General features: G+C 71.8%; 49 protein-coding genes and 1 pseudogene (2 of these 50 running past the window's edge). 21 read left to right on the top strand and 29 right to left on the bottom strand.

Translation table 11 applies throughout. The features are described from left to right. From eccB to ACIBVL_RS15715, 5 genes are all read right to left on the bottom strand, one after another. A protein-coding gene (gene eccB, locus ACIBVL_RS15735) for a type VII secretion protein EccB (RefSeq protein ID WP_399097699.1) crosses the window boundary here: on the bottom strand, positions 1-656 show its 5' end (the start). The gene continues 685 nt to the left of window position 1, outside the view; 656 of the gene's 1,341 nt are visible here — the first part of the coding sequence; it begins with the start codon at positions 654-656; its stop codon lies beyond the left edge, outside the window. A gap of 10 nt (positions 657-666) precedes the next feature. Continuing rightward, positions 667-2,073, bottom strand: coding sequence for a type VII secretion integral membrane protein EccD (gene eccD / locus ACIBVL_RS15730; RefSeq protein WP_399097698.1), 1,407 nt, complete (start codon positions 2,071-2,073; stop codon positions 667-669). 126 nt (positions 2,074-2,199) lie between these two features. Further along, a complete protein-coding gene (eccCa, locus tag ACIBVL_RS15725) occupies positions 2,200-6,174 on the bottom strand; it encodes a type VII secretion protein EccCa (RefSeq protein WP_399097697.1) in 3,975 nt (1,324 codons plus the stop codon). A 43-nt stretch (positions 6,175-6,217) separates the two neighbouring features. Continuing rightward, on the bottom strand, positions 6,218-6,793 hold the full coding sequence (locus ACIBVL_RS15720) for a response regulator transcription factor (protein WP_399097696.1): 576 nt from the start codon (positions 6,791-6,793) through the stop codon (positions 6,218-6,220). Between the two features lie 792 nt (positions 6,794-7,585). After that, positions 7,586-8,668, bottom strand: a complete 1,083-nt coding sequence (locus ACIBVL_RS15715; RefSeq protein WP_399097695.1) for an esterase-like activity of phytase family protein — start codon at positions 8,666-8,668, stop codon at positions 7,586-7,588. A 522-nt stretch (positions 8,669-9,190) separates the two neighbouring features. Here ACIBVL_RS15715 and ACIBVL_RS15710 point away from each other — a divergent pair. From ACIBVL_RS15710 to ACIBVL_RS15695, 4 genes are read left to right on the top strand one after another with little or no spacing between them, the layout of a single operon-like run. Further along, complete coding sequence (locus tag ACIBVL_RS15710) at positions 9,191-11,611, top strand: nitrate- and nitrite sensing domain-containing protein (RefSeq protein ID WP_399097694.1); 2,421 nt, start codon at positions 9,191-9,193, stop codon at positions 11,609-11,611. Beyond that, on the top strand, positions 11,608-12,054 hold the full coding sequence (locus tag ACIBVL_RS15705; RefSeq protein WP_399097693.1) for a roadblock/LC7 domain-containing protein: 447 nt from the start codon (positions 11,608-11,610) through the stop codon (positions 12,052-12,054). Before ACIBVL_RS15710 ends, ACIBVL_RS15705 begins: the two co-directional genes overlap by 4 nt. Next, on the top strand, positions 12,051-12,437 hold the full coding sequence (locus ACIBVL_RS15700; protein ID WP_399097692.1) for a DUF742 domain-containing protein: 387 nt from the start codon (positions 12,051-12,053) through the stop codon (positions 12,435-12,437). Before ACIBVL_RS15705 ends, ACIBVL_RS15700 begins: the two co-directional genes overlap by 4 nt. Further along, the gene (locus ACIBVL_RS15695; protein ID WP_399097691.1) at positions 12,424-13,005 is read left to right on the top strand and encodes a GTP-binding protein; all 582 of its coding nucleotides are present in this window, start codon (positions 12,424-12,426) and stop codon (positions 13,003-13,005) included. Before ACIBVL_RS15700 ends, ACIBVL_RS15695 begins: the two co-directional genes overlap by 14 nt. A 381-nt stretch (positions 13,006-13,386) precedes the next feature. On the opposite strand, the gene ACIBVL_RS15690 is transcribed toward ACIBVL_RS15695, so the two are convergent. Beyond that, a complete protein-coding gene (locus tag ACIBVL_RS15690; RefSeq protein ID WP_399097690.1) occupies positions 13,387-14,604 on the bottom strand; it encodes an FAD-dependent oxidoreductase in 1,218 nt (405 codons plus the stop codon). Positions 14,605-14,857: 253 nt separating this feature from the next. Here ACIBVL_RS15690 and ACIBVL_RS15685 point away from each other — a divergent pair, with 253 nt between their 5' ends. Beyond that, positions 14,858-15,451, top strand: coding sequence for a TetR/AcrR family transcriptional regulator (locus ACIBVL_RS15685; RefSeq protein ID WP_399097689.1), 594 nt, complete (start codon positions 14,858-14,860; stop codon positions 15,449-15,451). A gap of 147 nt (positions 15,452-15,598) precedes the next feature. Here ACIBVL_RS15685 and ACIBVL_RS15680 read toward each other — a convergent pair whose 3' ends face one another. Next, positions 15,599-17,518 (bottom strand): ABC transporter ATP-binding protein, encoded by a 1,920-nt coding sequence (locus ACIBVL_RS15680; protein WP_399097688.1) that lies wholly within the window; start codon positions 17,516-17,518, stop codon positions 15,599-15,601. Positions 17,519-18,425: 907 nt separating this feature from the next. On the opposite strand from ACIBVL_RS15680, the gene ACIBVL_RS15675 reads away from it, so the two are divergent. Further along, on the top strand, positions 18,426-18,782 hold the full coding sequence (locus ACIBVL_RS15675; protein ID WP_399097687.1) for a hypothetical protein: 357 nt from the start codon (positions 18,426-18,428) through the stop codon (positions 18,780-18,782). A gap of 209 nt (positions 18,783-18,991) precedes the next feature. Here ACIBVL_RS15675 and gap read toward each other — a convergent pair whose 3' ends face one another. Beyond that, complete coding sequence (gap, locus tag ACIBVL_RS15670; RefSeq protein WP_399097686.1) at positions 18,992-20,023, bottom strand: type I glyceraldehyde-3-phosphate dehydrogenase; 1,032 nt, start codon at positions 20,021-20,023, stop codon at positions 18,992-18,994. 314 nt (positions 20,024-20,337) lie between these two features. Here gap and ACIBVL_RS15665 point away from each other — a divergent pair, with 314 nt between their 5' ends. Beyond that, positions 20,338-21,003 (top strand): DUF4389 domain-containing protein, encoded by a 666-nt coding sequence (locus ACIBVL_RS15665; protein WP_399097685.1) that lies wholly within the window; start codon positions 20,338-20,340, stop codon positions 21,001-21,003. A gap of 115 nt (positions 21,004-21,118) precedes the next feature. Here ACIBVL_RS15665 and ACIBVL_RS15660 read toward each other — a convergent pair whose 3' ends face one another. The 5 genes from ACIBVL_RS15660 to ACIBVL_RS15640 form a co-directional block, all read right to left on the bottom strand. After that, positions 21,119-22,987, bottom strand: coding sequence for an SWIM zinc finger family protein (locus ACIBVL_RS15660; RefSeq protein WP_399097684.1), 1,869 nt, complete (start codon positions 22,985-22,987; stop codon positions 21,119-21,121). A 794-nt stretch (positions 22,988-23,781) separates the two neighbouring features. After that, positions 23,782-26,613: an SNF2-related protein gene (locus tag ACIBVL_RS15655; protein ID WP_399097683.1), complete on the bottom strand. Its 2,832-nt coding sequence runs from the start codon at positions 26,611-26,613 to the stop codon at positions 23,782-23,784. A 119-nt stretch (positions 26,614-26,732) separates the two neighbouring features. Beyond that, on the bottom strand, positions 26,733-27,326 hold the full coding sequence (locus ACIBVL_RS15650) for a sugar kinase (RefSeq protein WP_399097682.1): 594 nt from the start codon (positions 27,324-27,326) through the stop codon (positions 26,733-26,735). Between the two features lie 81 nt (positions 27,327-27,407). Beyond that, a complete protein-coding gene (locus ACIBVL_RS15645) occupies positions 27,408-28,556 on the bottom strand; it encodes an ROK family glucokinase (RefSeq protein ID WP_399097929.1) in 1,149 nt (382 codons plus the stop codon). Positions 28,557-28,757: 201 nt separating this feature from the next. Then, a complete protein-coding gene (locus ACIBVL_RS15640; protein ID WP_399097928.1) occupies positions 28,758-29,495 on the bottom strand; it encodes a GntR family transcriptional regulator in 738 nt (245 codons plus the stop codon). A gap of 130 nt (positions 29,496-29,625) precedes the next feature. On the opposite strand from ACIBVL_RS15640, the gene ACIBVL_RS15635 reads away from it, so the two are divergent. Further along, complete coding sequence (locus tag ACIBVL_RS15635; protein ID WP_399097681.1) at positions 29,626-30,630, top strand: Gfo/Idh/MocA family oxidoreductase; 1,005 nt, start codon at positions 29,626-29,628, stop codon at positions 30,628-30,630. 24 nt (positions 30,631-30,654) lie between these two features. Here ACIBVL_RS15635 and ACIBVL_RS15630 read toward each other — a convergent pair whose 3' ends face one another. Beyond that, positions 30,655-31,839, bottom strand: coding sequence for a cytochrome P450 (locus tag ACIBVL_RS15630; protein WP_399097680.1), 1,185 nt, complete (start codon positions 31,837-31,839; stop codon positions 30,655-30,657). Next, positions 31,836-32,144, bottom strand: a pseudogene (locus ACIBVL_RS15625) (LuxR C-terminal-related transcriptional regulator); the annotation flags it as partial. The pseudogene ACIBVL_RS15625 and the gene ACIBVL_RS15630, both read right to left, overlap by 4 nt. A 181-nt stretch (positions 32,145-32,325) precedes the next feature. Between ACIBVL_RS15625 and ACIBVL_RS15620 the strand changes: the two are divergent. Next, positions 32,326-32,466, top strand: coding sequence for a hypothetical protein (locus ACIBVL_RS15620; protein ID WP_399097679.1), 141 nt, complete (start codon positions 32,326-32,328; stop codon positions 32,464-32,466). A 124-nt stretch (positions 32,467-32,590) separates the two neighbouring features. On the opposite strand, the gene ACIBVL_RS15615 is transcribed toward ACIBVL_RS15620, so the two are convergent. The 5 genes from ACIBVL_RS15615 to allB all read right to left on the bottom strand — a co-directional run bounded on the left by ACIBVL_RS15615 (position 32,591) and on the right by allB (position 37,173). Continuing rightward, positions 32,591-32,977, bottom strand: coding sequence for a ribonuclease domain-containing protein (locus ACIBVL_RS15615; protein ID WP_399097678.1), 387 nt, complete (start codon positions 32,975-32,977; stop codon positions 32,591-32,593). A 96-nt stretch (positions 32,978-33,073) separates the two neighbouring features. Continuing rightward, entirely contained in the window at positions 33,074-33,700 is a 627-nt protein-coding gene (locus ACIBVL_RS15610) for a dihydrofolate reductase family protein (protein WP_399097677.1), read from the bottom strand. A gap of 83 nt (positions 33,701-33,783) precedes the next feature. Further along, positions 33,784-34,602, bottom strand: a complete 819-nt coding sequence (locus tag ACIBVL_RS15605; RefSeq protein WP_399097676.1) for an AIM24 family protein — start codon at positions 34,600-34,602, stop codon at positions 33,784-33,786. Positions 34,603-34,681: 79 nt separating this feature from the next. Beyond that, positions 34,682-35,797, bottom strand: coding sequence for an allantoicase (gene alc, locus ACIBVL_RS15600; protein ID WP_399097675.1), 1,116 nt, complete (start codon positions 35,795-35,797; stop codon positions 34,682-34,684). A 38-nt stretch (positions 35,798-35,835) separates the two neighbouring features. After that, positions 35,836-37,173 (bottom strand): allantoinase AllB, encoded by a 1,338-nt coding sequence (allB, locus tag ACIBVL_RS15595; RefSeq protein ID WP_399097674.1) that lies wholly within the window; start codon positions 37,171-37,173, stop codon positions 35,836-35,838. Positions 37,174-37,456: 283 nt separating this feature from the next. On the opposite strand from allB, the gene ACIBVL_RS15590 reads away from it, so the two are divergent. Next, positions 37,457-38,254, top strand: coding sequence for an IclR family transcriptional regulator (locus tag ACIBVL_RS15590; RefSeq protein ID WP_399097673.1), 798 nt, complete (start codon positions 37,457-37,459; stop codon positions 38,252-38,254). Positions 38,255-38,394: 140 nt separating this feature from the next. Here the strand turns inward: ACIBVL_RS15590 and ACIBVL_RS15585 are convergent, their stop codons facing one another. Continuing rightward, a complete protein-coding gene (locus tag ACIBVL_RS15585) occupies positions 38,395-38,709 on the bottom strand; it encodes a DUF5955 family protein (protein ID WP_399097672.1) in 315 nt (104 codons plus the stop codon). A gap of 183 nt (positions 38,710-38,892) precedes the next feature. Here ACIBVL_RS15585 and ACIBVL_RS15580 point away from each other — a divergent pair, with 183 nt between their 5' ends. Further along, positions 38,893-39,492 (top strand): NTP transferase domain-containing protein, encoded by a 600-nt coding sequence (locus ACIBVL_RS15580; RefSeq protein WP_399097671.1) that lies wholly within the window; start codon positions 38,893-38,895, stop codon positions 39,490-39,492. Positions 39,493-39,632: 140 nt separating this feature from the next. Beyond that, complete coding sequence (aceB, locus tag ACIBVL_RS15575; protein ID WP_399097670.1) at positions 39,633-41,258, top strand: malate synthase A; 1,626 nt, start codon at positions 39,633-39,635, stop codon at positions 41,256-41,258. Between the two features lie 3 nt (positions 41,259-41,261). Here the strand turns inward: aceB and ACIBVL_RS15570 are convergent, their stop codons facing one another. From ACIBVL_RS15570 to ACIBVL_RS15555, 4 genes are all read right to left on the bottom strand, one after another. Continuing rightward, entirely contained in the window at positions 41,262-41,537 is a 276-nt protein-coding gene (locus tag ACIBVL_RS15570) for a SelT/SelW/SelH family protein (RefSeq protein ID WP_399097669.1), read from the bottom strand. After that, a complete protein-coding gene (locus ACIBVL_RS15565; RefSeq protein ID WP_399097668.1) occupies positions 41,534-42,439 on the bottom strand; it encodes a HipA family kinase in 906 nt (301 codons plus the stop codon). Before ACIBVL_RS15565 ends, ACIBVL_RS15570 begins: the two co-directional genes overlap by 4 nt. Positions 42,440-42,741: 302 nt before the next feature. Further along, positions 42,742-43,140 (bottom strand): DUF6416 domain-containing protein, encoded by a 399-nt coding sequence (locus ACIBVL_RS15560; RefSeq protein ID WP_399097667.1) that lies wholly within the window; start codon positions 43,138-43,140, stop codon positions 42,742-42,744. Positions 43,141-43,386: 246 nt separating this feature from the next. Next, positions 43,387-44,217: a BTAD domain-containing putative transcriptional regulator gene (locus ACIBVL_RS15555; RefSeq protein WP_399097666.1), complete on the bottom strand. Its 831-nt coding sequence runs from the start codon at positions 44,215-44,217 to the stop codon at positions 43,387-43,389. A gap of 232 nt (positions 44,218-44,449) precedes the next feature. On the opposite strand from ACIBVL_RS15555, the gene ACIBVL_RS15550 reads away from it, so the two are divergent. The 5 genes from ACIBVL_RS15550 to ACIBVL_RS15530 all read left to right on the top strand — a co-directional run bounded on the left by ACIBVL_RS15550 (position 44,450) and on the right by ACIBVL_RS15530 (position 49,976). Continuing rightward, on the top strand, positions 44,450-44,626 hold the full coding sequence (locus ACIBVL_RS15550; protein ID WP_399097665.1) for a hypothetical protein: 177 nt from the start codon (positions 44,450-44,452) through the stop codon (positions 44,624-44,626). Continuing rightward, a complete protein-coding gene (locus tag ACIBVL_RS15545) occupies positions 44,623-46,887 on the top strand; it encodes a TOMM precursor leader peptide-binding protein (protein WP_399097664.1) in 2,265 nt (754 codons plus the stop codon). The genes ACIBVL_RS15550 and ACIBVL_RS15545 overlap by 4 nt, the downstream gene beginning before the upstream one ends. 44 nt (positions 46,888-46,931) lie before the next feature. Next, the gene (locus ACIBVL_RS15540; protein ID WP_399097663.1) at positions 46,932-47,786 is read left to right on the top strand and encodes a hypothetical protein; all 855 of its coding nucleotides are present in this window, start codon (positions 46,932-46,934) and stop codon (positions 47,784-47,786) included. Between the two features lie 228 nt (positions 47,787-48,014). Further along, entirely contained in the window at positions 48,015-49,241 is a 1,227-nt protein-coding gene (locus ACIBVL_RS15535) for a sensor histidine kinase (protein ID WP_399097662.1), read from the top strand. Positions 49,242-49,364: 123 nt separating this feature from the next. Next, positions 49,365-49,976 carry a DNA-binding response regulator gene (locus ACIBVL_RS15530; protein ID WP_399097661.1) on the top strand — a complete coding sequence of 204 codons (612 nt, stop codon included), beginning with the start codon at positions 49,365-49,367 and terminating at the stop codon, positions 49,974-49,976. Here ACIBVL_RS15530 and ACIBVL_RS15525 read toward each other — a convergent pair. The 3 genes from ACIBVL_RS15525 to ACIBVL_RS15515 form a co-directional block, all read right to left on the bottom strand. Beyond that, on the bottom strand, positions 49,973-50,215 hold the full coding sequence (locus tag ACIBVL_RS15525; RefSeq protein ID WP_399097660.1) for a DUF6059 family protein: 243 nt from the start codon (positions 50,213-50,215) through the stop codon (positions 49,973-49,975). The two genes, ACIBVL_RS15530 and ACIBVL_RS15525, sit on opposite strands and share 4 nt — an antisense overlap. A gap of 96 nt (positions 50,216-50,311) precedes the next feature. Beyond that, complete coding sequence (locus ACIBVL_RS15520; RefSeq protein ID WP_399097659.1) at positions 50,312-51,223, bottom strand: response regulator transcription factor; 912 nt, start codon at positions 51,221-51,223, stop codon at positions 50,312-50,314. A gap of 185 nt (positions 51,224-51,408) precedes the next feature. Then, on the bottom strand, positions 51,409-52,023 hold the full coding sequence (locus tag ACIBVL_RS15515) for a dTDP-4-dehydrorhamnose 3,5-epimerase family protein (protein WP_399097658.1): 615 nt from the start codon (positions 52,021-52,023) through the stop codon (positions 51,409-51,411). 183 nt (positions 52,024-52,206) lie between these two features. Here ACIBVL_RS15515 and ACIBVL_RS15510 point away from each other — a divergent pair, with 183 nt between their 5' ends. Beyond that, the gene (locus tag ACIBVL_RS15510) at positions 52,207-53,004 is read left to right on the top strand and encodes a TylF/MycF family methyltransferase (protein ID WP_399097657.1); all 798 of its coding nucleotides are present in this window, start codon (positions 52,207-52,209) and stop codon (positions 53,002-53,004) included. A 28-nt stretch (positions 53,005-53,032) separates the two neighbouring features. Beyond that, entirely contained in the window at positions 53,033-53,800 is a 768-nt protein-coding gene (locus ACIBVL_RS15505; protein ID WP_399097656.1) for a BTAD domain-containing putative transcriptional regulator, read from the top strand. A 25-nt stretch (positions 53,801-53,825) separates the two neighbouring features. Here the strand turns inward: ACIBVL_RS15505 and ACIBVL_RS15500 are convergent, their stop codons facing one another. Next, the gene (locus tag ACIBVL_RS15500; protein ID WP_399097655.1) at positions 53,826-54,920 is read right to left on the bottom strand and encodes an alkene reductase; all 1,095 of its coding nucleotides are present in this window, start codon (positions 54,918-54,920) and stop codon (positions 53,826-53,828) included. A gap of 203 nt (positions 54,921-55,123) precedes the next feature. On the opposite strand from ACIBVL_RS15500, the gene ACIBVL_RS15495 reads away from it, so the two are divergent. Beyond that, entirely contained in the window at positions 55,124-56,185 is a 1,062-nt protein-coding gene (locus ACIBVL_RS15495; protein WP_399097654.1) for a glucose-1-phosphate thymidylyltransferase, read from the top strand. Next, positions 56,182-56,416, top strand: the 5' portion of a protein-coding gene (gene rfbB / locus ACIBVL_RS15490) for a dTDP-glucose 4,6-dehydratase (protein ID WP_399097653.1). Its footprint extends 749 nt past the window's final position; 235 of the gene's 984 nt are visible here — the first part of the coding sequence; its start codon is at positions 56,182-56,184; the stop codon falls past the right edge of the window. The genes ACIBVL_RS15495 and rfbB overlap by 4 nt, the downstream gene beginning before the upstream one ends.

The raw sequence follows: 56,416 nt of genomic DNA, 5'->3' as shown, positions 1-56,416 counted from the left end.
GAGGAGACCGGCACGGTCTGCTGGGCCACCATGCCGAGCGCGACCAGCTCGGCGTGGGACCGCAACCGGAACGTCCGGCCGTTCCACAGGATGTACGTGCTGCGGTCCGGCCCGGAGAGCAGGACCCGCCGACCGCGCGGGACGGGGGTGGAGCGGCCGGCGGGGGCGAGGTCCACCAGCGTCTTCGCGCTGCCCGGCGGCAGGCACACCGCGCGGTCTCCGGAGAGCAGTTCGGTGGCGGTGGGCACGTCGTCGGGTGCGCCGAGGATGCCGAGCTCCGGGCCGCGCCGGACGTCCGCCAGGGACTCGCCTGGAACGGACACGGTCTTGGCACGGTTTCCGGCGACCAGCAGCGCGGAGGCGTAGTTGGCCGTGGGGTACAACTGCCCGTCGAGGTAGACGTACCGGTTGCCGGTCTCCTTCTCCACGATGATCGCCCCCGGAGAGCGCCAGGCCGTGCTCGCTCCGGGGCTGATCAGGCCGTAGACCGCGAAGCCCGCGGCGAGCAGGACCGCGACCAGCATGCCGAACTGCGTGCCGAGATTCCCCCGTCGCATGGGGACCTCGACGGGGCCCGGATCACCGGCCACCAGTGCCGACACCAGCCGGCCCACGGCGAACCGGTGTGCCTGGACGTGATCGCGTCGATTCTGCACCGCAGCCCCCTCAGCCGGCCAGCGAGCGGAAATACGCGTAAGCGTCCAGGACCTGCAGCAGCAGTGGGACGAGGGCAAGCGCGGTGAGACCCTCGAGGATCTCGCCGAGGCGTCCCCATATGGGCCGCAGCCTTGCCCCGGGAAGTCGCCAGGCACCCGTCAGCAGCAGGGCGGCGGCGGCGAACAGGCCGAGCATGGCCGCGGCCCGCACCACCGAGCTCGCGTGGAGCGTGAGGGACAGCAGGACCAGGGTCGCTCCGAGCCCTCCGGCGACCACCAGCGCGATGCGCTGCACGGCGTTGCCCACGCCGCGTGCGCGCAGCAGCACCGCCGCGCTGAACACCGCGGTGAACACCCGGCCCGGCCAGTGCGGGGCCTGGACCAGCAGTGCGGAGGCCACCGTGAAGACCACGGCGGCGGAGAGGAAGAAGACGCTGAGGTAACCGTCCGCCGCCGCGACCCGGCGGGTGACCAGGGCTTCCGGCAGCGGGTCGATGCCCTGCTGCAGTTCCTCCGCGTTGTGCGGGAGTTCCACCACGCGCAGTCTGGCCGCGAACAGCGCCAGGCGCGGAATGAACGGGGACATGCCGAACATGGCCGCCGCGAGCACCACGGCGACCCGCGTGGCGTCCCACCCGAGGACGATCGACAGGAACGACCCGAGCTCCACCGTGCCCGCCAGCATGAGCAGGGTGCCGAACACGGCGTTCGGCACCCTGCCGGTGGCCAGGACCGCGGCGGCCATCACCCCGGTGAACGCGGCGGTGATCAGCCCGTCCAGCCGACCGGGCGCGAGCAGCCCGGCGGGGCCGGCCAGCGCCGACAACCCGGCCAGCGCGGCGAACAGGCAGGCGCCCAGGCCGGCGATGGTCCCCATGGCCCGGTCGTCCAGCGTCTTGGTGACCAGAGCGCAGCCTGCGACCAGGCCCACCGCGAGCACGCCGCAGGTGAGCGCGGTCAGCAGATCGGGGTGGGCGGCGGCGACCAGGGCCACGAGGGAACCCAGCGCCAAACAGGCCAGGACGAGGCAGAGCCGCCGGGTCAGCTCCGGTCGCCAGCGGTCGCGTTGGGCGTTGAGCGCGGTGGCCACTCCGTCGGCCACGTCGTCGAACTGCAGCTCCGACAGGAGGTCGTCCTTCGGCCTCAGGTACAGGACGTCACCGTCCCGCAGGCCGAGGGTCTCCGGGGTGCCGTCCAGGTCCAGCGGGGCCTCACCGAGCCGCTGCAGCGCCCACCTGTTACCGAGGTCGGCCTCGCCCACGGACCGCTTGAGCACGACGGGCAGCAGTGTGGCCATCGTGACCGTGACGGGCACCGCGAGGTCGGTGCGGCCCTTGGCCGCGCTGATGGTCAGCCGACAGACGTCGGCGGTCCCCCCGTGCCCGGTGCGGGATGGGGACGACGCGGCGGTGCTCATGGTTCTCCTGCGGTGCACGGACGGGGAAAACAGGGCAGAGGCGATGCGGTGCGCAAGGTCGATGCGATGGGCAATGTCGATGCGGGCGCCGGGCGCGGGGTGTGCGGCGCCCGGCGGAGGCCCGGCTCATGACGGGGCCGCCAGTCCGGTCTGGAGCAGTCCGACACCGCGCCGGGTGACGAACTGCGCCCGGCCCGGGGGCAGCATGCGCGGCTTGGCCTCGCCGATGAACTTGCCCTCCTCCTTGGGGTAGGAGAAGAGCAGCGCCGGGCTTCCCAGTTCCCACATCCGGCGCAGCAGCGGGTCCATCATGGCGCGCATCGCTCCCGAGGTGCTGCGCGCGACCACGATGTGCAGTCCGATGTTGGCCGCCTGGGCCAGCAGCGGCACCATGGCCGACATGGGGTTGTCCATGGCGCTGCCCGTGGCGAACAGGTCGTAGTCGTCGATGAGCATGAACAGCCGCGGTCCCTGCCACCAGTCGCGCTGCGGCAGCCGCTCGGGGGCGACGTCGGGGCCGGGCACCCGGCCGCTCACCGACACCGCGGCGCTGCCCGCCAGTTCCGCCAGCGCCTCGGTGCCCACGGCGTAGCCGACGCGGTACTCCTCCGGGACGTCCCTGAGGAGCTGCCGTCCGGGGTCGGCGAGCAGGATGCGCGCTTCATCGGGCGTGTAGCGGGCGGTGATCGCCTTGGCGACCAGGCGCAGCAGGTTGGTCTTCCCGGTGGCGTCGTCGCCGAAGGCCATCAGGTGCGGCACCTTCTCGAAGTCGTGCCAGACGGGTTGCAGACGCTTCTCGTCCCAGCCCAGGCAGGCACGCATGTCGCCGTGCGGCGCGGGCAACTCGTCCACCGGCAGGCTGCTGGGCAGCAGCCGGACACCCGGCGCCGACCGGCCGGTCCAGAACGTCCCGATCTCCGCTGCCGCGGCCTTGGTCGCGCTGGTCACGTCGTCGATGTCCGAAGAGCCGTCGAGGCGGGGCAGTGCGGACAGGAAGTGGTGGCCGGAACTGGTGAGACCGCGCCCGGGGCGCGAGGGCACTCCGGCGGCCTGCCGCGATCCGACCTCGGACTCCATGCTGTCGCCGAGCCGGAGCTCGAGTTTGGTGCCCAGGAGGTCGCGCTGCTTGGGGCGGATCTCCGACCAGCGGACCGCCGAGGCCACCACGTGCACGCCGAAGGAGAGGCCGCGGGCGGCCAGCTCGGCGACGCGGTCCTCCAGCTCCTCGAAGTCCTGCCGGAGGGTGGCCCACCCGTCCACCACGAAGAAGACGTCGCCGTACGGGTCGTCGATCTGCCCGCTTCTGCGCAGCGCCCGGTAGGCGGCCATCGACTCCAGGCCCAGGGTGGTGAAGCGCTCCTCCCGCATCTCCAGCACCTGGGTCATCTCCTCGACGGTACGCAGCACCCGGTCGCGCTCAAGGCGGGTGGCCACCGAGCCGACGTGCGGCAGGCCCGCGATGGAGACGATGCCGCCGCCACCGAAGTCCAGGCAGTAGAACTGGACCTCCTCCGGGGTGTGTGTCAGGGCGAGCGAGAGGATCAGGCTGCGGAGCAGGGTGGACTTGCCGGTCTGCGGTGCTCCCGCGACGCCGACGTGCCCGTCGGCTCCGGAGAGGTCGGCGACCAGGAGTTCGCGCAGCTGCTCGTAGGGCCGGTCCACCATGCCGAGGGGCACCTTCAGGGCGCCGAGCGCCGGGTACTCGCTCGCGCTCATCCCGCGCACCGGATCGGGCACGATGCCCGGCAGCAACTGGTCCAGGCTCGGCGACTGGTCCAGTGGCGGCAGCCACACCTGGCGGGCGGGCGGGCCGGCGTCGGTGAGCCGGTCGATCAGCACCTCGAGCAGGCTCTCGGAGGACTCGGACTGCTCCTCGTCGAATGACTCGTCCGGTTCCGGCGCGGGAGCCGGGCCGATGGGTGTCGGGTCGGCCAAAAGCGGCGGCCGCTGCTCCAGGCCGAAGGGGACGATCTCGGCGGCCGGTCCGGGCTGGCCGCCGCCCGCGGTGGTGCGGGCCTGTGGCTCAGGGCAGGGTCCGGAGACGTAGGCGGCCTTGAAGCGGACCAGGTTGGTGGTGTCGATCTTCAGGTAGCCGTGGCCCGGGGCGGACGGCAGCTCGTAGGCGCCCGTGATGCCGATCACGCTGCGCGACTCCATGGAGGAGAACGTGCGCAGGGCGACCCGGTAGGAGAGGTGGCCGGCGACCTTGTGGATGCTGCCTTCGTCGAGTCGCTGCGAGGCGAGCAGCAGGTGCACGCCGAGGCTGCGTCCGACGCGTCCGATCATCACGAACAGCTCGATGAACTCCGGCTTGCTGGAGAGCAGCTCGGAGAACTCGTCGACGATGAGGAGGAGCGAGGGCATCGGGGCGAGCCGGGCGCCGCCGAGTCTCGCCTTCTCGTAGTCGAAGAGGTTGGCGTAGCCGGCCTCGCGGAGCAGTTCCTGACGGCGGATCACCTCTCCCTGGAGCGAGTCGCGCATCCGGTCGACCAGCGGCAGCTCGTCGGCCAGGTTGGTGATCACCGCCGAGGTGTGCGGCAGCTTCTCCATGTTGAGGAAGGTGGCGCCGCCCTTGAAGTCGACCAGGACCAGGTTGAGGATCTCGGAGGAGTGGGTGGCGCACAGGCCGATGACCAGGGTGCGCAGAAGTTCGCTCTTGCCGGACCCGGTGGCACCGATCAGCAGGCCGTGCGGTCCCATACCGCTCTGGGCGGATTCCTTGAAGTCCAGCTCGACGATGTCGCCGTCCTCGGTCACCCCGATGGGCACCCGCAGGCGGGCGTGTTGCGGGGTGCGCGGCCGCCACTGGGAGGCCACGTCGAACGCCCGCGGATCGCGGATGCCGAGCAGGGCGGTCAGGTCGAAGTCGTTCTCGAACGGTTCGTCGACCAGGTCCACGATCCCGCTGGTGCGCATCGGCGCGAGATACCTGGCCAGGCTCTCGGCCGCGGCCGGGCTCAGCTCGTCGGCCTTGGCGGAGGCCGTCGAGTCGCCGGAGGGGAACGTCACCCGGCCCTGCTCGGTGGTCAGGCGCAGCACCTTCGGGCCGCCGGTCATGGCGCCGGTCAGGTCGAGCAGCACGACGTTGCGCAGCCCGCCGCCGAGCAGCCGGGAGCTGGGCGGGATGGGCGTTCCGGCGGCGACGATCACCATGAACGGTTCGGACGCGCTGGGCGCTTCGGACTTGTCGTGGTCGGGGCGGTCGCTGACGTCCTGGCCCAGGAGCTCCAACAGGGCCTCGTGGTCGGTGGCGACGAGCCGCAGCGCGCCCGCCGCGTCATGCTCGCGGGGATGGGCGTTGTGCGGCAGCCACTTCACCCAGTCCCAGTCCGCCCGGCCCGGCTCGTCGGTGAGTACGGCGATCCGCAGTTCGTCCGGCGAGTGGAGGACGGCCAGCTGGCAGAGCATCGCCCGGACCATGCCGTACGCGTAGGCGCCGTCCCCGGCGAACTCGACGCTGCCGAAGCTGCGCAGCGAGACCGGGACGGCCATGCCCTCGACCGTCTGGTGGGTCTTGATGAACCTGCGCAGCGAGATCGCCGTGAGGGGTTCGAGGTCCTCGACGGGCTTGGTCTCCGGGGGGATGAAGCGCAGCGCGGCCCGCCGTGAGCCGAGCCCGATCCGGACCCGGGCGAAGTCGTCGTGGCTGGCGCGGCGCTCCCACAGCCGGGGGCCCATCGCCAGCGACCAGAGGTCCTCGGGTTCGGGGTGGTCCCAGGAGACGGCGGCCCGCTGCTCGGCCGCCGCCTCCCTGGCCTGCTTGCGCAGTTGGGCGAGGTAGCGCAGGTAGTCCCGGCGCTCGGACCGCATCCGGCGTTTGCGTTCCTTGCCCGACTGCCCGAGCTGGGTCAGGCTCATCGCGATCATGGAGACGCCCATCATCCCGGACATCATGTAGGTGGTGGGCGAGCCGTTACCCAGCGAGAGCCCCACCGCCATGGCCGCCGAGCCCAGACCCATGGGGAGAAAGGCCAGCGCGGACCCGAAGTCGGCGCTCGCCGGCTCGCCGAGCACCGGCGGCTCGGCCAGCTCGATCTCGCCCTCGGGCATCTCAGGAGCGGCCGCGCGCTGTCCGCGCTTCACCGGCACCGTGTTCGTCATCCCGGTCCTCCCATGGACGTCGTGCGGGAGCACTCGTGGAGCGTCACAGCGCTCCGCAGCGCATCGCGTAGGCCACCGCGTGCGAGCGGTTGCGCAGGTTCAGCCGTGTCAACATGCCGCTGACGATGTTCTTGATGGTCCGCTCCGAGTAGTTCAGCCGCTCTGCGATCTCCACGGTGTCCAGGCCGTCGGCGAGCAGCCTCAGCACCTCGACCTCCCGCTCCTGCAGACCGCCGACGGTCAGCCCGTTGGGCACCAGCACGGTGCGCTGAATCGTCCTGACCTGTTCGAGTAGCCACCCGACCATCTGTTCGGGAACGAGCGCGCGGTTTCGACTGCTGTCCCGGATGGTCTTCACCAGGCGGTCCCGGTCGGCCTCCTCACGGGGCAGGAAGCCCGCCAGGCCGCTGACGACCGCCCGCATCAGGTGGTGCTCGCTGATGGTTTCGGCGAGAAGCACGATGCGCATCTCGGAATTGGTCGACTCAGTGGCGGCCTCTTCCATCCAGCGGATCACGTTCTCAGTGGTCTGGTGGACGGTGATCAGCAAGACGTCGGCTTCGCGCCTCCGGGCGGGCGGAAGCAGCGTGATCCCCGGGGTGGAGCGCAGGGAGGCCACGGCACCCTCACCGCTGACCGGGTCGCCGGCGTGCACGGCCACGCTGATCTCAGCGTTCCGTTTACTCACCGTCGGCGCCTCTACTGTGCTGGCGGCCATCCCTACCAGCCTTCGCCGACCGGGGGGCGCGTATCAGCGACGGCTCGCACCGCGAGAGAACGGTCAGTGGCCATGGACGCTCCAATGCTGAGGTGTGTGCTCCCCACGCCCTCGTGGGTCCTTGCTGGATGTTCCAGCGGCCGCTCCGGCCACCCGGCAAGCCATCGATGGATGTCTGCCTCTCGCCGCTGAACTGCGCAGAGGGACTGGTGGGCCCCTGGGCAAGGAGAGTCGTGGGTACGAGTTGGACCGCCGAACAAAGTGCTTAACAGTTAAAGCACTTCGCGAAAGGGGTCAAGCAAAGGTTAGGTAATGCAAAGCCGGACACGACGTTATTGACTACACCGCCTGACCAGGCGAAACCCCGCAACGTAGGGGCACAGGCGAGCACGACCGCGGCGACGGGGAACGCCTGCCGAACATTGCGTTCACAAAATGTTCACCAGTGGTCTGGCCCGAGGCCCGAGCGCCTCGGCGAGCTCACGGATGACTCCGGTTGCCGAAAAGGCCCTGCCGCCACGCCCCGGCAACGAGGAGGCACGGAGCGGGTCGGCCCCGGGGTTCGACCACCCGCCCGCCTCTGGGGATGTGCTGCCGGCCGGTGCTTCGCCCCTGCGGTCCTGCCGCGACGCGACGCCATCCCTCGCCACAGCCGCCCGGGGGTGGGACACCCCGGACGGCGACCCGGGTTGCTCAGCGCGGCAGTCGGACGTCGAGGGAGTACAGGCGGGTGATCTGGGTCTTCCGCTCATTGTCGTCGCTGACCAACAGGATCCTCAGGCGCCCGGCGGCCGTGCGGCCGGTCACGGCGAGTCCTTCGATGTTGTCCAGCAGGGGGTTGGGCTGAGGCTGCAGGGCCGTGGCGCCGAGGGAAGGGCAGTCGGCGAGGTCGGCCAGCAAGGTCTTGTGGACCAGACGGGCCGAGCCGCCCGCGGTGAGGTTCTCGGTTCCGCTCACGTCGTCGGCCCGGCTTGGGTCGGCCAGGTAGAGGCGGACGGTGTTGCCGACACCGGCGGTGAAGCCGCGTTCGAGGACAAGCAGTCGGCCATCTCCGGCGGACTGGATCTCGGAGACCCCCAGGCCCTGGTCGACCCGATAGCCGTACTGGGCACCGGTCTCGAAATGCTTGCCGACGCCGGCGCGACGCCAGGTCTGCAGCCGCACCACGTCGGTCTCGTCGCCGGAGAGCGCGCCCTCCATGGAGGCGACCAGGGTGCGTCCCCCGGGCATGAGCGTCAGCCCTTCGAATGTCTGGTTGTGCACAGCTCGCCCCGCCGGGGCGACAGCGAGGGCGGCCGGCACCGGCAGCGCCTCGACCGCCGTACCGTCGCGGTCGTAGCGGGTGACGGAAGGTTCTGTCTCGGATGTGATCAGCCGGGTACCGTCCAGGTCGACGACCAGTCCTTCGGAGTCCGGCGCCCTGCCGTTCAGGTCGGTCAAGGGTGCCACCGTCACTGCATCGGCGCTCAGTGAGCCGGCCTTTTCCCGCACGTCGAGCGAGAAGATGTACGACTCGTCGGACACGGCGGCGATCCGGCCACCCCGGTCGACGGCGAGGGCGGACAGATTGCCCACATAGACGCCGTCCAGCGTCTTCTTGTCGAGGTCGTCGGAGAAGGCCCGTATGCGGACGAGGTCGGAACAGTCACGTGACGGGGCGGACGAGCCCGAAGCGGACAAGGCCGGGGAGTCGGCGTAAGCGGCGCCCTGGACCAGCGCGGCACCGATGGCCAGGCTCATGGCCATCGCGCCAATGATCGACGTACTCAAACGCATGTGCATACTCCTTGGGCGCCAGAACGAAGGGGAGGTCTTTCCCGGCGCGGGCTGCGCACGTTGGGCATCCTCGGCCAACATCCGCGGCGGCACGTACACCTCGGGCATCACGTGCATGGCCGCACCGAGGCGCACGTGACCATGAAGGGCAAGGCGAACGGCCGAGCACCGCACGGGTTCAACAAAATGTCAACCTACAGCGGCGGAAGCCAGGTGTCTCTACCCGTATAGCAAAGACCGCATTGCGTAACTTGTGTTCATCGTCGCTGCGGCTCCGGGCCCCATCGGCCACACCTCTCGGCCGCCACTGAAGTGACAACTCGGCCTGCTCCTAAGCCGATTGGCAAGTCGGAAGCGCCGCGCGATCACTAGTCGTAAATGATCGTGACAACACCGAAATCAAGAAGATTTTCGGACTTTGCTGACTCTTTCCTAGGGGCCACTTAGCATCCAGGGACTGTCGCGAAGCGGAATGAATAGATCCGCTTGCCGTGCTCGCCCCCATGCACCCAAGGACGCCCGATGCCGTCACGGACTCCTGCCCTTCAGCGCCTACGGTCCATCCGAGCCTCGCTGCTGCTGCTCGCCCTGGTCCCGAGCCTTGCCCTCGGCGGCCTCTGGGCCACCACCACCGCCGAGGGACTGTCACAGGCGTTCAGGCTGCGCGCCGAAATGAAGACCAACCAGGCCATCGCCAAGCCGTTCGGCGACATGATCGACGCCGCGGCCCGCGAACGGACGCTCAGCGCGATCTATCTGGCCGCCCCCGACGCCTCGCGGGACGCCCTGAAGGCACAGCGCCGCAAGACGGACATCGCCGTGGCCGAGATGGCACGGCTTCCCACCGCGCTGAAGGACGCCCCCCAGAAGTCCAAGGCGGCGTTCAAGCCGGTCGCGGATGCCATGCGGGTACTGGACCTGCCCAACCTGCGGGCCCGTATCGACCGCCGGTCCATCGACGCTCGGACGGCCACCGCGGCGTTCACCAGCGTCATCGACGCCGAGATCCTCGGCACCGACCAGGCCCTCCGGGTGAGTGACTCGTCCCTGGTGGCGGAGGCCATCCCGATCAGGATCCTGATCGACGCCCGTGAACAGCTGCAACTGGAGGACGCCACGCTGGCACCCGCCGTGGCGCGCGGACGGCTGAGCTCCGAGGACCGGGCCGCCTTCGACAGCGCGGTGGGTGCGCGTCGCTACCTGATCGCGAGCCTGAACGGTCAGCTGGACGCCCGGCACCTGGCGGAGGTGAAGAAGCTCACCGGCAGCCAGACGTGGAAGGCCATGGAGAAGATCGAAAACGCCGTCATCACCGAGCGGGCCGACGACGGCACCGCCCTGCCTGCGGCGGCCCGGCAGTGGCCCCGCGCCCAGGCCGAAATCCAGCCGCGGATGCAGATGGTCACGGTCGGCCCCATCATCGCTCTCATCGCCCAGAGCCAGGACCGAGCAGACTCCCTGCTGCGGCAGGGTCTCGTCACCAGTGGGGCGGAACTCCTCACCGTCATCCTGGTGGCTCTGCTGTCCTGGCGGGTCACCCGCTCCCTGATGCGGCGTCTGGCCGGCCTGCGCAGAGCCACACTGGAGCTGGCCGACACCCGGCTGCCCGGCCTGATCGACCGGCTCAACCGCGGGGAGAACGTCGACGTCGAGTCGGAAGCCGCAGACCTCGACTACGGCAACGACGAGCTCGGCAAGGTCGCCCACGCCTTCAACTCCGCCCAGCGCACCGCGCTGCACAGCGCCGTAGGTCTCGCCGACGCCCGCCGCGGCTTCCAGAAGGCCATTCTGAGCGTCGCGCGGCACACCCAGAACCTGGTGAACCGTCATCTGAGCCTGCTGGACACGATGGAGCACAAGCACCAGGAGCCCGACGTGCTGAAGGGGCTCTACGAGCTGGACTCCCAGGCGAGCCAGATACGCCGCTACGAAGAGAACCTCGTGATCATCAGCGGGGGACAGCCCGGACGCCGCTGGACGCAGCCGGTCCCCGTCGTCGACGTCATCCGCGGCGCCGTCGGCGAGGTCGCCGACTACCAGCGCATCACGGTGCACGCCGACGAACAGCTGAAGCTGGCCGCGCACGCCGTGTCCGACGTGATCCACGTGCTGGCGGAACTCATGGAGAACGCCACCACCTACTCGCCGCCCGTCTGCCCGGTGTGGGTCCGCACCGAGCAGGTCGGCAAGGGACTCGCTGTCGAGATCGAGGACCGCGGACTCGGCATGCGGGAAGAGGAGTACGCCGAGGCCAACCGGAGACTCTCGCAGCCGCCGCAGTTCGACGTCCTGGCCCTCGCCGACGACGCACGTCTCGGCCTCTTCGTGGTCGCCCGGCTGGCCGCCCAGCACGGTATCCGGGTCACGCTGCGCTCCTCGCCGTTCGGCGGCACCTCGGCGGTGCTCCTGATCCCCTCGAGACTTCTGATCGAGGACTCCCTGATGCTCCCGGACTCCCCCGTGTTCCCAGATTCTCCGACGATGCCAGAGGCGGACACCCAGCCCACCGCGGCCCTCGTCGGCACGGCCCGGCAGCCGGACACCCAACCCGCTCCCCGCCCCGCTCCCGCTTCCCACTACGACGAGCAGGCTTCCGAGCGACCCTCCGTCTTCACCCCCCTGCGCCGCCCCGTCACCCCACAGGTTTCCAGTACCGCCCGGGCGGTCGGGCCCGTGGCGACCATGCCCCCAGCGGTCTCCTTCCCCGTCCACGGCGCTCCGCCCCTGCCGCAGCGTGTCCCCCAGACGAGCCTGGCCGAAGAGCTGCGCCGTGACGCGCCCTCCGCCCAAGTCCTCCGGGCAGACCCGGATCCACTGCCGTCGGCGGAACAGGCCGCCAAGACGATGTCCGCCTTCCAGCGCGGCACCCAGCACGCCCGTGACTTCAACGTACGCCCCGTCCCCGACCTCGATTCCTCCGCGACGACAAAGGCCCCGCAATGACCGTTCACCCGCACCGCGCCCCCGCCACCTCCCGCCTCGACTTCCTGCTGACCGGCCTCGTACACCAGGTGACCGGCGTGCGATTCGCCGTCGTGGTGTCCGAGGACGGGCTGGTGGTCAGCAAGTCCTCGGCCTTCCCCAGGCCCGAGGCCGAGCGGCTGGCCGCGACCGTGTCGGGGCTGATGAGCCTGAGCCGGGGCGTCAGCGCCGACTTCGACGGGGGGTCGGTCGTCCAGTCGATGCTGGAGATGCGCAACGGTTTCCTCATCCTCACGTCGGCCGGTGCCGGCACGCACCTCGCCGTGCTGACCGATGCTCAGGCCGATGTCGGCGTCGTGGCGTTCGAGATGAACATGCTGGTGAAGAAGGTCGGTGAGCACCTCGGTTCCGCCCCCCGCGCCGAGATCTCCGCGCTGCACGGCGCAGGCGGTTTCGAGCGGTGAGCGGCAGCCCCCAAGAATCCTGGGCGCAGCCCGAGGGGGGCACTTGGAGGACGGTACGGACGTTCACACTGACCGGCGGCCGCACGCAGCCGAGCCGGGACGTCTTCACCCTCATCACCCTGGTGACGACACTCGACCCGCCCCCGGCGTCCGTCGGACACGGTCTGCAGCCGGAGCACCTGCGCATCCTGCGCATGTGCGCGCAGCCCCTGGCTGTCGCCGAGATCTCCGCCTATCTGGACCTGCCCGTCTCCGTGACGACCATCCTGCTCTCGGATCTGCTGGAACAAGGCCGGATCCTCGCCCGCCCGCCCATCCACGTGGCCGAAAGCCCACAGACCGCACTGCTGCAGAGAGTGAGGAACGGCCTTGCCCGGCTCTGACAACGCCCCTGAGGCTGTCAAGATCCTGATTTCCGGCGGGTTCGGCGTCGGCAAGACCACCATGGTCGCCGCCATCAGCGAGATCACACCGCTCCGTACGGAGGAACGACTCACCGCCGCGGGGGTCGGGGTGGACGACGTGATCGGCGTGGAAGCCAAGACGACCACGACGGTCGCCCTGGACTTCGGCCGCATCACGCTCACCCCCGACCTCGTGCTGTACCTGTTCGGCACACCCGGCCAGCAGCGCTTCTGGTTCATGTGGAACGACCTGGCTGTCGGCGCCATCGGCGGGGTGGTGCTGGTGGACACGTGGCGCCTGGAGTCGAGCTTCGCCGCCATCGACTTCTTCGAGAAGCGCGGCATCCCCTTCGTGGTGGCCGTCAACAACTTCGAGGGGCGGCCGCACTACAGCGTCGAACAGATCCGCGGAGCTCTCGCTCTCCCCCCGACGTCGCCGGTGCACGTGTTCGACGCCCGGGAGCGCGGCGCCTGTCGGGACGTACTGGTGGGCCTGGTCGACCATGTGCTCGCCCAGGTGTCCGATCCCTTGCCGACGACCCGCTGACCGACTGCCCGGTCTCGGCGGCAGAGGGCGACCGTGGTGTGGTCGGCCCGGATCCCCTGACCACCCGGACTGCATCACGCCGACGACCTCATTCATACAAGCAGACGATCTCCACCCACGCCGACCAGAGCCTCTTCTGGCCCGTCAAAGCGGTACTGCAGGGTGTTCGACGGTGTCTCACTCACGCCTCAGACCCTCTCACGTATCACGAAAACTCACACGGCCCGGGGAATCCGACGGCTCCTGACCCTGGGTGCGGTGCGCGACGGCGACCGGGCTCCTGCATGTCGGCGAACCGCCCGGCCCCGAACCCGGCCCGGGGCAACGGGTGTGGGTCTACGGCGGCCGGTCCTACCGGCCCTTCGGTGCCGCCTGAGTGACTCACCGGAAAGCCGCCTCGGGCTGCGCCGTCGTCTGCCGGCGTCGGCCGAAGACCTCGTTCTCGCCCTGTTCGTGGGGCTGGGCTTCGCTGTCGCCGCTGCCGTCGTGCACGTCGGTGGACAGCAGGTGTTCGGCGCCGTGTTCGAGGGCCTTGGCTGCCTCGGTCGAGCGGGGGAGCATGGTCTTCTCGTAGGTGAGGACGGCGTCGTCGACGGTGGCGGCGTTCGCGAGGGCGAGGGCGAGTTCGCCGGCGTCGAGCATGGCGAGGTTGACGCCCACGCCGAGCGGGGGCATGAGGTGGGCGGCGTCGCCGAGCAGGGTCACCGTCGCATCGTGTTCCCAGGTGTGCGGGACCGGGAGGGCGAGGATCGGGCGATCGACGTAGGGGCCGTCGTTTTCGGTGATCATCCGGCGCATGCGGGGCGACCAGTGGGCGTATTCGTGGCGTAGCACGGCGCGGATGCCGTCGGTGTCCTCGGCGGTCAGCCCGTGGGTGCTGATCCAGTCGAGGGGGACTCGTCGGATGATGTGGACACGGATGTGGTTTCCGCTGTTGCGCTGGGCGAACAGGGCGCGTTCGCCGTCGGCTGCGTGTGCGCTGCCCGCACCGACCAGCTCGGCGATCTCGGGGTGTCGGTTCTCGACGTCGGAGAACCACGCTTCCAGGAAACCGACTCCGGTGTACTCGGGGACGGCGGGGGACACGGCCGGGCGTACCCGGGAGAAGGCGCCGTCGGCGCCGATGACCAGATCGGTCTCGATGCTCGTGCCGTCGGCGAAGTGCAGTCGCCGCGGCCCGTCGGCGGGTCCACTGATCGTGTCGAGGGCGTGGCCCCAGCGCACCGTTCCCGGCTGCAGGGAGTCGAGCAGCAGGTCGCGCAGTTGGCCGCGGTCGATTTCCGGCTTGAAGAGTTCGTCGGGCGCCGGGACGTGACGGGAGGTGATCGTGCCGGTCGGGTCCAGCCGGCGCATTTCCTGCCCTTCGGGACGGGCGAGGGCGAAGAACTCGTCGAGCAGGCCGGCTTCGCGCAGGGCGACCTGGCCGTTGTCGGCGTGCAGGTCGAGGGTGCCGCCCTGGTTGCGGGCGTGGGGGCCCGGGTCGCGGTCGTAGACGGTGACCGCGATGCCGCGCTGCTGGAGGATGCGAGCGCAGGTCAGTCCGCCGGGTCCGGCGCCGATGATGCTGATGCCGGCGTTGGCGGGTTCTGGGGAGTTCATGGTGGTTCCTTCCGGTCGGCGAGGAGGAGACATCGGGCGAAGAGAGCGGGGCGGGGCACTCCGGCGTCGGCCTGGGCCGGGAAGTGCGCGAGCGTCCCTTGATGGATCAGGACGGTCACGGGCGGTGCGCCGCCCGATGACCCTGCCTGCGGGACGTGCCGCTCAGGTGCTCACGGCCTCATAAAATCAGAACAAGAAAAAAAGTACAACAACTCTACTTTGCGATTGGTTCGACTTCCGATACGCTCCAGCCATGACCGTGCCCCCCGTCAGCCGCCGCGACCGCAAGAAGGCGGCCACCCGGCAGGCGATCGCCGACGCCGCACTGCGGCTCTTTCTGGAGCGTGGCTACGATCACGTAGGCATCCGTGACATCGCCGACGCCGCCGACGTGTCGACCGCCACCGTGTTCAAGCACTTCAGCGGCAAGGAAGCGCTGGTGTTCGACCAGGACCATGACCGGGAGTCAGAACTGATCGCCGCGGTGCGGGAGCGACCGTCCGGTCAGAGCATCCTCGACGCCCTCCGCCGGCACGTCGTCGACACCTGGCCCTCGATCGAGGCGCACCCCCAGGCGGCCGAGTTCACCCACCTGGTGCAGTCCACGCCGGTGCTGCGCGCCTACGCCGAACGCATGTGGACCAGGTACACCGACAGCCTCAGCGCGGCCATCGCCGACGAGGTCGGCGTGGACCACGACGACCTCGCATGTGCGGCTCTTGCCCGCTTCGTACTCGACATCCCGGCCCTCGCTCGTGGTCGGCAGGACCGCCGAGCCGCCGTCGAGGCGATCTTCGACATCCTCACCCAGGGCTGGGAACCGCCCGGCAAGCCGTCTGCGCCGTAGCCCCCCGCGCGTTTCACCTTGACCCCGGCGAGTTGCCGCGCGTGGGGACCGAGGCCATCCGGCCGAGGGGAAGCCTGCGGATCCGGTGGGAGCAGCGGCCGTTCCCCCGGCGCTTCGCGGCGGGGGAGGTGTCCGTGAGCGGCTCGGTCACGTGGGCCCGGTGCCCGTACGAGCGGGGGACGACGTCCGGCGGTCGCCGTCCGGCGCCGGGTCGGCCGGTCCGGGCGGCCCGCCGGGACCGGCTCCTGGTACCGGGTGTCCGAGGGCCGACTCGGTGCTCTCGCCGAGGAAGCCGCCCGACTGGTGCTGCCACAGCTTGGCGTAGGCACCGTTCACGGCGAGCAGCTCCTCGTGGGTGCCCTGCTCCACGACGTTTCCGCGGTCGAGGACGACGAGACGGTCCATGCCGGCGACGGTGCTCAGACGGTGGGCGACCACGAGGGCCGTACGTCCGTCCATCAACCGCCACAGGGCGTCCTGGACGAGGATCTCGCTCTCCGAGTCGAGCGCGCTGGTCGCCTCGTCGAGCAGCAGGATCGGGGCGTCGCGCAGGATGGCCCTGGCGAGGGCGACGCGCTGGCGCTGGCCGCCCGAGAGTTTGACACCCCGCTCCCCCACCAGAGTGCCGAAGCCGTCGGGGAGTTGGTCGGCGAACTCCGTGACGTGCGCGGCCGCGGCCGCGGCGTGGATCTCCTCGTCGGTGGCGCCGGGCCGGGCGAAGGCGATGTTCTCCCGCAGGCTGCGGTGGAACATGGCGGGTTCCTGCGGGACGTAGGCGATCAGTGAGCGCAGGTCGGTCTGACGCAGCCGGCTGATGTCCTGACCACCGATCAGGATGCGTCCGTCGTCGATGTCCGACATCCGCAGCAGGAGCCGGGTGAGTGTGGTCTTGCCGCCGCCGGACCTGCCGACCAGACCGATCCGTGCGCCCGCGGGCACGTCCAGGTCGAGCCCATGGAAGATCGGCCTCGCGCCCGGGTGGGCGAAGGTCACCGCCTCGAAGCGGATGCCGGTGTCCCGCGGTGCGAGCGGTTCGGGTTCCCTCGGGTCGAGCACGGTGGGCGGCTCCAAGAGCAGCTCCGTGAACTGCGCGGCCTCGGTCATCGAGCTTTCCAGACGCCGGTAGATCTGGTTGAACTCGAACATGATCTCGGTGGCGTTGGAGTAGTAGGTGAAGGCGACGACGACCTCCTCCACTCCCTGGCCCGAGCCGCCGAAGACGATGGCGACCAACAGACCCAGCACGTTGGTCAGCACGGACATGGGGGCGATCAGTGTGTCGACGCGCAGGTTGCCGTAGTCCCACGACCTCAGCGTCAGACGCCGGGAGTCCGCGACACGGCCACGGTGTTCGTCGGCCTCCCGCTCCTCGGCCGCGAAGGCCCGGATGGTCTCCATGTTCACGAGGCTGTCGGCGACGTGGCCGGAGACCCGGGCGATCGCCGCCTCGCGGTCATGGACGAGCCGCTGCCGGCGACGGACCAGAGGTGTCGCGGCCACCACGGTCAGCGCGATCATCACCAGCAGGCCGGCGACGAGCATCGGTTCGTAGCTCCACAGCACCACGGCACCGAACACCAGGGGGACGAGACTGCCGACGATCCGGTACGTCACCGTGTCGACGAAGTCCTCGAAGCGCTTGCCGAAGCTCAGCACCCGTTTGGTCAGGGAGCCGGCGAAGTTGTCGTGGAAGAACGCCGCGTCCTTGGCGAGGAGTTCGTCCATGCCGCTCACGTACAGGTGTTCCATGCCGAGGGCGTCCACCCGGTTCAGGCAGTGCTGCCCGACCCGCCACACGGCCTCGGCGAGCAGCAGCGTCGCGCCGAAGCCCAGTACGTACGGCAGCGCCGAACTGAGGGTGATACCGCCGTCGTCGGCGGCCTTTCCCGCCAGTTTGGCGATCAGGAGGGGGGCGATGTAGCGGATTCCGATGTTGCCCACGGCCGGTAACAGCAGCGCGGGCAGGGCCAGCCGTCGAAGTCGCAGCAGTTCCCGTCCGTATTGGCGCAGTGCCAGAACGACCGCGCTCCTGCCCGGCGTCGGCCCTGGCGTGACTGTTGTCCCCATCACACTCCCGGAGGTTCGGAAGTCGGAAGTGTCCCGTCGGGGGAGGTCCTCAGTCCAGGCATTTACCGCGGATTGATGAGAACCGGACACCGCCGCAGCCAGCGTGCGCAGCGGACGTGTCCAGTGGTGAGTTCTGTAGGTGGCGAAGCCGTCGTCGCAGTTCAGGAGCTCGGGGTTCGGTGGAACGCGTGGAGGGGCTCTGGTGCCGTACCGGCACCAGAGCCCCGAAGGAACCGCTGCACCATCTGCCGACCACTGTGCTGCGCCGGCCTTCTGTATCCGCCGACCCGACCGAAATGCCGTCGGGGACGCGGGGATCGCGGTTGCTTGACCGGAGACCACCTCACTGTCGATGTCCTGCGGTACCCGGGCTCGAGATGTCCACCCAGGCGATCCCGATGGCGTTCGGCTCCTCCGTCTTCCCTCGGTGATCAACCACTCACGGCGGCCCCTGACCACTGCGGGCCACCCGGTGCGGTCGTCAGCCCCGTCGCCATCCTGCGAAAACCCTGGCTTCGGAGCTCCACCACCGCACCGTCCTGCGCACGGCGACTTCCCGTACTGCTGCCCGGCAGTTCGTCTCTGTCGGGCCTTGCTCGATCTCGACTACGAGAGAAACCATAATCATGCCACCATCGAATGTCTACTCCGGCCACCATAGATTTCCGTTTCCTCGAAGAGGAGGTAACCCGCCTCAACTGGTCCACAAACGGTCGGAGCGGCCCCGAGCCGAAGCCCGGCGCCAGAAGCGCCCCACGGCCGCGCAGCCCATGGGCATGCCGGTGCCTCGAAGAGGATCTGCGCCGCGGCGGGGACCGCCGCACACGGGAACCGACTGCGACCCCGACACCCTCGAGGCGCGCGCCACCGCTCAGCAGCCGAACGGCCGGTGAATATAATCTGCGTCGTGTCGAAACCTGACGAGTTGCTGGTTGCCGTCGCCGCTCTGGTGGAATCCGGGCAGAGCAACCAGATGTCCCTGACCGTGGTCACCGGTGGTGCTGTCATCACCGGTCGGCTGGCTCCCGAAGCAGTGTGGAGGCAGAGAGTCTCGGAGGTACTGACGGACTCGGACCGTCTGGGCGAGTTCTCCGCCGTCTTCCACACGCCCGCGCCGAACGGGCCGCCCACGCATCTGCACTTTCACGTCGCCCGGATCCTGCAGGGCACGGTGGGGATCCCGGAGACGGGCGGAATGTACCGTGTCGCGATCGAGGACGTCGGCGCCTGGACCGTGGGCGACTTCAGCTATTCCGACCGCTGACCTCGGACGAGTCCGGACGTCGAAGGAGCGGCGAGCGCCCGCGGACCCCGACAGCCCCGGCCGGTTCGCGTCATGGGTGTCGAGCCTTGTTTCCCTGACGGCTCTCCAGCGACGGCCGTGCCAAACACCGCCAGGAGGCAGTCCCGGCCGCGGGCCGTCCACCGGCGGCCGCGTACCGGACCTGACCGGGTGGCGTCGACCGCGTCACGTCACCAGGTCCGTGGGAGCGTGTGGGCGACGTACTCGGTGAGGTCGAGCAGCCGGTTGGTGTAGCCCCACTCGTTGTCGTACCAGCCGAAGACCTTGACCAGTTCGCCGTGCGCCTGCGTCAGCGGGGCGTCCAGGACGCACGAGGCGGGGTCGCCGACGACGTCGCGGGAGACGATCGGAGCGTCCGAGACCCGCAGGATTCCCTTCAGCGGCCCGTCGGCGGCCTCCCGGAACGCCGCGTTGACCTCGTCCGCGGTCACGGGCCGGTCGAGGATCACGCTGAGGTCGGTCAGCGAGCCGTCCTCGACGGGGACGCGTACGGCGATGCCGTCCAGCGTGCCGGCCAGCTCCGGCAGCACGAGGCCGACCGCGCGGGCGGCTCCGGTGCTGGTGGGGATGATGTTGACGGCGGCGCTGCGGCCGCGGCGCAGGTCCTTGTGCGGGCCGTCGAGGACCACCTGGTCGTTGGTGTAGCCGTGAATGGTGGTCATCAGGCCCTTGACCAGGCCGAAGTGCTCGTCGAGCACCTTCACCACGGGCGCCACGCAGTTGGTGGTGCAGGAGGCGTTGGAGACGACGTGGTCGTTCTCCGGGTCGTACGTGCCCTCGTTGACGCCCATCACGATCGTGGCGTCGACTCCCTTGCCCGGCACCGAGAGCAGGACCTTGCGGGCGCCCGCCTTCAAGTGCAGGCCGGCCTGCTCGCGGGTGCGGAAGCGGCCGGTCGACTCGATGACCAGGTCCACGCCGAGGCCCGCCCAGTCCAGCTCCGCCGGGTCACGCTCGGCCGTGACGGCGATCCGGTGTCCGTCCACGGTCAGTGAGACGTCGTCGTGTTCGACGGCGCGGCCGATACGCCCGTACGTCGAGTCGTACGCCAGCAGATGGGCCAGCGCCTCCGGCGAGGTCAGGTCGTTGACCGCCACGACCTCGACCGGTGCGCCGGTGCCGCTCTCCGCGCGCTCCAGCACGCAGCGCAGGTAGTTGCGTCCGATGCGGCCGAAGCCGTTGATGCCCACGCGCACGGTCATGTCCGTCGCCTCCCGGTGAGTGCCGCCCGGCGGTGTCCGGGGTGCGCTGCCAGCCTGGTGGCCGGGGGGACGATCCGGCTTGGGCCGCACGGGGGTGAGGTGAGGGACGTTCGACCCTGCGGGCTTGGAGCTCCGGACAAAAGTGGCGATCAGCTCGCGGCGTCTTACGCGGTGGCCACCGGAGGCGAGCGCGGCCAGGACCGACGGCCCCCAGGACGCCCCTGACCGGCCCTCGTGGCAGCCCCGGTCGGTGGCCACGCTGGTCATGGGCCCGAGCGGGCGGCCTGCGCCCCGGGCCGAAGGAGTTGATCGCCATGACAACCCTGACGGGAACGCCGGATCGTCCGGTCCGGGTGAGCGCGGTGCTGGACGCGCCGCTGTCCCGGTGGCTGTGGCTGGTGAAGTGGATCCTGGTCATTCCCCACTGTGTGGTGCTGTTCTTCCTCTGGATCGCCTTCACCGTGGTGAGCGTGATCGCGTTCTTCGGCATCCTGTTCACCGGGCGCTATCCGCGCGCCCTGTTCGACTTCAACCTGGGTGTGCTGCGCTGGAGCTGGCGGGTCGCCTACTACTCGTACGGCGCGCTCGGCACCGACCGGTATCCGCCGTTCAGCCTGGGTGAGGAAGCCGGCTATCCGGCGCGGCTGGACATCGCCTACCCCGAACGGCTCTCCCGGGGTTTGGCGCTGGTGAAGTGGTGGCTGCTGGCCGTCCCGCACTACATCGTCATCGGCTTCTTCCTCGGTGGCCTGCACCTCGGCTGGTGGAACGGCGGGCTCGTCGCCGTCCTCGCGGTGGTCGCCGCCATCACCCTGGCCTTCACCGAGAAGTACCCCAAGGGCCTGTACGACCTGATCCTCGGCCTCAACCGGTGGGTGCTGCGAGTCGCCGCCTACGCCGCCTTGATGACGGACACGTATCCGCCGTTCCGGCTCGACATGGGCGGCACGGAACCGAGCGAACCGGAGGTGCTGTCGTGACAGGCTGCCGCCCACACCTGGTCGGCGCGATCGCCCTCGCCGCCTTCGGGCAAAGTGGCCGCGGTCGTGCCGGCGGCCAACCGCGGCATGCGTTCTCCTGCCGGAGTCCGCGGGATCACCACCCGTCGTTGCCTCCGAGGCCCGTCAGGGCGCCCACCGGGTCGGGGTCGGGGGTGCCGCGCGGCCACCAGTCGTCGTGGCCGGGCTCCGACTCGTACGCATACCACAGGCCGTCGCGGCCGAAGCGGAGCTGGACGTGGCCGCGGGGGTGGGTGAGGTGGTTGCGCCAGGGGCGGAAGGCGGGAAGGTCGGCGGCGAGGAGCAGGGGGCGGGCCCGGTCGAAGCGGCCGGCCGGGGGATCCCAGGGCTCCTCGAGGACGGTGAGGCCGTCCGGCCCGCCCTGCCGCCAGGCGGCGACCGCGCGCGCCAGCTCGGAGGGGGTGCGGCCGGCTGCGGAGGCGAGCGAGGCGTAGAGGGAGCGGGTGGCGGCGGTGAGCCCGGAGCCGGGGCGGGCCGCGGCAAGGCGTACCGCGTCCTGCCAGAGGGTCAGTTCGCCGATCTCGTCGTGGCCGGTGGTGAGCAGGGCGTGGGCGCGGGCGGCGGCGTCGGTGGCGAGCTGGTCGAGGGCGAAGGAGTCGGGGCCGTCCGGCGCGGACGGGTAGGCCGGGGGCTGCTCGGGGTGCGGGGGGACGGGCAACGGGGCGGGCAACGGCGGGAGTCGACGCGCGGGGGCCAGGGCCTCGGTGGCCCGGACTCCCGGCAGGGGGGCCGGCAGCCGTTCCTGGGCGGCGCGGGCCGCACGGGTGGCGTTGCGGCGGGACAGGGCGTCGAGCAGTTCGCGCTCGCCCCGGCCGCGCAGCAGGAGCAGCACGAACGGGTCGGCGTCCAGCAGCCGTGCGGTCTGGTAGCAGAGGGCGGCCGCGTGCTTGCAGGGGTGGCCTCGGTCGGGGCAGCTGCAGTGCGGCTCGAGGTCGCCGGGGCCGGGGAGCAGGGGCACCCCGCACTCGGCGAGGGACTCCGGCATCTCCTTGTCGAGCAGTGCGGCGATGTGCGCGGGGCGTTCCACCGCGGCGTCCAGGAAGCGCTCCCAGTCGTCGTCCTCGAACGTACGCAGCCGCACCTGGACACGGTAGGGGCGCGGGCGGCTGCCCTGTACGTACGCCAGGACGAGGCCGGGGGTGACGGTGATCGCGTCGACGTTGCCCTGCTGGGCGTAACTCCGGCCCCGGGCCAGCCTCTTGATGTCGAGGGCGCCTTCCTCCAGCGCGGTGACCCAGGCGTTGCCCCACCAGGTCTCGGCGAAGCGGGTGTCGTCGGCCTCGCCGGGGGCGGGGAGGGGCGGGAAGGCGGGGAAGGTGCGGCGGTGATCACCGTCGCGTGAGGGCGCGGCCATCGAGCGGGGGGAGCCGGCGGGAGGTGGGGTGGGGTCGGCCGTGGCGGCACCGGGGTCGGGTCCGAGGAGGGGGCCGGGTGAACCCGGCGCGGTCGCGCCGGGTTCCCGCTGCGGCGGGGCCTCGGCGGAGGCGGCGTCCTCCGCCGGCATCCCGAAGGCGCCCGCGAGCAACTCCCGCAGATCGCGCGCGCGGTCGGAGGGACCCTGATCCCCGACGCGGCCCGGGCCCTGGCGGGCCGACCTGGCGGAGGGGCTGCCGGGCGAGGTCGCGGTGGAGGCACGGGCGGGGCGGGCGGCGGCGCGGGACGACCGGCGCGCGGTCCCGCCGTCCGTCTCCCCCGTGTCGGCCGCCCGCGCCTGCGCCCGGGCGGCCCGCAGGGCCTCACGGGCAAGGTCCGCGGGGCGTGCGGCGGCCGTGTGCTGCGGTGTGCCGGGCTCGCCGGCTGCGGGGCGCTCGGCGGCCGTGTGCTGCGGTGTGCCGGGCTCGCCGGCTGCGGGGCGCTCGGCGGCCGTGTGCTGCGGCGTGCTGGGCTCGTCGGCCGGGGGCGGGAGGGTGATCGGGTGTTGTGAGGCGCGGGGCTCGTCGCCCACGGTCCGCTCGGGTGGCGTGCCGGGCCCAACGGCCGCGGGGCCCGCGCCGGTCGTGGGCTGCGGCGCAGCGGGCTCGCCGGCCCGGGGCCCTGGGGCGGTCGGGTGCTCGAGGGCGCGGGGCTCATCGCCCGCAGGCCGCTCGGGTGCCGCGCCGCGCGAGGTGCCGGGCCCAACGGCCGGAGGGCGCGCGCCGGTCGTGGGCTGCGGCGCAGCGGGCTCGCCAGCCCGGGGCCCTGGGGCGGTCGGGTGCTCGAGGGCGCGGGGCTCATCGCCCGCAGGCCGCTCCGGTGCCGCGCCGCGCGGGGTGCCGGGCCCAACGGCCGGAGGGCGCGCGCCGGTCGTGGCGTGCGGCGTGCCGGACCCTACGGCCATGGAGCGCAGGCCGGTCGTGGGCTGCGGCGTGCCGGGCTCGTGGGCCGGGGGCCGTGGGGCCGTCGGATGCTGGAGGGTGAGGGGTTCGTCGTCCTCGGGGCGCTCCGCGGGCGGTTTCTGCGGCGCGCCCGGCTCGTCGGTGGGCGCTGCGGGGTTCGCCCTGCGTCGCAGGGCCGCGCGGGCCGCGTCGGCGGGTCGTGGTGCGGGGGTTTCGTGGTCCGCGGTCGGGGCTGCCGGCGGCTTCTGGGCCGGGCGCGGCGGTGATGGCTGTTCCTCTGCTCGGTCCCGATCGCGGTCGCGGGCGGCTCGCAGGGCGCGACGGGCCGCTTCGGCGGGGCTCGGTCCGTCCGGCCGGTGGACGGTCCCGGCGGTGCTCGCCGCCTTCTCCGGCTCGGCCGGCGTGTCCTGGTCCGGCTCCGCCATCACGCCTCCCTCCGCAGTCGCACCAGGTCGGTCAGCTCGCGGTTCGTCAGTTCCGTGAGGGCGGACTCGCCGGAGCCGAGGACGGCGTCGGCCAGGGCGCGCTTTGCCTGGAGCATTTCGGCGATGCGGTCCTCGACCGTGCCCTCGGTGATGAGGCGGTGGACCTGGACCGGCTGGGTCTGGCCGATGCGGTAGGCGCGGTCGGTGGCCTGTTCCTCCACGGCCGGGTTCCACCAGCGGTCGAAGTGGACGACATGGCCCGCGCGGGTGAGGTTCAGGCCGGTGCCGGCGGCCTTGAGGGAGAGGACGAGGACCGGGGTGGCGCCGCTCTGGAAGCGGTCCACCATGCGTTCGCGCTCGGGGACGGGGGTGCCGCCGTGCAGGAGCTCCACCGGGACCGCGCGGGTGGCGAGGTGGGCGGTGATCAGCCGGGCCATGCCGACGTACTGCGTGAAGACGAGTGCCGAGCCGTCCTCGGCGAGCAGGGTGTCCAGCAGCTCGTCGAGGAGGGCGAGTTTGCCGGAGCGGGCGGCGAGCCGGTCGCCGACTGCCGTGCTCTCCTCCTTGAGGTAGAGCGCGGGGTGGTCGCAGATCTGCTTGAGCGCGCCCAGCAGCTTCAGCACCAGGCCCCGGCGGGCGATGCCCTCCGCCGTCTCGATGGCGAGCAGGGACTCGCGCACCACCGCCTCGTACAGGGCGGCCTGTTCGCGGGTGAGCGGGACCGGGTGGTCGGTCTCGGTCTTGGGCGGCAGCTCGGGCACGATGCCCGGGTCGGACTTCTTGCGGCGCAGGAGGAACGGACGGACCAGTCGGGCCAGGCGCTCCACGGCTTCGGCGTCCTCGCCGTTCTCCACCGCGCGCGCGTGCCGGGCGCGGAAGGACTTCAGGGGGCCGAGGAGGCCGGGGGTCGTCCAGTCCAGCAGGGCCCACAGTTCGGAGAGGTTGTTCTCGACGGGGGTGCCGGTCAGGGCCACGCGCGCGGGGGACGGGATCGTGCGCAGGGCCTTCGCCGTCGCCGAGTACGGGTTCTTCACATGCTGCGCCTCGTCCGCGACGACCATGCCCCACGGCTGTCCGGCCAGCGTGACGGCGGCGGAGCGCATCGTGCCGTACGTGGTGAGGACGAAGCCGCCGGTCAGGTCGGTGAGGCTGCGGTCCTGGCCGTGGAAGCGGCGGACGGGGACGCCGGGCGCGAAGCGGGTAATCTCGCGCTGCCAGTTGCCCAGGAGGGAGGCCGGGCAGACCACCAGGGTCGGCTCGGTGCGGGCCCGCTTGAGGTGGAGGGCGATGACGGTGATCGTCTTGCCGAGGCCCATGTCGTCGGCGAGGCAGCCGCCGAGGCCGAGGGAGGTCATGAGGTCCAGCCAGGCCAGGCCCCGGAGCTGGTAGTCGCGGAGGGTGGCCCGCAGGCCGGCCGGGGCTTCGGCGGGGCGGACGCCGGCCGTGAGGCGGTCGCGCAGCGCGGCCAGAGCGCCGACGGGGACCGCCTCGACGCTCTCGCCGTCGACCTCGGCGGTGCCCGTGAGCGCGGCCGACAGGGCGTCGACCGGGTCCAGCAGGCCCAGTTCGCGCTTGCGGGCCTTGCGCACGAGCGCCGGGTCGACCAGGACCCACTGGTCGCGCAGCCGCACCACGGGACGGTGGGCCTCGGCCAGCGCGTCCATCTCGGCCTCGCTGAGCGGATCGCCGCCGAGCGCCAACTGCCAGCGGAACTGGAGCAGTTCCTCGCTCTCGAAGAAGCCGGTGCCGTCGGTCGCCGAGCCCGGCGCGGGCCGTACGACAGCCGCGGCGCTCAGATCGTGGGCGAGGTCCCTCGGCCAGTGCACGGCGACCCCCGCCGCCGCGAGCCTGCTCGCCGCCACCCCGAGCAGGTCGCTCAGCTCGCTCTCCGACAGCGCCAGCGCATCGGGCGCGTCCTGTTCGGCGAGCCGGGCCAGCGGCGGCCAGACACGCGCCGCGCGCCGCACGGCGAGGGCCGCGTCCACGCGCGCGCGGGGACCGAAGGCGGCGTCCGCCTCGCCCGCCCACAGGGCCGCCGCGTCGGTCATCAGGGTCGGGTCGGCGAGGCTGTGCACCTGGACGATCGCGGCACCCGCGCTGCGCGTCCGCGCGCCGTCGTCGGCCGTGTCGAACATGTCGTACGCGGTCAGGTCCAGGCGGAGCGAGATCCGCACGCCCGCGTCCATGCCGGCGGCGACCTCCGCCGCCCAGTCGTGGGCGGCCGGCAGCAGCTGGGGCCGGCGGTCGGCGAAGGGCCTGCCGGCGGCGTACGGCGCGGCGGGGGTGCGGGGCAGGGTGTCCGCCACGGCGTCCAGGAAGGCGCGCATCAGGGCCTCCGGCCGCGGCAGCCGGAGCGGGCCGGGGCCGGGCAGGGGCACGGCATGGCCCTCGTGGGGCAGCGCGGCGGCCACCGCGCGCAGGTGCGCGACGTCCTCCGGGTCCAGGGGGCCGGCCCGCCAGGCGTCGTGGCCCGACGGGGTCAGGCCGGGCAGCAGACGGCCGCGGGCGGTGAGCCGCAGGGCGTGCAGGGCGGCCGCGCCCCAGCAGGCGGTGGCGGGGTGGGCGGCGGGGTCGCGCCGGGCGCGCACGAGCAGCGGGAGCGCCCGGTCGAGCGGCAGTGCCAGGGCGGGGGCCGGCCGGCGGCGGACCGAGGCGCCATGGGGGCGTACGACGGTCAGTTCCGTGCGCTCGGCTGCGGCCGGGGTGGGCAGCGGGCCGTCCTGCGGGTCCCAGAAGGCGATGCGGCCCTCGCGCGGGAGAGGGGCGGGCAGGAAGACGGCGGCGAGGCGCACGGGGACGCTCCCCTGTGCCGCCGAAGCCGTATCGCTCATACGCCGTGTCCACCTCCCGCCCGCGTGTCGGATCAGTCGTCTTCGACTCTACGGGCGGGGTCTGACAATCGGCCCCGGCGACCGGCCGGGGCCCGCACACCCGGGGCCGCGGCGACCGGTCAGGGAACCGTGCGCGAGACGACGTAGACGAAGGGGTACGTCGGGTTGCCGTAGTTCACCACGACGTCCAGGGTCGGTGTCGGGTTCTTCTTCTCGCGGACCAGTCCGAAGAACTCGCCCTTGCGGGAGCCGGGTCCCTTGAACCGCCAGCCCGTGACGTCCCGGTCGCGGGCGCTGACGGTGAGGTCGTCCTTCTTCAGGTCGGCCCGGCTGACGCCGATCTGCGCCAGGAACTGGTCCAGGCCGGCGTGCGTGGTCTGGAACTGCACGTAGAGCCGGCTGGTCTTCCAGTTGTTCGTCTCGTAGTAGGCGACCTGGTTGGACGGGTGCGGGATCGGGATCTGGTAGAGGCGGCGCTGGACCTTGGACGGCCAGCCCTCGGTCAGACCGGTCGCCGAGTACTTCGCCTCCTTGTCCTTGCCGCTGTCGCGGCTCTGGTTGGCGGAGATCACCAGATAGCCGGCCGGGACGCCGATGAGCAGCACGATGATCAGCAGGGTGAGCGCCCTGCGCCGGACGACATGACGGCGGTCCTCCGGCGGGCGGGAGGGCTCGCCGGGGGGCGCGGCCTGGCGGGGCAGCGAGGCGGTCATGCGGTGTCCCGAGCCGTACGGTGCGGTGCGGCGGTCATACGGTGTCCCTGGTCGTGCGGGTGGTACGGGGTGGTGCGGGGGTCATGCCGTGTCCTGGGCACGGCGGGCCGCGTCCGTGAACCGTTCGAAGCGCTCGAACCGCTCGACCCGGCGCCGCTTGGCGCGCCGGAAGCGGCGGGCGACCAGGCGCGCGAGGTCGGCGGCGCCGACCATGCCGGCCTCGGGGCCGAGCTGGGCGCGGACGATCCGGGCCTCGGGGCGGTAGCCGCGTCCGGTGAGCTGGCGCTTGAACGCGTCCCGGGCGGGCGCGATCAGGAGGTCGTCGGCGGCCGACACACCGCCGCCGATCACGAAGCAGGACGGGTCGAGGGCGGCGGCGAGGTTGGCGATGCCGACGCCGAGCCACTGGCCGATGTCCTGGAGCAACTCGATGCACATCGCGTCGCCCTCACGGGCCAGCTCGGTGATCATCGGGCCGGTGATGTCGCCGATCTGCCCCTTGACGTGCTCGATGATCCCGTACGCCACCGGGGAGTCGGCGGCGGCCAGCTCCTTGGCCTCTCTGACCAGGGCGTTCCCGGAGCTGTACTGCTCCCAGCAGCCGCGGTTGCCGCACGGGCAGCGGTGGCCGCCGGGCACCACCTGCATATGGCCGAACTCCCCGGCGACGCCGTACTTGCCGCGCTTGACCTGGCCGTCCTCCAGGATCGCGCCGCCGATGCCGGTGCCCAGCGTGATCATGACCAGGTGGTCCTCGCCGCGGCCGGCGCCGAAGCGCCACTCCGCCCAGGCGGCGGTGTTGGCGTCGTTGTCGACGAGGACGGGCACGGAGAGCCGGCCCGAGAGGCGGTCCCTGAGGGGTTCGTTGCGCCAGGACAGGTGCGGGGCGAACAGGACGCGGTTGCGGTCGGCGTCGACCCAGCCGGCCGCGCCGATGCCGACCGCGTGCACGTCGTGCCGGTCGGAGAGGTCCAGGACCAGTTCGACGATCGTGTCCTCGACGACCTTCGGACTCTTGGACTTGTCCGGGGTCTCCGTGCGGACCTTCTCCAGGATGTTGCCGTCGGCGTCGACGACGCCCGCCATCACCTTGGTGCCGCCGATGTCGATGCCGACCGTCGGCACACGGGGTGCGGTGAGGTGCGAGCGGCGCTCACGGGTGCCCACCGTGCGCAGTGCGGGGGCGCGCCTGGAGCCGATGGGGGCGCTGAAGTTGCCGTAGGTGCTCATCAAGGCCCGATTCTGCCTCACCGTGATGGCCGGTGCCGTGCCGGGGAGCGAAGGGGTGGGCGGGCCGTTGCCGGGTGCGGGGGCGTTGTGGCCGGTCGCGCGGTTCCCCCGCGTGCCTGTGGGGCGTGTCCCCGCCGTAGCCCTCATCTCTCATTTTGTCCGGACAATACGACCAAGGTCAGTCCGGCGGCAGGGTGTCCGTCAGGACCGTACGAGGAGCTGGAACTCGAACGAGTAGCGGGTGGGGCGGTAGATGTGGTCGCCGAATTCGACCGCGCGGCCGGTGTCGTCGTAGGTGGTGCGCTGCATGGTGAGCAGGGGGGCGCCTTCCTCCTCGGCCAGGCGTTCGGCCTCGGCGGGGGTGGCGGCGCGGGCGCCGATGGACTGGCGGGCGCTGTGCAGGGTGATGCCGGCGGCCCGCATCAGGCGGTACAGGCCGGTGGCCTCCAGTTGTCCGGTGTCCAGGTCGAGCAGGCCGCCGGGGAGGTGGTTGCACAGGTACGCCATCGGCTCGCCGTGCGCGAGGCGCAGCCGCTCCACCCGGTGCACGTCGCTGCCCTCGGCGACCGCGAGGGAGGCCGCGACCTCGGCGGACGCGGGGACGACCGTGTTGACCAGGACGGTCGTCGCGGGGCGCTGCCCGGCCGCCTCCAGGTCGTCGTAGAGACTGCTGAGCTCCAGCGGGCGCTTGACCTGGCTGTGCACGACCTGGGTGCCGACGCCCCGGCGGCGCACCAGCAGGCCCTTGTCCACGAGCGACTGGATCGCCTGGCGCACGGTCGGGCGGGACAGGCCGAGCCGCGCGGCGAGCTCGATCTCGTTGCCCAGGAGGCTGCCGGGGGTGAGCGATCCGTGCTCGATCGCCGCCTCGAGCTGCTGGGAGAGCTGGAAGTACAACGGCACCGGAGAGCTTCGGTCCACGCGGAGTTGGAGCTGCACGGTCGGGTCCACTTCTGGTTTCGGCACCCGCCGAGCGTAGCTCCGAGCGCTGTTGACGGGAAGTTGTGTAGTTCGGTTGTCCGGACATACGCATTGACAGCATGCGGGCTGCGACGCCACTTTGGTCTTCATGCGCATCGGGGTCATCGGGACGGGCCGCATAGGCACCATTCATGCGAACACACTCAGCCGTCACCGCGAGGTCGGATCCCTCATCCTGACGGACGCGGACCACGCGCGGGCCCAGGAGCTCGCACTGCGGCTGGGCGAGACGGCCGCCCCCGGGGTGGACGAGATCTTCCGCTGGGGCGTGGACGCGGTGGTGATCACCACGGCGACCTCGGCCCACGCCGAACTGATCGGTCGGGCAGCACGCTCCGGGCTTCCGGTCTTCTGCGAGAAGCCCATCGCCCTGGACCTGGCCGGGACCTTACAGGCGATCGCCGAGGTAGAGGCCGCCGGAACGATCCTTCAGATGGGGTTCCAGCGCCGCTTCGACCCGGGCTACACAGGCGCCCGGGAGGCCGTGCTGTCCGGCCGGCTCGGGCGGCTGCACACCGTGCGGGCGCTGACCTCCGACCAGTCGCCGCCGCCCGCCGAGTGGCTGCCGGTGTCCGGCGGGATCTACCGGGACGCCCTCATCCACGACTTCGACTGTCTGCGCTGGGTGACCGGGCGCGAGGTGATCGACGTGTACGCCGCCGGGTCGGACGCCGGTCCCGTGATGTTCCGCGCGGCGGGGGACGTCGACACGGCGGCCGCCGTCCTCACCCTCGACGACGGCACCCTCGCCACCGCCACCGCGACCCGGCTGAACGGCGCCGGCTACGACGTCCGCATGGAGCTGGCCGGGGAGCTCGACCAGATCGTCGTCGGCCTGGACGACCGTACGCCGATCGCCTCCACCGAGCCCACCGGTCCCCCGGCCGCGGACAAGCCCTGGGGCGGCTTCCTGGAGCGCTTCGGGCCCGCGTACGAGGCGGAGCTGATCGGGTTCGTGGAGGTGGTCCGGGGCGAGCGCGCCAACCCCTGCGACGGGCGGGAGGCGCTGCGGGCCTTCCGGATCGCGGAGGCGTGCGACGTGTCCCGGCGGGAGCGCAGGGCCGTGGCGATGGCGGAGATCCCCGGGGCGTGAGGCAGCCCCCTGCCCGGCGCCCCGCTACCAGCGCACCGGCAGGCCCCGCATGCCGCGCATCAGGGTGCCGGGGAGCCAGTCGCCGGGTGGACCGTCGAGGGCCAGGGCCGGGGCGCGGTCCAGGAGGGAACGGAGCGCGGTGCGCGCCTCCAGACGGGCCAGCGGGGCACCCAGGCAGTAGTGGACGCCGTGACCGAAGGCGAGGTGGCCGCGGGTGTCACGGCGGATGTCGAAACGGTCGGGGGCGGGGTAGCGGTCCGCGTCCCGGTCGGCGGCCGTGAGGCCGATCATCACCGGCTCGCCGGCGGCTATGGGGGTGCCGCCGATGTCCAGCGGCTCGGCGGCGAAGCGGAACGTGGCGTTCTCCACCGGGCCCTCGTAGCGCAGGGCCTCCTCGACCGCGCCGTCGAGGAGGGTCATGTCGCCGCGCAGGGCGGCGAGTTGACCCGGATGCGTGAGCAGGGCGTGCACGGCGTTGGTGATGAGGTTGACGGTGGTCTCGTGGCCGGCGATGAGCAGGACGAACGCCATGCCGCGCAGCTCGCCGGGGGACAACCGGTCGCCGTCCTCGGCGGTGGCGCGGATCAGGTCGCTGAGCAGGTCGCCGCTCGGCCCGGCGCACCGCTTGTCCTCGATCAGCTCGGTGAGGTAAGCGGCGAGCCGCACGAAGGCGTCGTACTCGCTCTCCGCGCTGGTCGGCGCGACGGCCTCGGTGGACAGCTTGCGGAACTCGGAGCGGTCCGGCTCGGGGACGCCCAGCAGCTCGCAGATGACCGTGATGGGCAGCGGGTAGGCGAGCGACTCCACGAGGTCGGCGCGGCCCCGCGGCAGCATGGCGTCGAGCAGGTCGTCGGTGATGCGCTGGATCCTCGGCCGCAGTTCCTCCACGCGGCGGAGGGTGAAGGCGCGCGAGACCAGCGCGCGCAGCCGCGTGTGCTGCGGCGGGTCGGCGATCAGCAGGTACTTGCCGATCAGCTCCTCGTCGAGGAACGTGACCCCGATCCGGCTGCCGTCCTTGGACAGCCGGGGGTCGGCGAGCGCCGCGCGCGCCTCCGCGTACCCCACCACGAGCCAGGTCTCGTGGTGCGCGTCGGGGGTCGGCAGCCGTACCCGGTGCACCGGGCCGCGCTCGCGCAGCCGCGCGTACACCGAGTGCGGGTCCCGCCGGAACCCATCGCCGAACTCCCCCAGGTCGATCACTGTCGTCATACCGCTCCCTCCCCGTCGAACGGGACAACGCGCGGGCCCGGCGTCCAGTGCCCGTCCTCCCGCGGTCCGTCCGGCTGCCCCGTCTCGTACGCCGGCAGGGCGATGTGCACCCGGTTGTCGAGGACGAGCCGGGCCGGGACGCGGGAGACGTGCGCCTTGACGGTGGCGACGCTTGAACAGCGCGGCGGCGATCTCGGCGTGGGACAGGCCGCGGCCGACCGCAACGGCGACCTCGCGTTCACGCGCGCGTGAGCGGCTCGCCGGGCGTGGGCGGCCGAGCCGGCCGAGTGGTCCATCAGCTGCCTACGAAGGTCGCACGGCCGCCGCCTTCCGCCCCGTCCGGCCGCCCGGGTCCTGGCCCTTCGCCGGACGTGCCTCGCCCCGCGGCCGATGTGCGTGGGGGGTCCGCGGGGCGAGGGTTCTCCTCATGAAGGACCTGCTGGAGGCCGTCTGCTTCCCGGCCCTGGTGCAGGGCGTGCCGGGCCGGTGGACGAGTCCGCCGACCGGCGGGTGGGACTCGTGCGGCGGATCGGCCTCCTCGACGGCTACGAGGTGTGCGTGAGCGTCGCACTGGTCGTGCCGGCGTGCGCGCCGTTCGCCGCCGCGGAGAGCCGGAAGTCCGGCTGAGCGCGGGCCGGACTCCGGCTGGTGGCACCTTTCCTCCGACGACCTGAACGACGACCTGAACGACGACCCGAACGACGAGCCGAACGACGAGCCGAACGATGTCCTGAGTGTCGTGGGGGACGACTCAGCAGTCGTAGTCGATCAGGTCGAACGTCGCGTAGTGGTCGGCCGTGTAGTAGTCCTCGTCGGTCTGCCGGCCGGTGACGACGCGGCGGGCGCCGCGCGTGGAGGATCCCGGCGTCTTGACCGTGTACTCGTGGTAGTAGCCCGTGGACCGGGTGGGCAGGACGCCTTCCCTGTTCTGGAAGACGGATCCGTCCTGCGAGTACGGGAACGGCCCGCCCTGCTCGATCAGCTCGAGCGTGTCGTACGCCTGGGACGGCAGATCGCCGTAGCAGATGCTGCCGACCGCGGCGTGCGCCGTCGTGGCGGAGACGGTGCCACCGACGAGCAGGGCGGACAGGACGGCGGCCGAGGCACCGACGCGAGTGATTCGTGGGGGGAATCTCATGCCCTCATGATGACGCGCGTAGAGCATGACATGTCAATGACAAGACCGAGGATTTTCCCGGCAAGTCCGTTGAGTTTTCGGGAAGTTAACCTGCGGCTAGCCGTTGTCCGGAAGTTCGTACGAGCCGTAGCGCGGGCGGCCTTCCAGGTCGTACGTCTGGATGGAGACACCGGCGCCGGTGATGCGGCCGCCCGCGTGACGGAATGCGGTCGGCACGGCGCCCTCGGCGAAGAAGCGGCGGCCGGTGCCGAGCACCACCGGGAAGGTCAGCAGATGGAGCCGGTCGACGAGGCCGAGGTCCAGCAGGGACTGGACGAGGGCGCCGCTGCCGTGCGCCTGGAGTTCGCCGTCGGTGCTCTCCTTCAGGGCGGTGACCTCCTTGGCGAGATCGCCGCCGAGGACCGTGGTGCCGGCCCATCCGGGGTCGGTCAGGGTCGACGAGGCGACGTACTTCGGCAGCCCGTTCAGCTTGCCAGCGACCGGGTCGGCGGGGTCGGTCACCTTCGGCCAGTACGAGGCGAAGATGTCGTACGTCCGGCGGCCGAGGAGGAACGCGCCGACGTCGCCGAAGACCTCGGTGATGAAGCGGCCGAAGTCGTCGTCGCCGTACGGGAAGCTCCAGCCGCCGTGCTCGAAGCCGTCGCGGGTGTCCTCCTGGGGGCCGCCGGGCGCCTGGTAGACGCCGTCGAGGGTGACGAAGATGGTGGAGACGAGCTTGCCCATGGCGGGTTCCTGCCTTCTTGTGCGGGGTCTGCTGTCATCAGCTCAGACCCCGCCGGCGCCCGCAACTCGTCGCCCCGGCCGGTTCAGCCGACGTTCGTCGAGAACAGTCCGCCCGTCGGGCCCTGCTTGTCGCCGCCCTGGGCCTTCTTCAGGGCGTTGGCGAGGCTCTCGATGGTGAGGGACTGCAGGATGACGCGTCCGTTGCCCTCCAGGGTGGCCAGGGACAGGCCCTCGCCACCGAACACCGCGTTCATGATCCCCTGGCGGTTGAGGCCGCCGACGCGCTGGACGCCGTACTGGATGCCCTCCTCGAAGGCGACCACGCAGCCGGTGTCGACCTCGATGCGGCCCCCGAAGTCGGCCGGGTCGAGGTCGATGAAGTTGCCCGCGCCGGCGATGATCACGGTGCCGTGCCCGGTGAACTTCTCCAGGATGAAGCCCTCGCCGCCCTTCATGCCGGTGCGGCCGCCCTGGAAGGCGATGCCGAAGTCGACGGTGGACTCGGCGGCCACGAAGGCGTCCTTCTCGGCGAACCACGCGCGCGTGCCGTTCAGCTCCAGGGCGCGCATCTCGCCCGGGAGGACGCCCGCGAAGCCGACCGTGCCCTCGCCGCCCTGCGCGGTGAAGTACTGGAACGCCAGCGACTCGCCCGCGAGCGCGCGCTGGCCGACCTGCATGGCCGTGCCCATCGCCTGGCGCAGCATGCCGCCCATGCCGCCGCCACCGCCGCCCTGGGGCTGCCGGCCGCCATCGCCCGACGGGCCGCCCAGCCGGGTCTCCATGGTCACGTTCGTCGTCTTGAAGAGGAACTTCCCGGCCTCGCAGTAGACGGTCTGGCCGGGGTTCAGGTTGACGACCGCCATCTGCATGGCGTTGCCGACGATTTCTTGCTGAAGAGTCACACGGGGAGAACGCGCAAGGCGGAGGAAAGAGTTCCGCGCTCTTCCCTCCGGCTTCGGCGGTCGCCTCCGCCGGCCCCGCTCAGCCGCCCAGTTCCTGGTGCCGGGCCGCCAGGCGGCGGGCGCCCTCCTCCGTCAGGGTGCCGTGGAGGCGCAGCCGGGAGATGCCGCCGTCGGGGTAGATGTCCACGCGCGCGTGCGTGCCGACGGCCGGGGCGGGCAGGACGAAGCGGTGGTTGGTGTCGGGCTGGAGGCGGGTGCGCGGGAGGATCTCCGCCCAGTCGCCGTCCTCGCCGTCCTTGACGGACACGGACGCCCAGCCCGCGCTGTTCCCCTTCAGATACGCCGTGTCGATCTCCAGGGCCCGGATCCGCGCCTGGGCCGCCAGCCGGTAGCGGATCCAGTCGTGGCCCCGGTCGCGGCGTCGGCGGGTCTCCCAGCCGTCGTCCATCTTGCGGGAGCGGCCGGGCTGGATGGTGTTCGTGGCCGGGGAGTAGAAGAGGTTCGAGGCGTCCTCGGCCCGGCCGCCGTTCTCCAGGGCGACCACGTCGAAGGTGCCGAGGACCGCCAGCCACCCGGGATCGGGCACGACCTCGCCGTACACGCGCAGGCGCGCGATGCCTCCGTCGGGGTGCTGGTTGACGCGCAGGTGGGTGAAGCGCTGTTCGACCGAGATGGAGAAACCATTCTCCGCGTGACCGCCGACGGGCGTGCGGGGGACGAGGGTCGTCCACTTCACGTCGTCGCCGAGCAGCTCCCGCGGGGACGGGGAGCCGGGGACCGACGTGCCCTCGACCGAGACCGCCTGCGGGTAGTTGCCGCGGAAGTGGGCCGTGTCGACCACGATCCCGCGGATCACGCCGGGGGCGCCGAGGCGGACCAGCGCCCAGTCGTGGTCGTCGGGGGCCGGCCAGGGGTGGTCGGCGGAGGCGCCGCGCCGGCGGCGGGTCTCCCAACCGTCCATGATCTTGCCCTTGTGCCCGAAGTGCTCGGGGTCGAACTCGGCGCGCCCGGGCAGCAGCAGATTCTCCCGCTGGGCGAAGAACTCGTCGTTGGCGGCGATGACAGCGGCGCCGAGCTGCCGGTCGGCGAGGTTGGCGTGGTGCGTGAAGGGGAAGTCGGCGGTGCGGTGGTCCGCGTACGGGTCGCCGCCGCCGTAGGGGTTCGCGTCGCCGGTGAAACTCGGTATCGCTGCCACGAGGTGTGCCTTTCGGGAGTCGGCCGGTGCGGGTGGTCTCAGGGGATACGGGTGAGCAGTTCGCCCTTCGGTGCGCTGAACTCTCCGTCCGCGAGGATGCGCTCGCCGCGCAGCCAGGTGGACTTGACGACGCCGTACAGGGTCCGGCCCGCGTACGCCGTGACGCGGTTGCGGTGCTGGAGGGCCGCCGGGTCGACGGTGAAGGTCTCGTCGGGGGCGAGGACGGCGAAGTCGGCGTCGCGGCCCGCCTCGATGGCGCCCTTGCGGTCGAGCCCCACGAGGGCCGCCGTGCGCGTCGACATCCAGCGGACCACGTCCTCCAGGCCGTGACCGCGTCTGCGGGCCTCCGTCCAGACCGCGGCCAGACTCAGCTGGAGGCCGGAGATGCCGCCCCAGGCGGTCGCGAAGTCGTCGGTCTTCAGGTCCGCCGTCGACGGCGAGTGGTCCGTCACCACGCAGTCGATGGTGCCGTCGGCCAGCGCCTGCCAGAGCAGGTCCTGGTTGGCGGCCTCGCGGATGGGCGGGCAGCATTTGAAGGCGCTGGCGCCGTCGGGGACTTCCTCGGCGGTGAGGGTGAGGTAGTGCGGGCAGGTCTCGACGGTGATCCGCACGCCCTCCGCCCTGGCCGCGGCGATCAGCGGGAGCGCGTCGCCGGAGGAGAGGTGCAGGACGTGCACGCGCGCGTGCAGGCGCCTGGCCTGGGCGATGAGTGCGGCGATGGCGGTGTCCTCGGCGTCGCGCGGACGGCTGGCCAGGAAGTCGGCGTATTTCGGGCCGCCCTGCTGCGGGGCGGCGTCGAGGCGGTGCGGGTCCTCGGCGTGCACGATCAGCAGGCCGCCGAAGCCGGCGATCTCCGCCAGGGACCGGGCCAGTCCCTCCTGGTCCAGGTGCGGGAACTCGTCCACGCCGGAGGGGGACAGGAACGCCTTGAAGCCGAAGACCCCGGCGTCGTGCAGCGGGCGCAGGTCCTTGACGTTGTCGGGGAGGGCGCCGCCCCAGAAGCCGACGTCGATGTGCGCCTTGTCGGCGGCGACCGTCTGCTTCGTACGGAGGTTCTCGACCGTGGTTGTCGGCGGGAGGGAGTTCAGGGGCATGTCGACGAGGGTGGTGATGCCGCCGGCCGCCGCCGCGCGGGTGGCGGTCCAAAAGCCCTCCCAGTGGGTGCGGCCGGGGTCGTTGACATGGACGTGGGTGTCGACCAGGCCGGGCAGCAGGACGTCGTCGCCGAGGTCCTCCAGGCGGGCTCCCCCGGGCACGGGGGCGTCGTACGGCAGGACGGCCGTGATCCTTCCGGCGGACACGGCGACCGAGGCGGCGCGTGTCCCTTCGGGAGTGATGACGCGCGTCGAGCGCAGCACCAGTTCAGCGTCGGACACCCGGACCCCTCTCTCTGCGGCCGTTGACTTCCGCGCAACGGGGGTCGTCGCCGTGAAACTTCCACGTAACGGAATTCAACGTTCTGTTGAAGGAGTCTCACTCCCCGCGCTTCACGCCGTCAAGGGCACACCTCTCCAGGATGCCCCCAGGGCCACCACTCTGGACGTTTCCATAACGCGGAATTAGCATTCCAGCAGGCAGAACGTAGCTACGGACAACCGAGGAGTCAACCGACCGCCGGTAGGCTTCAGCTCTTCCCGCCTGTTTCGAAAGGAACGCGCCGTGCCGACGTCGAGCGCCAGCACCACCGACTCCGCCAAGTCCGCCGGCGGAGGGGTCCAGTCCCTCGAGCGCGCCTTCGACCTGCTGGAGCGGATGGCGGACGCGGGCGGCGAGGTCGGCCTGAGCGAGCTGTCCGCGAGCAGCGGGCTGCCGCTGCCCACCATCCACCGCCTGATGCGCACCCTGGTCGTCTGCGGATACGTCCGTCAGCAGCCCAACCGGCGTTACGCGCTGGGCCCGCGGCTGATCCGGCTCGGTGAGTCGGCGTCCCGGCTGCTGGGCACCTGGGCACGGCCGCACCTGGCCCGCCTGGTCGAGGAGACCGGCGAGACGGCGAACATGGCCCTGCTGGACGGCGACGAGATCGTGTACGTGGCGCAGGTGCCCTCGAAGCACTCGATGCGGATGTTCACCGAGGTCGGCCGCCGGGTGCTGCCGCACTCCACGGGCGTCGGCAAGGCGCTGCTCGCGGGCTTCCCGGACGCCGAGGTGCGCGCCCTGCTCGCCCGCACGGGCATGCCGGCCGCGACCGAGAAGACGATCACCACGCCGGAGGGATTCCTCGCGGCGCTGGCGGAGGTGCGGCGCGCGGGCTACGCGGTCGACGACAACGAGCAGGAGATCGGCGTGCGCTGCCTCGCGGTGCCCGTCCCGGACTCCCCCACCGCGGCGGCCATCTCGATCTCCGGCCCGGCCGGCCGGGTCACCGAGGCGGCCACGGAGAGGATCGTGCCGGTGCTGCAGCAGGTGGCGGACGAACTGTCGGAGGCGCTGGCGAGTTCCGGGGCCACGGCGTAGCGCCCGCACCCGGGCCCGATACGGGCCCGGCGGGGCCCGCCCGGCTTCGGTGCACGTCTCAGGGGCCGGCCATACGGGCCCGCCCCTGGGCGACGACCCGCACAGCGGAGGCTACGAGCCGGTCCCCGGCGTCGGAGGCCTCAGCGGCCCGGCGGTTCGCCGAACAGGTCCACCGCCTCGCGCACCTGTGACAGCCCCCGCGCCAGCGCGCTGACCGAGCCGATCGCACCCGCGATCAGCAGCAGGGAGCGGCGCAGGCGCGCTGTCTCGGGCGCGCCTCCCGCGGCCATGGCGTCCAGGGCGGCGAGCTCCTCCTCCGCGATGTCCCGGTCCGGGAACTCCGCGGGATGCGCGGCCAGTTCCCGGCGCAGCCGGGACACGGCGGAGCGCAGCTCCAGCACCCGCGAATCCTTGTCGCTGCCGGTCACAGGCCTCTGCCCCACGCTCCGCAACACAGTCCTCCCCCTCGCACCCCGTCGTGCGCGCGCATGTCCCCCCACCGGGCGTCGGTCGGGCGCCCGGTCGGTGCGGGCGCCCAGTTAACGCCACCTCGGCCCGTGGGCGCCAGTCCACTGCGTCACCAACTTGCTGCACAGCGTGATCCAGCCGCTGTCGGCGGCATGCGGTATGCAGGATCCATGACGCACGAGGAGGATCAGGTCGCCGGTCTGCTGCTCGCGGCCGGGGGCGGGCGACGGCTGGGCGGCCACCCCAAGGCACTGCTGACCCACCGGGGGCGACCACTGGTGGAGCACGCGGTGGGGGTGCTGCGCGCGGCCGGCTGCGCACGGGTTCATGTGGTCCTGGGGGCCGCCGCCGACGCCGTACGGGAGCGGGCGCGCCTCGACGGGTGCGTGGTCGTGGAGAACCCGGAGTGGGAGGAGGGCATGGGCACCTCGCTGCGGGCGGGACTGGCCTCGCTCGCCGGGACGGGGGCGCGGGCGGCGCTGGTGTCGCTCGTCGACCAGCCGGGCATCGGACCGGAGGCGGCGGCCCGGGTGCGCGCCGCCTGCACCGGCGAGGACTCGCTGGTGGCGGCCGCCTACGACGGCGTTCGCGGCCATCCGGTCCTGTTCGGCTCCGCCCACTGGGCGGGCGTCACGGCGAGCTCGAGCGGCGACCGGGGGGCGCGCGCCTATCTGAAGGAGCACACGGCGGCCATCACGCTGGTCGAGTGCGGGGATGTGGCCCGGCCCCACGACATCGACACGCCGGAGGATCTCGCACACCTGGAGTGAGGATGCCGCGTGAGGCGCCGGCCCGTCCCGGCCGGGAGATCCTCGGCATCAACAAACCATTGAAGTTCCACGATGAGGAAACTAGTATCCAATTTCGGAAGGGCACCCGGTGCCACGCTCGCTGAAGGAAGTGACAGCTCATGTCCGCACCAGCGCCGTCCCCGCTGGCCATCGTCGACGCCGAGCCCCTGCCGCGACAGGAGGAGGTCCTCACCGAGGCGGCCCTCGCCTTCGTGGCCGAGCTGCACCGGCGGTTCACCCCGCGCCGTGACGAACTCCTCGCCCGCCGCGCCGAGCGCCGCGCCGAGATCGCCCGCACCTCCACGCTCGACTTCCTCCCCGAGACCGCCGCGATCCGCGCCGACGACTCCTGGAAGGTGGCCCCCTCCCCCGCCGCCCTGGACGACCGCCGGGTCGAGATCACCGGGCCAACCGACCGCAAGATGACCATCAACGCCCTCAACTCGGGTGCGAAGATCTGGCTCGCGGACTTCGAGGACGCCTCCGCACCCACCTGGGAGAACGTGATCCTCGGCCAGCTCAACCTCACCGACGCCTACACCCGGGCCATCGACTTCACCGACCCGGTGTCCGGGAAGTCGTACGCCCTGCGGCCCGACGAGGAGCTCGCGACCGTCGTCATGCGCCCGCGCGGCTGGCACCTGAACGAGCGGCACCTCCTCGACGGCGACGGCCGTCAGGTCCCCGGCGCCCTCGTCGACTTCGGCCTGTACTTCTTCCACAACGCCCAGCGGCTGCTCGACCTCGGCAAGGGCCCCTACTTCTACCTCCCGAAGACGGAGTCGCACCTCGAGGCCCGCCTGTGGAACGACGTGTTCGTCTTCGCCCAGGACCACGTCGGCGTCCCCCAGGGCACCATCCGCGCGACCGTCCTGATCGAGACGATCACGGCCGCCTACGAGATGGAGGAGATCCTCTACGAACTCCGCGACCACGCCTCGGGGTTGAACGCGGGCCGCTGGGACTACCTGTTCTCCATCGTGAAGAACTTCCGAGACGGCGGCGCCCGGTTCGTCCTGCCGGACCGCAACGCGGTCACGATGACCGCCCCGTTCATGCGGGCGTACACCGAACTCCTCGTCCGCACCTGCCACAAGCGCGGCGCGCACGCCATCGGCGGCATGGCGGCCTTCATCCCCTCCCGCCGGGACGCCGAGGTCAACAAGGTCGCATTCGAGAAGGTCCGCGCCGACAAGGACCGGGAGGCGAACGACGGTTTCGACGGCTCCTGGGTCGCCCACCCCGACCTGGTGCCGATCGCCATGGAGTCCTTCGACAAGGTCCTCGGCGACAAGCCGAACCAGAAGGACCGCCTCCGCGAGGACGTCCACGTCGAGGCGGCCGACCTGATCGCCGTCGACTCGCTGGACGCCAGGCCGACGTACCCCGGCCTGGTCAACGCCGTGCAGGTCGGTATCCGGTACATCGAGGCCTGGCTGCGCGGGCTCGGCGCGGTCGCCATCTTCAACCTCATGGAGGACGCGGCCACCGCCGAGATCTCCCGCTCGCAGATCTGGCAGTGGATCAACGCGGGCGTGGAGTTCGAGAACGGCGAGAAGGCGACCCCGGAGCTGGCGCGCAAGGTCGCCGCCGAGGAACTCGGGAACATCCGCGCCGAGCTGGGCGAGGAGGCCTTCGCCGCGGGGCACTGGCAGCAGGCCCACGACCTGCTCCTGGAGGTCGCCCTCGACGAGGACTACGCCGACTTCCTCACCCTGCCCGCATACGAGCAGCTCAGGGGCTGAGTCTCACTCAGGTCCGTCCGAGTGGCCCAGGGACCTCCCCGGGGCCACCCGGTCGCGCACGAGGCGCTTGACCGCCGTGGGCTCCGGGAAGCCCCGCTCGCGGCGGTCCCAGACCACCTCGTCGTTCACCCGGACGACGAAGACGCCTCCGGTGCCGGGCTTGAGGGACAGCTCGGTCAGCTCGGCATCGAAGGTGGTGAGCAGCTCCTGTGCCAGCCAGGCCGCGCGCGGCAGCCAACGGCACTGGGTGCAGTACTCGATCTGTACGACGTGGCTCATCCGAGGTGCACCGACCAATCCTGTTCCGCCGCCGGTTTGCCGTGCAGGTCGGGGACCCGCTTGAGCCAGTTCGGGCGGCCCTGCTGTGTACGTGCCGCCCGGAGGGCCTCCTCGGCGGCGAGTTCCTCCCGGCTGGGGAAGTCCGTGGGCAGCCAGGCCGCGGAGGCCCGCACGCGTGCGTGGAGGTACCTCACGTAGGCCTCGCGCGCCTCGTCCGGCCTCGCGAAGTCCGTGAGCCAGGCGTCGGGGACCTCGGCGACGACCTCACGCAGCAGTTCCGCGGTCACCTTGGGCGCGAGTTCGGCGTCGGCGGCCCGGACGTCGGGGGCGTAGTGGCCGAGGGCGTGGTGCCGGAAGTCGTACCTCTTCCCGGGGTCCGACCCGTCCCAGCGGTGGTGGAAGACGAGGGCGGCCCCGTGGTCGATCAGCCACAGGCGGGCGGGCGCGGTGCCGAAGGTCGGCCAGATCATCAGGTTCGAGCTGTGGACCGTACGGTCGACGTTGACCGTCAGGGCGTCGAGCCAGACGATCCTGCCGGCCTCCAGCGGGTCCACGCGGAATGTTCTGGCGACCTCCGGGGTGAAGTCCTTCGCGCCCGGCAGGAAGTCCATCCCGAGGTTGAGGCCGTGGCTCGCGGCATGGAGATCGCGCACCTCCTGGTGCGGCTCGCTCTCGGCGACCGCCGGGTCGAAGTGCACGAACACCAGCTCGGGGAACCTCAGCCCGAGGGCGCGGGCCAGCTCACCGACGATCACCTCGGCGACCAGCGCCTTGCGGCCCTGCGCGGAGCCGGTGAACTTCACGACGTACATGCCGAGGTCGTCGGCCTCGACGAGCCCCGGCAGCGAGCCGCCCTCACGCAGGGGCGTGATGTAGCGGGTCGCGGTGACTGCTCTCAACACTTTCCCGGGCCACCCGTCTCTTCAACCTCGCGATCCACGGCAGACTCTGCGGGGGTGCCGATCACCCCGCTCGCCAAGCAGTCCGTCGATGGCGGTCACCCCTGACTTCCAGTCTCCGGCATGAAGTGAGCATAGTAACCGAGGGTGATCGCGGCCGAGGAGTGCCCGAGCCACAGCCGGAGCTCCACGTGCAGGTGTTCGCAGGTGCCGCGAACAAGGACGTTGCAGAGCGGCTGGGCATCGAGGCTCACACGGACCTGGTGGGGGACACCTTCGAGCTCACGAGGGCGCGGGCGGTGGCGTCACGTGCCGGCCCGAGCAGCCAGGAACACCGCTGCCACCGAGGGGCGGACCGCATACGTTGCGCCCGCGCTCCCCTCAGGGGCCGCCCACCAGTAGAACGGATACCGCCGCCCGCTGTTGCTTTGTCCCTTGGCCATCCCGGACAGCACACCGGCCACACGCCGCGCCGAATCCCCCTCATTGGGGCCGCCCAGGACCGCGTCCACCAGCTCCGTGCAGTGGACCGCCCGGCCAGGGCTGCGCAGCAGGTACTCGAAGACCCGCCGGGCCTGGGGCGCGATTTCGGCCAGGAACACCGCAGCGCGCTCCAAGTCCTCCGGGCCCCATTCCGGGGCATCGTAGTGCCCCCCTTCGCCGGAGTGCTCGGCCCATCGCGGATCGACCTCGGTCAGGTACACCGTCACATCCCCACATCGCCTTGGAACGCCTTCATTCCGCCCAGTTGCAGACGCATCCCGGGACTGCCGGGTTCCCGACCGGCCTCGCCTCCGTGGCCGCAGGCCATCGGCCTGTGTGCGTGACATCCGCTCCGTACGGAGCCGCCAGGACGGTGCGTGTCGAACAAAGCGTCTTCTCAGCGCCTGCTCCGCTCTCCGGCTCTTCACCCGCGGCAAGTCTGATGCCGTGGGTCGTGAGCGGGAGCTCTACGGCACAGATTGCGTCCGCCTCGCACCGGCGAGCCGCGCGCCGACGCCCGGTGCCGGCCTCGGGTGCTCGGGGCCGTCGCCGGACAGGATCGCCTGGTGCAGTCTGCGCAGCCGGGAGGAGGGTTCCAGTCCCAGCTCCTCCACCAGGGTGTCCCGCAGGCGCCGGTACGCCTCCAGGGCGCGCCACCGGTGGCCGGTGCGGTGCAGTGCGGTCATGAGGTGGGCCCAGAGGTTCTCGTTGAGGGGGTAGGCCGCGGTGAGGGCCGTCAGTTCACCGAGCAGGTCGCCGTGCAGTCCCCGCTCCAGGTCGGTCTCGATCCGGGCGTCCAGGAGGGAGAGCCGCACCTCGTTCAGCCGGACCACTTCCCGCCGCAGCACGGGGCCCGTCCGCACGTCCGCCAACGGCGCTCCGCGCCACAGGCCCAGGGCGCGCGCGAGGGTCCGGGAGGCGGCCTCGGTGTCGCCGCGGTCGGCGGCGGCCCGCCCCGCCTCCGCGAGCTGTTCGAAGGTGTGCACGTCCACGTGGTCCACGGGCACGTCCAGCGAGTATCCGCCGTAGCGGGTGGCCAGCACGCTCTTGCCCGCGCCCGGCTCGCCCAGGGCCGCGTCCAGTCCCTTGCGGATCTGCAGCACGTACGTCTGCACCGTGGTGGCGGCGCTCGGGGGCGGGGCGTCCTTCCAGAGTTCGGTCATCAGAGTGGAAACGGTCACCATACGTCCGGCTCCGAGAGCGAGCAGGGCGAGGATCTGACGCGGCTTGGCCGCGGTGGGCACGAAGGTGCCTCCGTCGGCCCGGGCTTGTAGAGGTCCGAGTAGTGCGATGTCCATCTGCATGAACTCCCTCTCCAATCGGCGCGCCGTGCGACAGCCCGCATGCCCAGGAGGCTGGCACCCGGCCGTCATCGCGCCCAGTGCGCGCTTCATGCCGCACCCTGTGAAAAACGCATGGTGTGCAAGTGACGAATGCACTGTCGTGTACTCGCCATGGGGAGCAACAATCCCTCGCGTCACCCCCCTCTCGACGCGGTTTCCGAACCGCCGGCTGCCCTTCGGAGGAAACGTGGACGCCCTGTTCCCCGCATCGCCCCTGCCCGCCGCCGTCCGGCCCACTGCCGACCCGGCACCCGCGCCGGCCGGCTCCGAGGAGCTGACCGTCGTGAGCCTGCGGCATCCGTCCCCGGAGACGACCGCCCTGTTCACCATCTGCCTGCGTGACGAGCACCCGGTCGGGGCGTGAACACCGGGGAGCCGACCGCCGTCGGCCCGCTCGTCGGCTTCAAGAGCCACCTGCGGGTCGACGTGCTGCCCGGCCAGGCCGTGTATCTGTCGTCCTCCCGGGACGTCCTCGCGGTGCGCGGCGCCGGAGCCGAGACGCTGGCTCCGCTCCTGGACGGCACGCGGACCGTGGCGGACGTGGTCACGGCGGCGCGTCCCGCGCTCGGCCCCGCGGACACCCGGCGCGGCCTGGAGCAGCTGGACCGCGCCGGGTTGCTGAGTACCACCGTGCCCGGTGCGCCGCTGCCGGGCCCGGCGGAGCGCGCCTACTGGGACCTGGCGGGAGTCCGCGGCACCGCCGCTTCGGCCGGTGGTCCCGTGGCCGTGACGGTGTGCGGCGGCGCCGACGCCGAGGACGTCCGGGCCCAGTGCCGGGCGGCCGGGCTGACCGTCGCCGCCGCGGAGTCGGAGGCCGTGCTCGGCCTGGTCGTCTGCGACGACTACCTCGACCCGGCGCTGACGGAGGTGCAGGCCCGGCAGCGCGCGGCCGGCCGGCCCTGGCTCCTCGCCTCCCTCGACGGCCCGGACCTGTGGATCGGGCCGTTCTTCGGGATCGACGGCGGCCCCTGCCACACGTGCCTCGGCCACCGGCTCCAGGGACACCGGCGAGGTGAGCTGCCGCTGCGTGCCGCGCTGGGCCTCAGCGGCCCGGTCGCGGTGCCGCGGGCATCGGTGCCGGCGAGCCGTGGGGTGGGGGTGCAGCTCGCCCTGCTGGAGGCGCACAAGTGGCTGGCGGGGCTGCGCCATCCGGGGCAGCGGGCCGTGCACGTCCTGGACACGCTCACCCTCGAGTCCCGGCACCACCCGGTCCGGCGGCGGCCGCAGTGTCCCGACTGCGGGGATCCCGGCCTGGTGGCGGCGCGGATCCGGCGCCCGGTGCGCATCGAGTCCCGGCCGAAGACCACGACCCGGGGCACCGGGCACCGGACGGCTTCCGCGGAACGGACGCTGACGGAGTACGGCCATCTCGTCGGACCGGTGACCGGGATCGTCCCGGAGCTGCGGCGCGACGCCCGGGCACCGGAGTTCCTGCACTGCTACCTCGCCGGGCAGAACCTGGCCATGCCGGCCGCGAGCCTGGCGGCGCTCACCTCCAACCTGCGCGCGCTGAGCGGCGGGAAGGGTGTCACCGACGCCCAGGCGCGCATGAGTGCGCTCGGCGAGGCGGTGGAGCGTTACTGCGGAACTCTGCAGGGCGACGAGGCGATGGTCCGCGACAGCTTCAGCGGCCTGGGCGAGAGCGCGGTCCACCCGAACGACTGTCAGCTCATCGACGCCAGGCAGTTCCGGGACCGTGCCCGCTGGAACGCACGGCACTCCGCCTTCCACCAGGTGCCGGCGCCCTTCGACGAGCATGCCGAGACGGTCTGGACTCCCGTGCGGTCCCTGGTCGACGGCCGCCACAAGCTCCTGCCGACCTCGCTGCTCTACTACTCCGGCGGCACCGACGGACTCAGGGCCGACTCCAACGGCTGTGCCGCCGGCAGCTCGCTGGAGGACGCCCTGCTTCAGGGTTTCCTCGAGCTGGTGGAACGCGACGCGGTCGCCGTGTGGTGGTACAACCGGCTCCGCCGGCCCGCCGTCGACCTGGACGCCTTCGACGACCCGTGGATTGCCCGGCTGCGCACGGGGCTGGCGGTCCTGCGCCGGGACGTCTGGGCCCTCGACCTCACGTCGGACCTCGGCATCCCGTGCGTCGCGGCCCTGTCCCGGCGCACCGACGGCCCGCGCGAGGACATCGTGTTCGGGTTCGGGGCGCACTACGACCCCCGGGTGGCGCTGGTCCGGGCGCTCAGCGAGATGGGGCAGCTGCTTCCCGCGGTGCTCGGCGCGCGCGAGGACGGGACGGGGTACGCCGTCGACGATCCGACGGCCGTGGCCTGGTGGTCCGGGGCGACGACGGCGAACCAGCCCCACCTGTGGCCGGATCCCGGGCAGGCGCCCAGGTCCCCTTCCGGTTACGGCTACACGCCCCGGCAGGATCTGGCCCACGACATCGACGCGATGGTGGCTCTGATGCGCGGCATGGGGCACGATCTGCTGGTCCTCGACCAGACCCGCCCCGACGTCGGCCTCCCCGTGGTACGCGTACTGGCTCCGGGCCTGCGCCACTTCTGGGCCCGCTTCGCGCCCGGCCGGCTCTTCGAGGTGCCGGTCCGGCTGGGCCTTCAGGAGCGTCCCACCGCGTACGAGAACCTCAACCCGATCCCGATGTTCGTCTGACCGCCCACGGGACGTCGTCCCCCTCGACCCCTTGAGTGGCAACCGTGACCCTGCGCCTGACTCCCTGCAGCGGCTGGCCCGAACTGTGGTCCCTGAGGGAAGACATCTCCCTCTCGGTGCCGCCCATGGGACACACCGTCGAACTGCACAGCCCCGGGGTCGCCGTGCTTCTGGCGGATCCTACGGGTGTCATCGGCATGGCCCTGTACCGGCTCTGCCTGGGGCCGATCCGGCTCGCGAACGTGCTGGCGGGGCTCACCGATCTCCAACGGCTCGAGATCCAGCGGCTGTTCACCACCATCGAGGGCCTGCTCGTACGCTCGCTGGCCACGCAGACGGGCCGCCCGCTGCTCTCCGTGGTTCCGCTGTCGCCGCAGGCGCAGTTCCGGCCGGCGCTGCTGCCCGCCCACCGGACCGTGGTGCTGTCCCGCTCCGCGGCGTTACGGCGCCAGGGGCAGGCGCACGTCCTGCAGGCGCCGCGCGCCCTGCACCGGGTGGTCCTGCATCTTGCCGACGCGCTGCGGATCATCGAGCTGCTCAGGGTTCCGACGCGGGTCGCGGACATCACGGCTGCCGCGGGAGCGCCGCCGTCCGCGGCGGCGGTCCTGGCCTTTCTCACCGCGAGCGGCATGGTCACCACCGGCTCCGCCGACGGGGCACCGGCGGTCGGGGTCGGCGAGCAGCACGGCACCGCACCGGCCCATCCCCCACCCGGGACGGCCGAGGTCCTGGGCCGCGACGCCGGGTCGGGGGACGGCGATCCCCCGGTGCGTCGCGAGCCGGGCGGGCGCCCCCCGCCGAACCGCCCGGGGCGACCGGCGGCTCCGGGATCCGCCGGCGTGGAGAATCCCTCCCTTGGCCGGGGCGCCACCGGAACGAATCACCCGCTTGCTCACTAAAGCGCTTACCCTCGCTTATCGGCACGAGCCGATCGCCGCTTCCGCGAAACTTACCGAATTCTCATTCCGACTCACCGCGCACACCTCGGCCCCTTCCCTCCGGGACTCATCAAATCACCGTGGCCTGCCAGGAGTTCGTCGGCCAACGCAACCAACGATTCCAGCCGCACGGGGTGGTACTTTGTAACGGCAAACGGGGGAGGGAGATCGGACGTGTCGTATCACCCAGTGGATTTAGCCCTTTCTGAGTCCGCTGGCAGCGGGAGTCCTCGCTTTTCCAGTCATCACGACATTCCCGCTCCACGACTGGCCCGCAGCATCCTGCTCGTCGTCCTGGCCTGCTTCGCCGTCGTCATCTTCCTCGACGTACTCGCCGAACACCCGTCCCCGCACGCGGTGCCGTGGTGTGCGGTCGCCCTGGTGGCGGCGGTCGCGCTGCAGATGCAGCACTCGTCCCCCGCGGCGACGCGGTGGAGCCTCACACGCCGCACGATCTCGCTCGGCCTGCAGGCACTCGTCACCTATCTCCCCCTGCTGGTGATCAAGCAGGAGTGGGGCGGCATGGCCGGCTTCCTGGCCGGATCCGTCCTGCTGCTGGTTCCCGGCGCCCTGGCGTGGCTCCTGTTCGCAGCCGTGGTGCTGAGCATCCTCGTACCGGGGATCGTGCTGAGTCTGGACACACTGGACGTCGTCTACCTGAGCTTGTCGACCACGGTGATCGGCCTGATCGTCTACGGCCTTTCGCGGCTCTCCACGCTGGTGGCCGAACTGATCGCGGCCCGCGAGGACCTGGCGCGGCTGGCCGTCGTGCGGGAGCGGCTGCGCTTCGCCAGTGACTTGCACGACCTGCTGGGCTTCAACCTCTCGGCCATCACGCTCAAGAGCGAACTCGCCCACCGGCTCGTCGGCGCACAGCCGGAACGCGCCCGCGGCGAGATCTCGGAGATCCTCGACATCTCCCGGCAGGCACTCGCCGACGTCAGGGGCGTGGCCCACGGCTACCGCCGCCTGTCCCTGGCCACGGAGGCCCACCACATCCAGGCGGCGCTCACCTCGGCACGGATCACCACGCAGATCGACTTCCGCCACGGCGCCCTGTCCCCGCAGGCCGACACCGTACTGGCCATCGTGCTGCGGGAGGCGGCGACCAACGTGCTGCGGCACAGCAAGGCGACCCGGTGCCGAATCGCCACCGCGGTCATCGGCAACGTGAAGGGCCGTATCCGGCTCTCGGTCCGCAACAACGGTGTGGCCGCGCGGCATTCGGCACCTCGCACCGTCGGCGGCACCGGCCTGGCCAGCCTGACCGACCGGCTCTCCGCGATGCACGGCACCCTGACGGCGGGCGTCACCGACACCGAGGAGTTCGAACTGGTCGTCGAGGTCCCGTCGCAGGCCGACCAGCGCGCCGTTCGCCAGTGGACCGCGGCATCCCAGGACACCACCGTGGCCTGAGGGGCCGACCGCCTCCCCCGTCGTCCGCTCCACCGCATCCACCGCATCCACCGCATCCACCGCATCCAGCCTGAGGATCCATCTTTCCGAGAACGCGGGAAGCCGTTGAGAGGGAACGGTGCCATGGAACTCCGTATCTTGCTCGCCGAGGATGTGCAGATGGTCCGCGGCGCCCTGGTCGCCCTGATCGAACTGGAGCACGACATGACCGTGGTCGCGGACGTGTCGAGCGGTTCCGAGATCGTTCCGGAGGCCCTGCGCGTACGACCGGACGTGGCCGTCATCGACATCGATCTGCCGGGCCTCGACGGACTCACGGCCGCGGCGCAGCTGCACGAGCGGCTGCCGTCCTGTCGCACCCTGATCCTGACCAGTCTGGACCGCCCCGGCACCCTGCGGCGCGCCCTGACCACCAATGTCGGCGGCTACCTCCTGAAGGACGCGCCGCCCGCCACCCTCGCCTCGGCGGTCAGACGCGTGGCGGCGGGCCAGCGCGTCATAGACTCCGAACTGGCCCTCGCGGCCTGGCATGCCACCGATGCACCACTCACCCCGCGTGAGGTGGAGGTGCTGCGGCACGCGGCGTCGGGCGCCGCCCCGTCCGAGATCGCCCGCATGCTGAACCTGTCGACCGGCACGGTACGCAACTACCTGACGGCCATCGTGATGAAGCTGGGGGCGCGCAATCGCGTGGACGCGATACGGCTGGCCACGGAGGCAGGGTGGATTCCCTAGTCCGAGTCCAGCTCCCGGGCCAGTTCGCTCTCCAGCGGGCTGAGCGGGATGCCCGCCCGGACGCGTTCGGGGTGGTACAGGAACACCGTCCCCTCTCCTTCCGGGGCACGGGCCCAGGGGTCGCCCAGCACGCCGGCGTCCATCGGCCCGAACAGCATGCCGACGGCGGCCAGGCCGCGGCCGAAGGGTGACTGCAGAAAGCGCCACAGTCGGTCGTGCCAGGATTCGTCGTGAGCCACCGGGTCACCTCCAGGCCGGTGCCGCGCCGACGCGCGGCCCACGGCGAGAGTCCGCCGCGCGGCTAGAGGTTCCTTGGAGCAGCGCTCGGGATCCCGCTACGCGTAGCCGGCCGCCACCAGGACGGCGACCTGCACGCGCGTGGCACAGTGCGACTTGGCCAGGATGCGCTGGACATGTGTGTCCACCGTGCGTTCGGCGATGCTCATGCGCTCGGCGATCTGCCGGTTGGTCAGCCCGGAGGCGACCAGCAGGGCAACCTCCCGTTCCCGCCGGGTCAGACCCTGCAGGCCCGCCTCCGGGCGGCCTGGCTCCTGCTCGCGCCACCCGGCGGGCGGGCGGCGCCCGTCCGGCGCGAACCCCGGCACACGTCCACCGCCGGCGCGCGACCCCGCGGCGGATCCGCCGGTCTCCAGGGCGGAAAGCATCCACAGCGCGGTGAGCGCGCTGCCGCGGGCGCCCGCGATGCGGAAGGCCTCCACCGCGGCCAGCAGGTGTTCCCTGGCACTGGCGTCCCCGGCCTCGGCCGTCACCACGGCGAGAGCGAGCCGGGCGTGGCCGCCCGCACGGACATCCCCGCAGTCCCGGAACAGCCGCTCCGCGGCGGCCAGTCGGGCCGAGGCGAGGCCGGGTTCCCGCGCGGCCCGGTACACGGCTCCCAGGGCGTAGCAGGCGTACCCCTCCTCCCAGCCGGCGGTCCGTTCCCGCGCGGCGGCGAGCGCCGCGGTGAGCATGGCCGACGCGCCGGGGCCGTCGCCCAGGTGGAGCCGGGCCAGGCCCGCGTTGACCCGGGCGCGCAGCCCCGCCTCGAGGTCGCCGGCGGCGGTGAGGCGGCGGGCCGCCTGCTCGGACCTGTTCAGCATCTGGTCGAGTTGCCCGCGGAACGCCGCGTGCACCCGCTCGGGCCCGGGGGCGTCCCACAACTGCCAGAACTCGAAGTTCTCACCTGTGGGGCGAAGACCCGGCGGGCGGTAGGCGCGCGCTGCCGGACCGTGGATGCCGCTGTGCATGAACTCCCCCGGAAGACGCGATGAGTGAGGCGATGCGATGCGGCCGTTCCCCGCGCCCGCCTACGCGCCGCATCCTGACACGGTTCGACCCGCCCAACCACAGGCCTCCCGGCGGCACGGCCGGCCGCTCGAGCGGTGTTCGAGCGGGGCTGGAGCCGGCCTGGACGCCGGCTCGACGCGGCGCCTCATGGCAGAGCCGGGTGCGCGTCGGCGCGAAGGCGCTCGGCGTACGTCCGGCAGGCCGCGTAGGAGGGCAGCAGGCCGAGCCGCTCGGCCTCGGCCAGCGTCGGGGCGGCGGCGTCCCGCGCGGACAGGACGGGCGTCAGGCCCGCCGGCCACCGGATGCCGAGATCGGGGTCGAGGGGATGGATGCCGTGTTCCCGTTCGGGCGTGTACGGCGTGGAGCACAGGTACACGGCCGTGGCCTGCTCGGTGAGTGCCATCACGGCGTGGCCGAGGCCCTCGGCGAGGTACACGGCCTGCCGGTCGCGGTCGTCCAGCCGGACCGCCTCCCAGCGGCCGTAGGTCGGTGAGCCGACCCGTACGTCCACGATCACGTCGAGGAGCGCCCCGCTCACACAGGTGAGGTATTTCGCCTGTCCCGGCGGAACGTCCGCGTAGTGGATCCCGCGCACGGCTCCACGGCGCGTCACCGGGCAGTTGGCCTGGGCCACCGGCAGCGGGTGCCCCACGTCCTGTGCGAACTCGCGGCCGCTGAACCACTCCAGCACGCTGCCGCGTTCGTCGTGATGGATGCGCGGCGTGTACAACCACGCGCCTTCGATCCCCAGCTCCCGCACGGAAAAGACCTCCGCCCTCCACAGTGCCCGGCGACGCAGCGTCCGGGTTCGGCCGCTGTGCCGACAGCGTCCCCGACACGGGTCGACACCGTCTCGACCGGCACCTGAGTGCTCTTGTAGAACTCCTCGAGCGGGACTTCCTAGCGTGTCGCCCACTTCGGCACCGGCGATGGAAGGACCCTCATGAGCACCGTGGAAGCTGTTCGGGCCCTGTACCTGGACCTGATGAAGAAGGCCCTGTCGGGTGTCCTCTACAACGACCCGCCCGACATGGCCACCCCGACCCTGCCCGGCGAGGCCGCCCCGCCCGCGGGGGTCTTCCTGGCCGACCGGCGGGAGGGCGGCGAGGACTGGCCCGTCAACGCCCACACCATGATCGGCGTCAAGCGCCTGGACAATCTGCAGGAGTGCGCGGAGCGGGTCCTGGCCGACGGTGTGCCCGGCGACTTCGTCGAGACGGGTGTCTGGCGCGGTGGCGCGTGCATCCTGCTGCGTGCCGTCCTCAAGGCGTACGGCGTCACGGACCGGCTCGTGTGGGCGGCCGACTCCTTCGAGGGCATGCCCGTCGCCGACGAGAGCAGTGGCGGGCGGGACTTCCAGATGCAGCTGCACAAGTACAACGAGGTGCTGGGCGTCTCCCTGAAGGAGGTGCGGGAGAACTTCCGCAGCTACGACCTGCTGGACGACCAGGTGCGCTTCCTGCCCGGCTGGTTCGAGGACACCCTCCCGGCCGCTCCGATCGAGAAGCTGGCGGTGCTGCGGCTGGACGGCGATCTGTACGACTCCACCATGGACGCCCTGACGCATCTGTATCCGAAGCTCTCCCCCGGCGGCTTCGTCATCGTCGACGACTTCGGGCTGCCGACCTGCGCATCCGCGATCCATGACTACCGCGCCGCGCACGGCATCACGGACGAGATCCGACCCATCGACCGGTTCGGGGCGTACTGGCGGCGGTCGGCGCAGCCCGCGGACGCGTGAGAACCGCACTTCGGAAGGACGTCGCGCCATGATCCGGTACCGAGTGCTCGGCCCGTTCTCCGTCACTGCCGGCGAGGAGCCACACACGCCCAGTGCGGCCAAGGTGCGCCAGCTCATGGCGCTGCTGCTGCTCCGCGCCAACCAGGTGGTCAGCCTGGACTCGATCGTCGAGGAGCTGTGGGGGGACCGGCCCCCGCGCAGCGCGGTCACGACGACGCAGACGTACATCTACCAGATCCGCCGACTGCTGGACGGGGCCGACGGCGCGGCGCACGACGAGTGGACCGTCCGCACGGTGCCGCCCGGCTACGGGTTCTCCGTCGGGCCCGGACAGCTCGACTCCTGGGAGTTCGAGCAGTGCGTGGACCGAGCGCGGTCACTGCTGGACGAGGGGCGTGTCGACGAGGCCGCCCCCCTGCTGGCCCAGGCCAGGTCGATGTGGACGGGCCCCGTGCTGGCCGACGTCTGTCAGGGGCCGGTGCTGCGGCGTTATGCCGCGCGCCTGGAGGAGAAGCGCAACCTGGCCCAGGAGCTGAGCCTCTCGGTGGACATGCGGCTGGGCCGTCACCGCGAGTTGGTGCCCGAGCTGAAGTCGCTGGTGATGGCGAACCCGTTCCACGAGTGGCTGCACGCACAGCTCATGATCGCCCTGCAGCGTTCGGGGCGACGCGCCGAGGCACTGGCCGCCTTCCACGACGCACGGCGGCTCCTGAACGACCAGCTGGGGATCGAACCGTCGGGAGACCTGCAGCGGATCCACCAGGACATCCTCAAGGAGGACGCCCTGGCCCCGTGAACCGCGGGGACGGTGCCGCGCTCGACTACACCGGATACGCGGGGTAGTCGACGTAGCCGTGGGCGTCGCCGCCGTAGAAGGTGGCGGGGTCGGGGTCCGTCAGCGGGAGCCCGTCGCGCAGGCGGCGCGGCAGGTCGGGGTTGGAGATGAACAGCCGGCCGAACGACACCAGATCGCCGGCGTCCTGGCGCAGGACCGCGCGTGCGCTCTCCGTCGCCACCGGGGTTCTGCGGTCCGAGGCGTGCGGATTGAGGACGAACGTGGTGGGCCATCGGTCGCGCAGCCGCTGGGTGCCGACCCTGTCGAGCGTCTCGTACACGTGCAGGAACGCGATGCCCACGGCCGCGACGGCGTCGACGAGGGCGGGGTAGAGCTCCTCGGCATCGCGCTCGTCGATGTCGTTGAAGGTGTTGTGCGGGGAGATGCGCAGACCCACCCGGTCGGCGCCGACGGCGTCGGCCACGGCCTCGGCCACCTCGACGACGAAGCGGATCCGGCCGGGCACCGAGCCGCCGTGGGCGTCGGTGCGCACATTGCTGTTGGCGGCCAGGAACTGGTGCAGCAGCATGCCGCTGCCGCCGTGCAGTTCGACTCCGTCGAAGCCGGCCGTCAGCGCGTTGCGTGCCGCCGTGGCGAAGTCCCCTACGGTTTCGGCCAGGTCCGCGGCATTCATCGCGTGCGGTGTGACGAACTCCTTGGGCCCGTCGTAGGTCTTGGCCGCACCGGTGGGCCGCACCGGGGACGGCGCCAGCGGTATGCCGTCCTGGGGCGCACCGGTCCGGCCCCGCAGCAGGTCGGGATGGCTGATGCGGCCCGCGTGCATCAGCTGGGCGTAGATCCGGCCGCCCGCCGCGTGCACTTCGTCGGTGACGTGGCGCCAGGCGGCGATCTGCTCCTCGGTGTGCAGTCCGGGAGTGCCGAAGAAACCTTGCCCGGCCGCGCTCGGCTGGATGCCCTCGCTGATGATCAGCCCGGCCGAGGCGCGCTGCGCGTAGTAGGTCGCCGCCAGGGGTGAAGGCACTCCGCGACGGTCCGCCCGGTTGCGGGTCAGGGGGGCCATCACCACGCGGTTCGGCAGGGTGAGGGCACCGAGTTTCACTTCGTCGAACAGATCTGCCATGCCTGGCTCCCGGTCGTAGTCGCTGTCGGACCGGCCTCAGCGTCGGCGGCACGGCTCGCACCGCGGTCAAGGGCCGCCCGAGCGACCGCCCTCAGCCGTCCCGGTGACCGTCCTCGAGGGATTCACGACCGGTGGGCCACATCCTCTGCGCGTCCACATCCAACGCGCGTCCACGCATGCGGACCGGAGTCGAGGAGAAACGCATGAAGGCCCTGCTTCTGTCGGGCGGTTCGGGCACCCGCCTGCGGCCGTTCAGCCACTCCATGCCCAAACAGCTGATGCCCGTCGCCAACCGCCCGGTTCTCGAACACGTGCTGACCCGCGTGGTCGAACTGGGGGTCACGGAGATCGGCATCGTGGTCGGCAACCGCGGCCGGGAGATCGCGGACGCGCTGGGCGACTCCTCCCGGTTCGGGGCGCGGATCACCTACATACCCCAGGAGCGGCCGCTGGGCCTCGCCCACTGCGTCTCCGTCGCACAGGACTTCCTGCGGGACGACGACTTCGTGATGTTCCTCGGCGACAACATGCTCAGCCACGGGGTGACCGCGATCGCCGAGGACTTCCGGTCACGCCGGCCGGCCACCCAGCTCGTCGTGCACAAGGTCGCCGATCCAAGGCAGTTCGGCGTCGCCGAGGTCGAACCGGACGGCACCGTGGTGCGTCTGGTGGAGAAGCCCGCGGCGCCCCGCTCCGACCTGGCCGTGGTCGGGGTGTACTTCTTCACCCCCGCCATCCATGACGCGGTCGCCGCGATCACCCCGAGCGCACGCGGGGAGCTGGAGATCACCCACGCCATCCAGTGGCTGATCGACCGCGGGGACGCGGTGTTCGCCACCGAGTACGCGGGGCACTGGAGCGACACCGGGCGCCTGGAGGACGTGCTGGACTGCAACCGGGAGGTGCTCGACGGCCTGGACCGCCGGATCGCGGGCGAGGTCGACGGCGACAGCCGGCTGCTGGGGCAGGTGGTGGTGGAGGCCGGTGCCCGGGTGTACCGCTCGCACATCGAGGGCCCCGCGATCATCGGGGCGCGCAGCACCGTCTTGGACAGCCGGATCGGGCCGCACACCTCCATCGGCCGGGACTGCGTCATCCAGGACGCCGGCCTCGACTACTCGATCGCCCTGGACGGGGCCCGGGTCACCGGTGTCACCGGCGTGCACGGGTCGCTCATCGGCAGGGACGCCACCGTGACCTGTGCCGCCGGCTCCCAGCAGCGGCTGATCGTGGGCGACCACTCCACCGTGGTGGTGGCGGCGTGAAGATCCTGGTGACCGGCGGCGCCGGTTTCATCGGCTCCCACTACGTCCGGACCCTGCTGGAGGGCGGCTACCCGGGACACGCGTCGGCTCAGGTCACGGTCCTGGACGCGCTGACCTACGCGGGCGACCGGGCCAACCTGCCCACCGGGCACCCCCGGCTGCGTTTCGTCCGGGGTGACGTGTGCGATCTGCCCCTGCTGCTCTCGCTGCTGCTGGGGCACGACGCGGTGG

The sequence above is a fragment of the Streptomyces sp. NPDC049687 genome (genome assembly GCF_044465285.1).
Taxonomy (GTDB): domain Bacteria; phylum Actinomycetota; class Actinomycetes; order Streptomycetales; family Streptomycetaceae; genus Streptomyces.
The sequence above is the reverse complement of the archived record's forward strand: the minus strand, read 5'-3'. Positions and strand labels throughout refer to the sequence as shown.

What these genes read in the sequence shown, in the direction of transcription:
- eccD (WP_399097698.1), bottom strand. Translation starts at nt 2,073, where the DNA reads ATGAGCACCGCCGCGTCGTCCCCATCCCGCACCGGGCACGGGGGGACC.
- eccCa (WP_399097697.1), bottom strand. Translation starts at nt 6,174, where the DNA reads ATGACGAACACGGTGCCGGTGAAGCGCGGACAGCGCGCGGCCGCTCCT.
- ACIBVL_RS15715 (WP_399097695.1), bottom strand. Translation starts at nt 8,668, where the DNA reads ATGCGTTTGAGTACGTCGATCATTGGCGCGATGGCCATGAGCCTGGCC.
- ACIBVL_RS15710 (WP_399097694.1), top strand. Translation starts at nt 9,191, where the DNA reads ATGCCGTCACGGACTCCTGCCCTTCAGCGCCTACGGTCCATCCGAGCC.
- ACIBVL_RS15705 (WP_399097693.1), top strand. Translation starts at nt 11,608, where the DNA reads ATGACCGTTCACCCGCACCGCGCCCCCGCCACCTCCCGCCTCGACTTC.
- ACIBVL_RS15690 (WP_399097690.1), bottom strand. Translation starts at nt 14,604, where the DNA reads ATGAACTCCCCAGAACCCGCCAACGCCGGCATCAGCATCATCGGCGCC.
- ACIBVL_RS15685 (WP_399097689.1), top strand. Translation starts at nt 14,858, where the DNA reads ATGACCGTGCCCCCCGTCAGCCGCCGCGACCGCAAGAAGGCGGCCACC.
- ACIBVL_RS15680 (WP_399097688.1), bottom strand. Translation starts at nt 17,518, where the DNA reads ATGGGGACAACAGTCACGCCAGGGCCGACGCCGGGCAGGAGCGCGGTC.
- gap (WP_399097686.1), bottom strand. Translation starts at nt 20,023, where the DNA reads ATGACCGTGCGCGTGGGCATCAACGGCTTCGGCCGCATCGGACGCAAC.
- ACIBVL_RS15665 (WP_399097685.1), top strand. Translation starts at nt 20,338, where the DNA reads ATGACAACCCTGACGGGAACGCCGGATCGTCCGGTCCGGGTGAGCGCG.
- ACIBVL_RS15655 (WP_399097683.1), bottom strand. Translation starts at nt 26,613, where the DNA reads ATGAGCGATACGGCTTCGGCGGCACAGGGGAGCGTCCCCGTGCGCCTC.
- ACIBVL_RS15650 (WP_399097682.1), bottom strand. Translation starts at nt 27,326, where the DNA reads ATGACCGCCTCGCTGCCCCGCCAGGCCGCGCCCCCCGGCGAGCCCTCC.
- ACIBVL_RS15645 (WP_399097929.1), bottom strand. Translation starts at nt 28,556, where the DNA reads ATGAGCACCTACGGCAACTTCAGCGCCCCCATCGGCTCCAGGCGCGCC.
- ACIBVL_RS15635 (WP_399097681.1), top strand. Translation starts at nt 29,626, where the DNA reads ATGCGCATCGGGGTCATCGGGACGGGCCGCATAGGCACCATTCATGCG.
- ACIBVL_RS15630 (WP_399097680.1), bottom strand. Translation starts at nt 31,839, where the DNA reads ATGACGACAGTGATCGACCTGGGGGAGTTCGGCGATGGGTTCCGGCGG.
- ACIBVL_RS15615 (WP_399097678.1), bottom strand. Translation starts at nt 32,977, where the DNA reads ATGAGATTCCCCCCACGAATCACTCGCGTCGGTGCCTCGGCCGCCGTC.
- ACIBVL_RS15610 (WP_399097677.1), bottom strand. Translation starts at nt 33,700, where the DNA reads ATGGGCAAGCTCGTCTCCACCATCTTCGTCACCCTCGACGGCGTCTAC.
- ACIBVL_RS15580 (WP_399097671.1), top strand. Translation starts at nt 38,893, where the DNA reads ATGACGCACGAGGAGGATCAGGTCGCCGGTCTGCTGCTCGCGGCCGGG.
- aceB (WP_399097670.1), top strand. Translation starts at nt 39,633, where the DNA reads ATGTCCGCACCAGCGCCGTCCCCGCTGGCCATCGTCGACGCCGAGCCC.
- ACIBVL_RS15570 (WP_399097669.1), bottom strand. Translation starts at nt 41,537, where the DNA reads ATGAGCCACGTCGTACAGATCGAGTACTGCACCCAGTGCCGTTGGCTG.
- ACIBVL_RS15555 (WP_399097666.1), bottom strand. Translation starts at nt 44,217, where the DNA reads ATGGACATCGCACTACTCGGACCTCTACAAGCCCGGGCCGACGGAGGC.
- ACIBVL_RS15530 (WP_399097661.1), top strand. Translation starts at nt 49,365, where the DNA reads ATGGAACTCCGTATCTTGCTCGCCGAGGATGTGCAGATGGTCCGCGGC.
- ACIBVL_RS15520 (WP_399097659.1), bottom strand. Translation starts at nt 51,223, where the DNA reads ATGCACAGCGGCATCCACGGTCCGGCAGCGCGCGCCTACCGCCCGCCG.
- ACIBVL_RS15510 (WP_399097657.1), top strand. Translation starts at nt 52,207, where the DNA reads ATGAGCACCGTGGAAGCTGTTCGGGCCCTGTACCTGGACCTGATGAAG.
- ACIBVL_RS15505 (WP_399097656.1), top strand. Translation starts at nt 53,033, where the DNA reads ATGATCCGGTACCGAGTGCTCGGCCCGTTCTCCGTCACTGCCGGCGAG.
- ACIBVL_RS15500 (WP_399097655.1), bottom strand. Translation starts at nt 54,920, where the DNA reads ATGGCAGATCTGTTCGACGAAGTGAAACTCGGTGCCCTCACCCTGCCG.
- ACIBVL_RS15495 (WP_399097654.1), top strand. Translation starts at nt 55,124, where the DNA reads ATGAAGGCCCTGCTTCTGTCGGGCGGTTCGGGCACCCGCCTGCGGCCG.